Here is a 57671-nt window from a genome sequence, read left to right on the forward strand (position 1 = left end):
TTCGGGGCTGCAGACAATTCCCCTCGATTGATAAAGATATTTGGCAATTTCCACTCTTAATGCGAATTCTCCTTGCGGATCTCCAATTTCCAACAACTCTTTTGAACTACTATCATATATATTTTTTGCATATTTTCGCCAAAGTGAAAAAGGGAAGGAGTCTGCATCAATTTTTCCGGGATGGAAGTCAAATTGAACGATTTCCTTCTTGCCCTTTCCTACAGGCATGTTATGGATTTCTTTTTCAATATATGGTAATTCGTCGATCTCTTCCACGAAAAAACCAATGCGGGGTTTGGATGCCACATAGCCTTCTGCTATGAGCTGGGCATAGGCAATTTCAATGGTAGTTTGGCTGATATTTAAAAATCCTGCTAACTTTTTCTTTGATGGCAATTTGGTTCCCACTTCAATTTGTTTTTGAATAATGGCATCTTTGATCCCATTATAAAGCTGTTCATACAATGGTTTTTCGGTACCATTATCCAACTTAAACATTAGCATATCCATTCGCAATTCCCTCCAACTGACCACGTTGTCTTTCATAAAACTGAACCTTTTCATGTAGTCAATTTCTATTATACTAGTAAATATCAAATGAATGGAGGTTATTTTTATGAAACTAGTAGGAACTGAAAGAGTAAAACGTGGAATGGCTGAAATGCAAAAAGGCGGCGTTATTATGGATGTCATTAATGCCGAGCAGGCAAAAATTGCTGAGGCTGCCGGTGCGGTTGCGGTTATGGCGTTGGAGCGAGTACCTTCCGACATTCGCGCAGCAGGGGGCGTTGCCAGGATGGCAGATCCTCGAATTATGGAAGAAGTAATGAACGCTGTAACCATTCCAGTAATGGCAAAAGCACGGATTGGCCATATTGTCGAAGCACGTGTATTAGAAGCAATGGGCGTCGATTACATAGATGAAAGTGAAGTATTGACACCTGCGGATGAGGAATACCATTTATTAAAAAGCGACTATACCGTACCTTTTGTTTGCGGGTGCCGCGATTTAGGGGAAGCTGCACGCCGCATTGGCGAAGGAGCATCTATGTTACGGACAAAAGGAGAACCGGGAACCGGAAATATTGTCGAGGCGGTTCGTCATATACGCAAAGTTAATGCCCAAGTAAGACGCGTTGTCGGTATGAATACGGACGAATTAATGACGGAAGCAAAAAATTTAGGAGCACCATTTGAATTATTGCTAGAAATTAAAAAATTGGGAAGACTTCCTGTTGTCAATTTTGCTGCCGGCGGGGTGGCGACACCTGCTGATGCCGCTTTAATGATGGAACTTGGAGCTGATGGTGTATTTGTCGGATCAGGTATTTTCAAATCCGATAATCCAGAAAAATTCGCACGTGCCATTGTAGAAGCAACAACAAACTACCGTGATTATAAACTGATTGCCGAAATTTCAAAAGAGCTGGGAACACCGATGAAAGGTATTGAAATTTCTGCGTTAGATGTAAAAGACCGTATGCAGGAACGTGGTTGGTAATATGCTGAAAATAGGGGTACTTGCATTACAAGGTGCAGTCAGAGAGCATATAAGACAAATTGAAGAGCTTGGCTGTAGGGCGATTTCAGTTAAATCGGCTGAAGATCTAAAAGAATTGAATGGTCTTGTATTGCCTGGAGGAGAAAGCACAACAATGCGGAAACTGCTGGACCGTTATGAGTTGCTTGAACCCATTCGGTCCCTAGCCGCTGGGGGAGTTCCGATATTTGGAACATGTGCTGGCCTGATTTTACTGGCAAAGGAAATCGTTGGCAATGATACGCCGCATCTCGGGGTGATGGACATCGTGGTCGAACGGAATTCATTTGGTCGCCAAGTTGATAGTTTTGAAGTCGAGATGTCCATCAGTGGAGTAGGAGAGGATATTCCCGCTGTTTTCATACGAGCACCCCATATCGTGGCTGCAGGTGAGAATGTTGAGATTCTCGCAAAGCATGAAGAGCGCATTGTTTTAGCGAGGGAAGGTCAATTCTTAGGTTGTTCCTTTCATCCAGAATTAACAGAAGATATTAGAGTTATGAAGTATTTTATTGAAATGGTGCGAGAGAATACAAATGTTTTAGCTTATTAGGTTTCGAGGGGACGCCGATTGGTTTTAAAGACCAGTCGGCGTTTTTTATTGGTTATAGTGAACTGAAATTTTAAATGTTATTGTTTCCTATGTAATTCTAGGATAAAATAATGAACAATTTTGATAGTTTTGTTCATTAATAAACAATTTCTTCTCATTTAACAATTGTAAGAATCACGTATATTTTTATACTAATAATGAGAGTAAAAAAACATTTGGAAAGTGAGGACTTGCAAATGGAGTATACGAAACTAGGTAATACAGGATTAGATGTATCTAGAATTTCCGGTGCTGGTTTGTTATAGAAGGAATATTAAAAATAAAGGTGAAAAATTTCAAAATGAATCAGGTAACACGTTCAGGACTTATAAAGAATTTTCCGTTGAATGGCAAAGTGACAAGTACCTGAAGGTGATTTATGATAAATCATCTGAGGTTTATGAAATGGATAAAAGGTGAATGGCATTATAATTGTATACGTAGGTAAAAAGGAAATGAAAAGATGAGCGCCCTCTTTATGTACACATTTAAAGTAGTAAAGAGGGGAGAAAAATGACCGTAGGGATTGATTTTTGTATAGCAAATACTTATAAGGAAGCAGCTAAATCCCAGACATATGTCAAGTTTGATGAAAAAATACATCAGTATCTTTTCAGGAAGGAACAGGATACAGGAAGAAAATTATCATTACTTACAGGTTTAGATCCATATGGCGATAAATTTTTTTCACTGCAGGAAATACTTGAATTGGTTACTATATGCGATTTTTTATTAAGCGAATATAGAAAAGGAGATATACTCGATCAAAAAATAAGGAAATTTGCAAAAAAGCTAAAGTTGCTTTGCGGAGATGCATTAAATCAGGGTAAACAAATATTCACGGCAGGGGACTAAACCTCTTCAAAGAAGGTGTTATAAATGGAACATTTAAACGATTTACTCCTAAAGATAAATTTGATATTGACACAGTTGACAAAATAAAAGGACTTAATCGTGAAGAAATAATCTTCCTATTGCCCAAACTACTGGAATGGATTCAGGATATGAATTGGGTAATAGCTCCTAAAATAGCAGAACTGCTGTTAAATTTTCCAAATGAAATAATACCGCACATAAGAAAAGTATTTGAAACAGAGGATGACATATGGAAGTTCTGGTGTCTGGAAGTTTTGGTTAAGAAACTTCCATCTGAGTCAATAACGATGCTAAAGAATGACTTAATTCGATTAGCAGAAAAACCTTCTGAAGGCGAGAAATTAGAAGAAGTTGATGTTAAGACGAAAGAGATATTAATACAATTATGATTCAAAATTGTAAGTAGGTTGCAGAATGGTTAAAATTTTTAAATTTCAATCACATTTATCATTTAATTTATTTCGGAGGTAATACTTGAACACTAATCAAAAGGCAATTGAGAAGTTTGAACAAAATGAATATGAGGAAGCATTGGAACTCTTTCAACAAGCAGTTCATGAATCCAGAGACATACAATCCTTAAATAATCTTGCTTGGATGTACCTGTATGAGGAAGAGAATGATGATAAAGCCCTTAAATTAATAAAAGAAGCTGTTAAGATGAATCCATCCTCATACTTTCCATATAACATTCTTGGGGAAATTTACATTAGGCAAGAACAATGGAAAGAAGCTAAGGAAGCATTGCGAAAGTCCATTTCGATTAAACCATCCAATGAAGCATATCACAATTTAGCTGTAGCTAATTATAACCTTGGAGAGCTGGAAGAGGCTTCGGAGTTTTTCTTGCGAGCCGCAGGAGATTCGGACAATGCGATGTATAGTCATATTAAATGTTTAATTGACCTAGGGCGAATAACAGAAGCAAAAGAGAAGTTGGATAGGTTTAACAAAAAGGCGGATGATTTTGTTGGGGAAATCGATGTAGCTGATTTATATATTGAAATGAATTGCTATAAAGAAGCGATTCATTGGTTTGAAACGGGGTACAAAGATTACTCTATAGATCCTTATTGGGTGCTTAGATTTGTTTATGCTCTATTTAAAACTAATAATTACTACGTATGAATCAGGTTATAAAAGAAGCTATTGAAGAGAAGGAAGAAGATATAGAAGACGCTAAAAAAGAAGAAGTTGAAGAAAACTGGACGGAAATGGATAAGAAAGAGTTTATTGAAGATTTAATAGTCGAGAGTAATCAGTATAAAAATTTGATAAAACTTATTTCTTCTGGTGATACTCCTAAATTTGAGTTTGAAACTTATCGTACCGGAGCTTGCTATCTATTTGGATGTAAGCGGCATAATCATCCTGAATATCAAAAATAAAATGCTTCGACTCTCAGACACGATGGTCGAAGCATTGTCATAGATGCTTTTAAAAAAGTAAAATCGATGCTGAAGGTGGCTGTGTTTTTATCAATGCGAATTCTAAACAAGGTAAAAGCATACTTGAGGTGGCGATTATTACCAATCAATTAGCCATACAATGATTTCGTCAAGAACTGACTACTGAACAAATTGAAGAAGCAAGAAAGATTCTGACAACCTGGAACTAAAATGTAGAATCAGTTTATTTAGGGTTCATTTACATAATTACGTAAAATATAAATTTGACGTAATTAAGTCAATTTAGTAAAATATAGAAGTGAGGTGATTTTATGGTAAATCAATCAAAGCAGCAACAATTTCAAAAACTTCAAACGTTGCTCAAAGAACTTCCATGGTATGTAGACGAATATATTAATCATAAATTACGTAAGCTTTCGACGGCTTCCTTATTTAATTACTGTCATGATTATAAAATCTTCTTTAACTGGATGATCAGTGAGCAATTGGTGTCAGGCACCATCAAAGATGTTCCTCTAGAGCGTTTAGAGCAACTGACCGTCTTGGAGGTTGAGAGTTTTTTTAATTATTTACATTATCAACTAAATAATAAAGAACTTACCGTTAATCGGAAATTATCTGCGTTAAAATCACTGTTTAATTACTTACAAAACATTGCGGAAACTCCAGACTTAAAGCCTTATATGAACCGTAATGTCATGGCTAAGATTGAATTTAATGAAGTAAAAGACACCATGGAAACCAAGGCAACTAAAATGGAAGGTAAAATTCTCCTCGGCGACGAATATGAAAAATTCCGCTTATTTGTTGCGAATGATTATGGTGAATTGAATAAAGATAACAAAAAGCTCTATAACTTTTATCAATTAAATAAGGAACGTGATACGGCCATTGTCTCGTTAATCTTAGGTTCCGGGCTGCGTCTCTCGGAATTAGTTGGGATTGAATTAGACGATATTGATTATAGTAAGTATTGTGTGAGAGTAATCCGCAAAGGAAATAAAGAACAATTTGTTTATTTTAGTCAAGTGGCGATGGCTGACCTGCAAGATTACCTTTCAATTAGAACGGCTAAGTACCAGGTTGAAAAAAGCAATAAGGCGTTGTTTATTTCAGCACCGATAGGTCCTAAAGGCAAATCAAGACGATTAACAGCCCGATCCGTTGAAAAACTCATTGAAAAATATGCAACCGCATTTGGTAAACCATCATTATCGGTACATAAGCTCCGACATTCATTCGCAACCAGATATCATGCTGAAATCAATGATGTACCTAAGTTAAGACGGCAATTAGGTCATTCATCAATCCAAACGACGATGATCTACACGCATATTAAGAATGATGACTTAAAAATTGCAGTGGATAAAATGGATATGCCGAAAGAGCAAATTGAATGATCAAAGACTGTCATTTTCGTGGCAGTCTTATATTTTAAAATTTTTATCAGTTTACATAATATTATTATGGTAACAAAAATGTAATTTATCTCAATTCCTAAGTATACTTAAGATAATGAGACGGAATGAATTTTTTTCATAATTTAACACTTGTTTTAAAAATAAAAAAAGCGTTCAGAAAGCCTTACAGCTCCCCAAACGCCTTCCTTTAACCAACATTTTTCATTGAATTGCTCCCTGTAAACTGACTATTATACAGGTCTGCATAAAATCCGTTTTGTTCTAGTAATTCCACATGTGTTCCTTTTTCAATGACACTTCCGTTATTCATCACAAGGATTAAATCAGCATCCCGAATCGTCGATAATCTATGGGCAATCACGAAGCTGGTCCTCCCTTTCATCAAGTGGTTCATCGCTTTTTGAATTTGAACCTCTGTTCGCGTATCAACACTGCTGGTGGCTTCATCCAGAATAAGGATCGCTGGATTAGCAAGAATTGCCCTAGCTATCGTTAACAGTTGTTTTTGCCCCTGAGATATATTAGACGCTTCTTCATTCAAAATCGTATCATACCCATCTGGCAGCGTTCGAATAAAGTGATCAGCGGTGGCTGCGCGTGCCGCTGCCACCACTTCTTCTTTGCTTGCTCCCTCTTTTCCGTAGGCAATATTATCAAAAATCGTACTATTAAATAACCAAGTATCCTGCAGCACCATTCCAAACAAACTCCTTAGGTGCTCCCTTTTTAACTCTCTCGAATCTACTCCGTCAATTAATATGCTGCCAGAATTAATTTCATAGAAACGCATCAGCAAATTAATTAGCGTGGTTTTACCCGCTCCTGTCGGGCCGACAATTGCTACTGTCTGACCAGGTTTCACTTCTATTTCCATATCTTTGATTAGGAGTTCATTTTCCTCGTAACCGAAACTAACATGTTCAAAGGTAACTTCTCCTCTTGGACTAATGATCACCTTCGCATCAACGGCTTCTGGTACCTCTTCCGCTTCATCTAAAATTTCAAAGACACGTTCAGCGCTGGCGATCGTGGATTGAATGACGTTTGCGATCGATGCGGTTTGAGCAATCGGTTGGGAAAATTGACGTGCATATTGGATAAAGGCCTGGATATCACCAATTTCAATCGCTTTTTTTGTTACCAAGATCCCACCAACGACAGATACGAGAACATAGCCGATATTATTGATAAAACCCATCAGCGGCATGATCAGCCCTGATACAAATTGTGCCTTCCATGCAGATTGGTAGAGCGTTTCATTGATTCCCTCGAATGTTTCAATTGATTTCTGTTCGTGGCCAAAAACTTTGACGACTTTATGACCTGTATACATTTCTTCAACATGACCATTTAGCTGGCCTAATGACTTTTGCTGCCCTTTAAAATACTGTTGCGACTTTTTAGCAATCTTTGCAATCGCTACACCGCTTAGCGGCAGTGTTAAAATGACAATCAGTGTCATTAATGGACTAATCGACAGCATCATGATAATTACACCGATAATGGTAACAACAGAGGTAATTAGCTGGGTTAAGCTTTGCTGTAAGGTCGTACTAATATTATCGACATCATTAACCGCACGACTGAGAATTTCACCATGGGTACGGGAATCAAAGTATTTTAGCGGAAGCCGGTTTAGTTTCCCCTCTACCTCTTTCCGAAGATGGTAAACTGTCTTTTGCGCAACACCTGCCATAATATATTGTTGAATATAGGCAAATATTGCACTTAGAATATAGAGGCCAATGAGTAAAATAATAATTTGACCAATATAATCAAAATCGATTTTAGCTCCTGGGATTCCTCTAAACTTCATCATCAAGCCTTCAAATAATTTAGTTGTCGCCTTCCCCAATATTTTAGGGCTGACAATCGCAAAAAATGTACTGATAATGGCTGTAATTAAAACTGCTAAAAGCTGTAATTTATATGGCTTTAAGTAGCTGATAAGTCTATTTAGGGTCCCTTTAAAGTTCTTTGCTTTTTGGACAGGCATGCCCATTCCCATCGGGCCAAATCCGCCGCCTGGTCCAGGGCCGGGTTTTCTAGCCCCTGTCTCTTGAGTGTGATTTTGATTGGAATCCTTACTCATGCGATTTCCTCCTCTGACAGCTGTGACATGACAATCTCGCGATAAACCGCACATGATTCCATTAACTCTTTGTGTTTCCCGATTCCAGATATTTCACCGTTATCGAGAACAATAATCTGATCAGCGTCGATTATAGTACTAACACGCTGAGCTACAATTAATACCGTTGAGTTCCCCGTTTCGTTTTTAAGGGCAGCACGCAGCTTTGCATCTGTTTTAAAATCCAAAGCGGAAAAACTATCATCAAATATATAGATTTCCGGCTTCCGTACAAGGGCTCGCGCGATCGACAAGCGCTGTTTTTGTCCCCCGGAAACATTTGTTCCCCCTTGGGAAATTACCGCATCAAAGCCTTCTGGCATGTTAGAAATAAATTCTTTCGCTTGGGCCACTTCAGCAGCATGATCAATCTCATTTGCTGTTGCATCTTCTTTTCCATATCGAATGTTCTCTGCAATTGTTCCGGTGAAAAGTACGGATTGTTGTGGAACAAACCCTATCTTTTCACGAAGTTTTTCTTGTACCATATCCCTTACATCTATTCCATCGACAAGGACTTTACCGCTATCGACATCATAAAAACGTGGAATCAAATTAATGAGTGTTGATTTTCCTGAGCCGGTTCCGCCAATAATGGCTGTTACTTCACCAGGTTTTGTCGAAAATGAGATATTTGAAATTGCTGGCATTTCCGCTCCTGGATAACTGAATGTTACGTCTTGAAACTCAACAAAGCCTTTTTTTCCTTCTTCTACTTTTGACGATGATGGATCTTTAATATCTGCTACCGTCTCCAGCACTTCATTGATTCGAACAGCAGATACCGATGCCCTTGGAATCATGACAAACATCATCGACAGCATAATGAATGAAAACATAATTTGCATCGCATATTGGATAAACGCCATCATATCTCCGACCTGCATATGGCCATTGCTAATCCGCAGTCCGCCAAACCAGACAATCGCTACTGAGGAAAGGTTTAGGACCACCATCATAATCGGCATCATCGCGGCCATAATTTTATTGACCTTAATGGCTGTTTCGGTTAAATCCCAGTTCGCATCATCAAAACGCTTCTTCTCATGCTCCACTCGGTTAAAGGAGCGAATGACACGAATGCCGGTTAAGTTTTCGCGTAGAACTCGATTTAAATTATCTAACTTTATTTGCATCGCTTTAAAAAGTGGAATTCCCTTTCTTGCAATGATTACAATCGCAAGTACGAGAACAGGCAGAGCAACAGCAAGAACTAAGGTAAGCTTTGCATCTTTTGAATATGCCATGATGATCCCACCGATACACATCATCGGTGCCATTGCCATCATTCGCAGCATCATCACTAATACTTGCTGGATCTGGGTTATATCGTTGGTTGTTCTCGTAATCAATGAGGCTGTTCCGAGCTGATCAAACTCATGCAGTGAAAAGTTTCCGACGTGGGAGAAAATTTTGCTTCGTAATAACTTTCCAAAGCCTGATGCTGCTTTTGCTGAGTAGAAACTAGCTGCAATCGAACAAATCATCCCCCCTGCCGCCACAAGCAGCATAAAACCGCCAATTTTCCATATGTAGCCCGTATCTCCTTTTACTACCCCTTTATCAACAATATCGGACATTAACGTTGGCAAATATAATTCTGATAATGATTGTAAGAGGACGAGAGCTAAAACCAGATAAATGGCTAATTGAAATGGTTTTAGAAATTTGGTTAATTTAATCAATATCCTTCAACTCCGTTTTTTAATTGATTAAGAATAACTGTAGCTTATTTTTATGAACTAAATATGAACAATTATATGAAATTAGTTTTTTTATCCAACTCCATGGTAATTTGGCAAGACTAAGTATATTCCCGTCTGGAAATCCCATCAAATTTTTGCAAAATAAAAACACAGGAGCTCCTGTGTCGATAAAATACAGCTATTTATTACGTTCTTTATGAACAACTGTCCGAACTAATTTCCATTGGCCATGATCATAAACCCACGTTGATTCAACAGAGGCAATTACGTCAGCATTGGCAATCCCGGTAATTCGCTGTTCACCTAGTAACCCTACTTGATTATTCTCTACAGGTATGGGCTGGAGACTGCTATATGGATTCACGGTTAGCTCTGTCGGTTCATTTAGCTTGCCATGATAATATAATCCAAGTTTTTTATAATACTTCTGACGGTCCTTTAAATCAAACAGATAAGACTTTCCTGTTTTGGCGAGTTTGATCTCTGCTTTATATCCATGAAGAAAATGGCTATCCATTTCAAGAGGTTCTGGCAGATTAAGTTTCGTCTGTTCAAAATTCCGAATAGAATAGGAGTAATTCTGAACAATTCGCTCATTCCCCCCTTTCAACACACTTGCATATAGGTCTTTTACTCCATCATTGTTTAAATCGACAAGTTCCAATGCCGCCTTAGCCCCACTTTCTAGAGGAAGGGTGTATTTCTTTCCGTTTGAAGCGCTAATTTCAATATAGATTTTCTCCAAAAAGGCATCCTCTTTCTGATAAGGAACACCTTTTAATATGATTTCTTCCTCTTTTCCGTCTCCAGTAATATCTGCATTTTCATTTGAAATAGTGATTGTTTTTGTTGTTTCTTCAATCGCATACACGCCAGTAATGGCAGTAAGTGACATGAGAAAAAATGAAACAATGACCAAAAGCATCTCTCTTTTCATCCATCAGCCCCCCAAAACTCTGTTACTTGTTAGTATGACCAGTTCTGGAAAAAAGATGAAAAAGGACACTCTATTTTTTAGAGTGTCCTGTAATAATTTATTCACTAGGTTTATCTGGTGCAGATACTTTCCAAACAGTGGTTACCTTTCCGTTGTCTTCTTCATCAAGAATAAATGAACCATTTGAATAACGGTCACTGTAGTGAATATCGATTGTAAGAAGTGTCTCTAGATATCCTTTATCCGTTTGGATAAAAATCACATCTTGCTCATTGGCAATTTCAAAACCTACAATGCGATGTGGATTTGATTTAAGTTCTCTTAAAATGACTACGCCGCGTTTGGCACGAGTAGCTTTTTCAAATTCTTTCATTTTCATTCTCTTTACCGCCCCACGCTGTGTAGCGATAACAATTGTTTCGTTGCTATCAGGAAGAATTAGTTTACCACCGATCACGAAATCATCATCTTTTAAATTGATCCCTTTCACACCTGCAGCACGAGCACCAACAATACTAATTTCTTCTTCATGAAACCATAGGGCATAACCTAAGTGGGTAATTAAGAATAATTCTTTGGTTCCGTCGGTTAAATGAACATCGATCACTTGATCATCATCTTTTAAATTGATACCAACAAGTGGTTTAGAGTATCGTTGAGCTTTGTATTGTTTTAGTTCCGTTTTCTTGGCCATGCCATTTTTCGTGACAAAGACAAGGAATAGATCAGCATCAAAGTCTTTGACTGGAATCGCTTGGATGATTTCTTCATCACGGTCAATCGGAATGATATTAGCCACATGCTGTCCAAGGTCCTTCCAGCGGATATCTGGCAGCTCATGAACAGGACAGAATAAGTAGTTTCCTTTATTTGTGAAGAGAAGCAGGACATCCTTCGTATTCATTTCGAGTTGAGCTAATAAACGGTCTGAATCCTTCATTGCTAAATCCTGACCATTGGAAGCCGCATAGGAACGAGTACTTGTCCGTTTTACGTATCCTTGTTTCGTAATCGTTACAATAACATCTTCACTTGGGACAGTTACTTCCAAATTGATTTTCAATTCTTCAATTTCTGCTTCAATCTTTGAACGTCGTTCATCTGCAAAACGTTTTTTGACGTCTTTTAATTCTTTTTTGATCACAGAGAAAAGAGTTTTCTCACTTGCTAAAATGTTTGTAAGTTCTTCGATTTTCTTTGCTAACTCTTCGGCTTCCTGTCGAAGTGCAGTAATATCGGTGTTTGTTAAGCGATATAACTGTAAGGATACGATCGCTTCAGATTGCGGCTCCGTAAAGGCAAACTTTGCAATTAAATTGTCCTTTGCGTCGCGTTTATCCTTGGATGCACGGATAGTAGCAATTACTTCATCAAGGATCGATAGGGCCTTCATCAGACCTTCAACGATATGCTGTCTTTCTCTAGCTTTATTAAGATCATATTGCGACCTTCTGGTGACAACTTCTTTTTGGTGCTCGATATAAGCATCCAATAATTCTCTAAGTCCCATTAATTTTGGACGTTTCTTATGAATTGCAACCATATTAAAATTATAGGTTACTTGAAGATCACTATTTTTATATAAATAGTTCAAGACACCAGCTGCATCGGCATCTTTCTTCAGTTCAATGACAATTCGGAGGCCGGTCCGGTCTGTTTCATCACGGATTTCTGAGATTCCTTCCACTTTACGGTCGAGACGGAACTCATCCATTTTTTTGACGAGATTAGCTTTATTCACCTCATAAGGAATTTCCGTAATAACGATTTGCTGCTTACCGCCACGAACCTCTTCAATGTCAGCTTTGCTTCGAACGATTATTTTTCCTTTACCAGTTTCATAGGCTTTTTTAATTCCATCTATTCCTTGAATAATACCGCCCGTTGGGAAATCTGGACCTTTGACAATCGTCATCAGTTCCTCTACAGAACAATCAGGATGGTCCAATCTCTTGATAACCCCGTCAATGACTTCGCCAAGGTGATGCGGAGGAATATCTGTTGCATATCCCGCAGAAATTCCTGTCGATCCATTAACAAGCAGGTTTGGAAACATTGCCGGCAAAACTGTTGGCTCTTTGGAAGTATCATCAAAGTTAGGAATAAATTCAACTGTATCTTTTTCGATATCTCGCATTAATTCTGCCGCAATGGCGGAAAGCCTTGCTTCTGTATAACGCATCGCCGCTGGCGGGTCACCATCGACGCTGCCGTTGTTTCCATGCATTTGCACGAGGACATTTCGAACCTTCCAGTCCTGACTCATCCGTACCATGGCCTCGTAAACAGAGGAATCACCGTGTGGATGATAGTTACCAATTACATTACCCACTGTTTTTGCTGATTTTCGAAAACCTTTATCGTGTGTATTTCCTTCTACATGCATCGCATAGAGAATTCTTCGTTGTACTGGCTTTAGACCATCACGTGCATCCGGAAGGGCACGTTCTTGGATAATATACTTACTATATCTGCCAAAACGATCACCAATGACATCTTCTAGAGGCAAGTCTCGGAATTTTTCAGTTGCACTCATCCTTCAGAACCCTCCTCAGAGACCGTAATATTTTCATTTTCTAAGATCGTGTCATCTTCTTCTAACCCAAAGGCGACATTGGTTTCAATCCATTTGCGGCGCGGCTCAACTTTGTCGCCCATAAGCGTAGTAACTCGGCGTTCTGCTCTTGCCGCATCATCGATTTTCACGCGGATCAAGGTCCGAGTCTCAGGATCCATCGTTGTTTCCCAGAGCTGATCGGCGTTCATTTCACCAAGTCCTTTATAGCGCTGGATAATATAGCCTCTGCCCACTTTCTTGATGGCACCTTGAAGTTCATCATCATTCCATGCATATTCAATAATTTCCTTCTTACCTGTCCCTTTGCTTACTTTATAAAGCGGAGGCAGGGCAATAAACACTTTGCCTGCTTCTAACAACGGCTTCATATAGCGATAAAAGAAAGTAAGCAGTAGAACTTGAATATGTGCCCCATCTGTATCTGCATCGGTCATAATGACAATTTTGTCATAATTGATGTCTTCCACACTGAAATCCGATCCAACTCCGCCGCCGATGGCATGAATAATTGTATTAATTTCTTCATTCTTAAAAATATCAGCAAGCTTAGCTTTTTCGGTATTAATGACTTTACCTCTGAGTGGAAGAACTGCTTGAAAACGTCGGTCACGTCCCTGTTTCGCTGAGCCTCCCGCGGAATCACCCTCAACCAGGTACAGTTCGTTTCTCTGCGGATTACGTGATTGGGCGGGTGTTAGTTTCCCAGACAAGACAGCATCGGAACGCTTGCGTTTTTTACCGCTTCTTGCATCCTCACGTGCTTTTCTGGCCGCCTCTCTTGCTTGATAGGCTTTAATCGATTTTTTGATAAGAAGGGAGCTAATATCAGGATTCTCTTCTAGAAAATAGGAGAGGTGCTCAGAAACAACTGAATCAACTGCTGACCGTGCTTCACTTGTTCCTAATTTCCCTTTTGTTTGTCCTTCAAACTGGAGCAATTCTTCCGGGATTCGAACGGAGATAATTGCCGATAATCCTTCACGGATATCTGCACCATCAAGGTTTTTGTCTTTGTCTTTTAAGAATGAAACCTTCCGAGCATAATCATTAAATACCCTTGTCATTGCTGTTTTTGCCCCGGCCTCATGGGTTCCGCCATCTCTTGTGCGGACATTATTTACAAAGGAGAGGACATTTTCAGAGTAGCCATCATTAAATTGAAAGGCAAAATCCACTTCAATTCCATGCTGAGAGCCTTCTAAACTAATAACTGGATGGAGAACATCCTTCTCTTCGTTTAAATAGGCCACGAACGCTTCAATTCCATTTTCATAATGAAAGACTTCATGGAAATCGTTTCGGTCATCGATAATTTCGATTTTCAAACCTTTTAACAAAAAGGCTGACTCTCTTAACCTCTCACATAACGTTTCGAAATTAAAAGTAGTTGTTGAAAATATAGTTGGATCTGGCTTGAAATGAATCGTTGTACCGGTTTGATTGGTTTTCCCGATTTTTTCAAGGGTTGTTACGGGTTTTCCCCCATTTTCAAAGCGCTGTTCATATACGAAACCGTCCCTTTTAATGGTGACAGTTAGCCATTCTGATAAGGCATTAACAACAGATGCACCAACACCGTGCAAACCGCCGCTTGTTTTATAACCGCCTTGGCCAAATTTACCGCCGGCATGAAGGACTGTTAATATAACCTCTGGTGTTGGTTTCCCCATTTTGTGCATACCAGTAGGCATTCCGCGTCCACGGTCATTAACACTAATAGAATTATCTTTGTGTATTTTTACAATGATTTGATCACCGAATCCACCAAGCGCTTCATCGACAGAATTGTCGACAATCTCATAAACTAGATGGTGTAGACCGCGTGAATCAGTGCTGCCAATGTACATTCCTGGACGTTTCCTAACCGCCTCAAGACCTTCAAGTACCTGTATGGCATCATCATTATAATCAAAAACTTGCTGATTTCTTGCCACTAAAATACCCCTTTCATTCCCTACAAAAAGAAGTATCCTTCTAATTGCTCATGAACTAATTGATTAGTCATTCTTTATATATCTTTTTATAAAATTAAAAGAGAACCAATGTTTGCCGCTTCTTATTTTAACATAAATCTTGCGGCGTCTATGCTTTATTGTAGCGATTTATTTCGATTTAGCAAATACGTAATTTTAAACAACATAATTTTGTAATAATATAATCATGGGTTTAAAGCGTGTTAAAAATAAAAAAACTGCTAAATATTAGCAGTTTTAGGGTTGAATAGTTAAGCTTTAGAAATCGCATGTTCTACTTTAATGCAACGATTCATTATAACCGTATAGCCCTTACTTTTTAAGAATTCATAGGCTTCTTCGTTTTCAAGGCCAAGCTGGGCCCAGTAGATATCTGCATCGATCTCATCAAACTCTTTCGCAACATCAAACAATTGTTCTGATCTGCGGAAAACATTAACAATGTCCACATGTCCTTCGATTTCCTTAAGGGATGCAAAAGCTTTCACCCCTAATGCAGATTCAATCGTAGGATTCACCGGAATAATTTCATAGCCAGCTTTTTGCATTGCTTCAGATACTTGATAGGAAGTTCGTTCAGGATTATTACTCAAACCAACTACCGCAATTCTTTTTGCCTTTTTTAAAATCATTCCAATTTCATTGCGACTTGGATTTTCAATTGTCATCATTCTCACTCCTAGGGTCTTTTTCTTTATTTTACCTATATTTTCAAAAAAAACATAATCAAAAGCTTAACTGGTCGCCTTCTTACTTCCTAGTTGTAAAGAGTAACACAGTTTCTCCCACTGTCTTTTGAAAAGAAGAGTGCTTGATTCGCCTCTAGTATTATGTCCTCTTTTGTTTTCCCTTTAGAAAATTCGGAAATTCCAAAGCTGCAAGTGACCTTATCGATATTCTCAAAATGAAATTCCTCGATAATCGAACGGATGGATTCTGCTAATTCCTTTGCCCTATTTCCGTCGGTTCCAGGAGTGAGCAAAATGAATTCCTCTTCTCCCCAACGGACAAAAATATCTGATTCACGAATCCGTTGTTGAACGATGATGGAAATAGTAGAGAGTACTTTATCTCCTGCTTGTTGCCCAAACCTTTCATTCACATGTTTAAAGAAATCAATATCCATGATAATCATCGAAATAGACTGGTTTAATCGTTCAGCACGTCTCATTTCCACTTCTAAGATCGCATTCATTTCCAATTGGTTTATACTGTATGTTAGAGAATCCATCAGGAATAATTGCCTGTTCTCTCTATTTTCATTCTCTAAATGGGTAATATCTTTACAGACACATAAGTATTGGTTCGAACCCGGTATCGTCTCATATTTTAAATTAAAGAAAATCTCTTCATTATTGATGTTGATCCAGTGCATATCTACAGAGTTTTTCCCCATTTCTATGATTTCATCAAACCATCTTCTTTTGTCGCTTGGATAAAAATAATTAGTATCTTCTATAAAAAATCTAGAAAGGTATTTCAATTTAGGTAGCTGGGTCTGAGCCTTACTAATTCCAGTAAAGTTACAAAAGGCTTGATTGAATTCGATAATATCCTCGTGATCAGTAACAAAGATCAGGTGGTCTTGAACGTTCAATAAAGCTTTCGTTAACTTCTTTTGTTTGGAAATTTCTTTTTCAAGCTGTTTCACATCTTTGTATTGGTAAGTTAAGTATGGGTGAATATTAGCCGCCACTTGAAGCACCTCTTTCTTTCATTCAGGATATATGATAAAACCGACCATTGATTACGTTACTTGGGTCGGTTTGGTATGTATTTCTATGATTTTATCTAAATTATATTGACTCCCCGCATGGCTTTCAATGGATTAACAAATGGTTTGAAAATTCTCCTTATTTTCGTAATAAAATTGACTCTATTTGTTCTTACTTTTGACCAGATTCAAAAAAGCAAACGCATATGAAAGGATTGATAGTGTTTTTTCTAAATTCCATGGTAAAATAGAAGGACTGGATCTTTTTGTAGAAGGAGAATTTGTTAATGGTTCAAATTATTTTAGTAGTCATTCTGGCATATTTACTTGGTTCGATCCCCTCTGGTTTAATTATCGGAAAGGTTTTTTATAAAACGGATATTCGTGAACACGGGAGTGGAAATTTAGGAGGAACCAATACATTTCGAACATTGGGTGTGAAAGCGGGATTAGTCGTTACACTTGCTGATATCTTGAAAGGGACTTTAGCTGCCGCCTTGCCGCATCTATTTCAAGTAGATATGAGTCCATTGTTGGCAGGTATTTTTGCCGTTGTCGGGCACACCTATCCAATCTTCGCAGGGTTTCGTGGAGGAAAAGCGGTTGCTACCTCTGGTGGTGTCGTATTGTTTTATGCACCGTATATGTTTATTACCGTATTAATTTTCTTTTTTATTAGCTTATACATATCAAAATATGTTTCCTTATCTTCGATGGTTGCAGGTGTTACAGCCGTAATGTTTGCCATTGTTTCGGGGGTTGTTAATGAATGGGACATCCCTCTTCTCATCGTCGTCCTGTTCCTTGCGTCGTTTGTCATCTATCGTCACAGAGCAAATATTAAACGAATTATGAATAAAACTGAGCCCAAGATTAAATGGCTATAGCAAAAAAGAACCGATTTTCCGGTTCTTTTTTATATTTTATGCTGTGTTAAAGGTTAATGTTGATTTTGGCACTCTTTTGATTGAAGTGGAAGGCACGAAGACTCCTGCGGGAGTACGGGGCTGGGGAGACCCCGCAGGAGCAAAGCGACGAGGAGGCTCCCCGGCACGCCCGCGGAAAGCGAAGTGCCTGGAACGGAAATCAACAGACAAATTTAACACAGCCATACTTTAAAACTCCTTTTAAAGCAAAGAATAGTTTTAAAATTATACAACAATATAATATAGTATAATTATCAGATAAAAGATAAGGAGTAATCATGAAAAGGCATGCCATACCTTCTGTTATAATTATTTTTGTTTGTATTGCTTTAGCATCATTCCTTTTTATTCAACAATGGCAAAATACAAATGATGACGACCAAAAGGTGTTTCCAACGAAAAATCTTCAAACCCGTTCTTCATTGATGATTAACCGAGAGATGACAGAAAAAATAACCATTGGAGCCGTCGGAGATATCCTTATTCACGATAATGTTTATCAAGATGCCTTTAATGGTGCTACATATGAATTTGACCCGATGTTTGAGAACGTAAAACCTTTATTAGAAAAACCAGACGTGTTAACTGCCAATCAAGAAAGTACGATAGGTGGAAAAACATTAGGTCTTGCTGGTTATCCACGGTTTAATAGTCCATACGAGGTGGCGGATGCTCTTGTCCACACAGGAGTAGATATTGTATCCACTGCCAATAATCATACCTTGGATAAAGGCGAAAAAGGGATTAAATCAGAAGCTGACTATTTAGAAAGTATTGGTTTACTTCACGTTGGAAGCTTCCTTGATGAAAAGGACCGCCAAAAATTGAGGATTTTAAATAAAAATGGGATAAAGATTGCTTTTCTCTCCTATACATACGGAACAAACGGAATTCCAGTTCCAAAAGGAAAGGATTTCCTAGTCAATCTGATAAACCGTGAAACGATGCGTGATGAGATCCATCGAGCTAAAAAGGAAGCTGATGTCATTGTTATGAGTATCCATTGGGGAAATGAGTACCACCGGATGCCTAACAAAAAACAGAAGGATCTGGCTAGATTTCTGGCAAGTGAAGGTGTCGATATCATTTTTGGCTCCCATCCGCATGTTCTTCAGCCCATGGAATGGATCAAAACAGAGGATGGAAGAAAAGCATTTGTTGTCTATTCATTAGGAAATTTTATCTCATCACAACGTAATGATTATAAAGATATTGGTGGATTAGCTACGATTGACATTACAAAACATATATCAGGTAATGGAAACTCGATTGAATTGTCGAACCCGAATTTTTATCCAACCTATGTCGCTGGTAAAAATAATCATAATTTCCGCGTAATTCCTTTAGAAAATGCTCAATCATATGGTCTTCATAATGCTAAAGGAAAGTACACGGAAATCCAAGATCACATGATGCAGTGGCTCCGTTAAAAACGGGGCCTTTTTATTCTTAGATTTATGACAGGAGAAGATCGGATGGAACGGTTAAAGCAAAAAGGGCTTTGGCTTTCTGGTTATTTTTTACTCATGATATTTCTTTTTACTAGAGGATTTTACAACCCTTTTTTTGTGCTATTAATTGGTATATTATTAATCATTGTTTTTTTAAAAGAAGAGAATCGCCTTTTTGGTTGGATGATTATTTCATTTTTTCTCGGAAATCTCTTGCTTGGATACATGGATAATTTTATTGAAGGTTTTCATTTATCTCCCTTTTCGCTTATCATGTTGAGTCAATTATTACTGTTGATTCCTATTTTGATTATATGTTATGTGGTTAAGCAGTTTAAACAAGAAATAACGCCTTACTTTCACCGGCCAATTTTTACACAAGAAATTCAACTTCCTTTTAACATTGGTTTTTCCTTTAAGAGATTAGCTCTTATTTTTGGACTTTTGACTGTGCTATCTATAGGGATCACCTTTCTATTTCAAGGAGAAAAGATGCATTGGCGCTCATTTTCATTGTTTTTGTTATTCGCATCGATGAATGCATTACTTGAGGAAGTATTATGGCGTGGCCTACTCCTGCCAAAACTGATCAGCATCACCAATGACATAATTGGGATAATCGTAACGAGCATTGCTTACGGTATTAACGTCACCATGTTTGGTTTTTCACCAATAATATGTATGATTTATATTTTTCTAGGATTAATGTTAGGTTTATTAACAGTCAAAACAAAAAGTGTATTTCCTGCGATGATTGCTCATACTTTGGTCACAACTCTCTTTTTAATAAACGGGGTAATGACCATCCCTGTATATTATGGTTCATAACAAAAAGCACACTTAAAGATGGTTACTCTTCAAGTGTGCTCTGATCCTTTTTCCAAATATGTTCTAACAATCCTTCTTTATGTAAAATGTCTCGTTGGCGCTCACCGAGTAAATCAAAATGGGAATATCCATCCTTGCGAACATGAATCCACTCTTTTCTTAATCCATGTTTTTGTCCCCAAGCTGCCAATTGCTCAAGGTTATTACATCCAACCTTGGTTACTGTATTACATCCTGGAAAACGGTCATCTAACCAATAATGGGTTAAAAAAGCTATTTCTCCATTATCAATTTTTCTCTTCCACTCGATGACTTCCTGCCGTTTGATTCCAAAAGCCACCTAGGTCACCCCATTCCGGCCGGCAGAAAACTGCCTGCACATGTGTTTGGGAAATGTTTTCCCTTGACTATTTCTTAATTTCTTCATATTTTAGGAACCACTCAGGGAAGGCTTTTTTGAAGGAAGTCGGTCTAAAGGTATCCTTCTTAACAATAATGTGTGTGGTCTTCCCCTCCACACATATCTCATCATCACCATTTACAACCTTATAACCATATACCGTTTTGATTCCGTCATTTAATTCAACCCACGTTTTTACAAAACCTCGATCACCATATCGTAACGGTTTTTTATAGGTCGCTTGGACGTCATAAACAGGTGCAAAATAACCTGACTCCTCCATTTCGAGATAACTATAGCCTAGGTCCTCTATAAACCCAGTTCTGCCAAGTTCAAAGAATTTAAGATAATTAGCGTGGTAAATGACTCCCATCATATCCGTGTCTGCATAATAGAGTTGAATTTCTCGAGTCGAAATAAAATAGTTTTCCACGGGCCCTCACCTTTTCTACATTCGATTTTTACATTTTATTGATGGCCTTTATTACATCCTCAACCTCAAGTAGGAGTGACTTTTCAAAAAGATCTTCCTCATTCTCCACTTCCATTAACCTTGAGGCCTGTGCTTGGATCATTTCATCCACCATATTAGTTGCAAAACGGCCATTTCCTTTAAAGGATTCTTGATCCACTTTATTCAATAACAGCTGTTTAGCATCACTTGATAATTGATATTGATAACTTTCTGCATATACAGTCATGATTTCAAGCAATTCTTCAGATGAATAGTCTGGAAATAAGAAGAATTTTTTAAACCTTGAGCGAAGCCCTGGATTGCTTTCTAATAGCAGGTCCATTTCATCTGGATAACCAGCTAGGACTACTACTAAGTTTTCATTATGCTTGGTCATTTCATCCACAAGTGTATCAATGACTTCTTTGCCAAAATCACCTGAGGTCGAACTGAAAAGAGAATAGGCCTCATCAATAAATAAGACTCCTCCAAGAGCTTCTTTAATCTTTTTCTTCGTTTTTCCTGCAGTCTGACCAACATATCCAGCTACAAAGTCTGCTCTGCTTGCGACAATTAGATGGCCTCTTTTTAACATGCCACAGTCCTTCAAAAGCTCTGCATAAATCTTAGCTACGGTTGTTTTTCCTGTTCCAGGGTTACCGGTGAAAACAGCATGTAGTTGAATTGGCACTGGCGCCAGTCCTTTTTTCATCCGGTATTGCTGCATCTTTACAAAGGAAATCAGTGACCTCATTTCCAGCTTTAATGCATCTAAACCAATGAGCCGGTCCAATTTTTCATAAGGGGATTCTTCAGCTTCTTCTTTTGCAATTAGAAAGTCATCTTTATTCAGTAACATAAAATCAAGGATATTTTTGTCAGAGACTTCCTTATTAGATCCCTTTTTGAAAATCGCATCGATGACGATATTGCGGACCGTTCTTGCATTTCCGAAGGTATCATCGACCCGTTCAAGATCAAGTCGATGGTTAATTTCGATTTTAGCCTCGTCGCTAAGGAAATAATCGTTATCTGCTGCGACTTTTTCTGCTATCCTTAATAACTCCTCATTTGAATAATTGGGCAAATGAATGAGATTTGACTGTGGAAAGCGACTGCGTAAACCTGGATTAGCATCCAAAAAGGTGCGCATTTCCTCAGGGTAGCCTGCCATAATTACCGCAAATCTTCCGCCATACTCACTTCCAGTCATCAGTGAAACTAAGGTATCAATGGCGGCTTGACCATAATCATTGCCTGTTTGACCCTCGCGCTTAAGGCTGTATGCTTCATCAATAAACAGTACACCACCAATGGAACGTTCCACAACGGAACGGACATTTTCTTCGGTTTGGCCAACGAAAGAACCAACCAACTGGGAGCGGTCCGTTTCGATCACTTCCTCTCGAGGCAGGACTCCTAATTCATGATAAATTTTCGCTAATAAGCGGGCAAGTGTTGTTTTCCCTGTTCCTGGATTTCCTGTTAGAATCATATTTAGGCTCAAGTCATCCTGTATTTGAAAACCTAAATCTTTCCGTTGTTTTTGATACTTGAGAAAGCGGTAAAAGTCATTTACCCGATTTTTAACAAATTCCATTCCTATCATTTCATTTAGTTGATCTAATGCATTGATTCGATCGGTTGCAGATTGAACTTCCTCTTCGTAAAATTGCTTTTGCCAAGCGTTTTTAATTTCCTCTAAATTCGATAAATGCAATTTTAAATCATCATAGTAGGTGGAGGTATGGAAAACACCTGTAATCGATTGGTCATACTCCTCTACGGCTTTTAATAGCCTTCCTGTTTCATCGATCGCAGAAGTGAATAACTCAAATAAATGATTATACTGCAGATACACATCCTTCTTACTCAACGTTGCAGATAGTTCTCTTTTTGCTGCTAAATCTGTTTGTATTTCGTCTGCATTACTTAAGAAATTTTGACATACTTCTATGTATTGTTCGGCAGTCTTCTTTTTTGCAGTTCGGTTATCTGTTTCTCTCATAGCAGGAAATGTAAGTGGTAAGAATATTCCCTCTAATTTTTTCCAATCTGTTTGTAACATATATTCTCTTGCTGCTTGATTATTAGGAAATAAACTAAGTGCTCTTTCCAGCCAGATCGCTGCCATTTTATCCTGTTTATTTCGTTTGATCCGCGAGAGAGCAGCAATTGTTAACAGCTTTGATAAGGTGACTGGATTGGATTCATCAGTCAATGCGGAAATTAATGCACTTTCATTGGAAATCGATCCATTTTGGTTAAGTTCCAGTTCCCATTTCTTTAGTCTTTCTTCATTATTATTCGTATGCTGGTTTACAATTTGTCTCAAGATTATCACTTCTTCTTCAAAATTTCCCTTCTATCTTACCATAACAATCACTCCATACCTACACAAAAGACCTGTCCAAAATGAACAGGTCCGCACTCGATTTTAGCTTTGTTGGTTGTTTGCTTCATCTTTAATTTCTGATCGGAAGGATTCAATGCTTTCCCGACGGCGTTCATTCTTAGCCTCAATTTCCTGGCGTTGTGTCTCGCTGTCAGTAAGGGCTAAAGATTCCTCAGCTGCTTCAATATTATTCTCCGTATTTTGAATCATCGCTTGAAGCTTTTCGACGTTATCACTGCGGTCATCTGGATTCGGTTTGTTATTATAGGCCATTGTATTTCCTCCTAGGGGTGTAATTGGTACAGATATAGTTTGTTACGGACTGAAAAAAATAAACAAGAATTTTTCGGTAAACAAAAAAGACTTGCTGGCTTTACCAGTCAAGTCTTAAAATTCATTGTTATTCACCTTTAGTTTGTATTACTTGGGCATGCTCGCCTGAAGTATCATTCATTTTCTTTCCTTTATTACCGCTAAAACCACGTGGTTGTGTTCCAACGTGATCTGGTTGAAAACGTTTTGTTTGATATTTTTTACCCATGTCATGATCCCTCCTTAATTACATTTTGTCCTAAAGGAAGGAAAACATGATTGGTAAACTTTTTTAGTTATTCTGCTTTACCGAGACGCTTTTCTTCTAAGCGTTGTTCAATTTTTTCCATCGCAGCGCGATCTTTTAATAGTTGTGTTTTATTTTCAGATACTAGCTCTGCAAATGAGCGTTTTCTAGGTTTTCTCATCGGTATCACCGTCCTTAGTTCCTATTCTAACAGTTATTATGCCCGGAAACGGTTGCAATTATTACAACTTTTTGAAAATTTTAAAGAAAAGCCTTTCCCAATAAAAAAGACATTGGAATAATCCAACGCCTTTTTTATTCTATTTCAATTTGTTTGTAAAATCTTTCATATCATCAAGTTTCATTTCACCGATAAATTTATTCTGAATGTTGCCTTTACTATCAATAAAATACGTGGTTGGAATGGATAGTACTTGATAAGTTTCATTTACTTTATCTTCTGTATCAAGAAGGATTGGAAAGGTAATTTTATTTTTATCCACAAAACCTTGGACATCTAATTGCGGATCAATGTTAACGGCTAAAATGACGACATCCTTTGGCATCTGTTTTGAAAATTGCTCCATTGCTGGCATTTCTGCCTTACATGGAGGACACCAGGTTGCCCAAAAGTTCAGCATCACTTTTTTGCCTTTTAAATTAGACAGTTTTATCTTTTCTCCGGCTAATGTTTTGAGTTCAAAATCAGGTGCCTTTGCTCCAACAGCGAGACCTTCTTGACTTGCTGTCGGTTGACTTTTCGTTTCGGGAGTTTCTGAAGTCTTATCCATGGCTTGAACAATCGCGACTGTAAGTAAGGAAACTAGTATTACGGTTGCAATTACTTTTTTTATCATTCCCGAATCCTCCTTTACTTCATAATCTGCTACATTGATTTTACACTATAATCTTAGGTGAAACCAAATAAGGATATGCCGAAACTGTGACAATTTACAAAAAACAATCCGCTTCCACTCTTACGATTGAAAGAGTTTCTCTAGTTCTTCCTGGTAATTTCCTTTTATTATACCCTTTTCAGTGATGATTGCAGTAACAAGCTCATTTGGTGTGACATCAAACGCAGGGTTAAACACTTTCACACCTTCAGGGGCGGTTCTTTTTCCAAAGCCATCTGTAATTTCGGATGCATCTCTTTCCTCAATCGGGATATCTGCCCCAGTTTTTGTATCTAAATCAATCGTGGAGGTCGGTGCTGCTACGTAGAAAGGAATATTATGGGCTTTTGCTAATAAGGCAACTCCGTATGTCCCAATTTTGTTTGCTACATCACCATTGGCTGCAACGCGATCGCAACCGACAATCACTGCTTGCACCCAGCCTTTTTGCATAACCATCGCGGCCATATTGTCCGTAATGAGAGTGACATCTATGCCAGCCTGCATTAGTTCCCATGCCGTTAATCTCGCTCCCTGTAGTAAAGGTCTTGTTTCATCAGCAAAAACTTTGATATCCCAGCCCTTTTCTTTTGCTAAATAAAGTGGTGCTAAGGCTGTTCCATATCTCGCAGTAGCAATCCCGCCAGCATTGCAATGTGTTAGAATCCCCATGCCGTCCTCTAAAAGGTTTAATGCATGTTCTCCGATTGTCCTGCATACTTCTTCATCTTCAATACGAATATTATGGGCTTCTTCTTCCAATGCTTCTTTGATTTGAGTAATCGGTAATTCCTTCTCTTTAAGTGCTCGTTCATTCATTCGTTTCAAAGCCCAAAACAAGTTGACGGCTGTTGGCCGTGATGATGCCAAATAATCTGATTGCTTTTGTAAATGTCCATAAAAATCTTCAAAAGAACTTTCTGGAGCATCTTTGATTCCAAGCACTAAACCATAAGCTGCAGCTATGCCAATTGCCGGTGCTCCACGAACTTTAAGTTGTTTAATGGCATCCCAGGCATCTTCAATTTTTTTGGTTTCGAGAAATTCTGTAATGTTTGGTATTTTGGTTTGATCGAGTATTTTTAGTACTCCGTTTTCATAGGAAACGGATTGTAAGTATGTATTTTCCATTTAAAAACATCCCTTCAACTTTATGTAAATTCTTATTAAGTTTTTTGAATCATTCCTTCAACTTCACCCAATGTAATTTTAACAATATCGGTGACATATGCAATACTTTCATTTTTTTATTCGTCTCTTTGATAAGTTAACTAAATTGTGAGAAAATTTGTTAAAATAGAAGCATGAATGAAGGAGGGATATTTTTGAAGATACTTGTTTTAGGTGGAAGCCGCTTTTTAGGGAAAACGTTCGTAGAAGAAGCTTTAAAACGAAACCATGAAGTCACCATATTTAATCGTGGAATTCAAAGTCCCGGAATTAAGGATATCGAAGTTATCTATGGAAATCGATTTGGAGATTTGAAAGCACTTCAAAATCGCTATTGGGATGCTGTACTTGATACAAGCGGGTTTATTCCCTATACGGTCCAGAACACAACCAACTTATTAAGAGACCAAGTCCAGCATTATACGTTTATTTCGAGTATTTCTGTCTATCAAGATTGGATTCAGGAGAATTTGGATGAAAACTATCCTGTCTTGGAAATGTCAATCGAGGAAGCAAATCAGCTTTCAATGGATGCAGACGGACCCATTTATCAATATTACGGACATTTTAAGGCTTTATGTGAACAAATAGCTGAGAAAAATATGCCTGGTCGTGTGTTAAATATCCGTGCTGGTCAATTAATTGGACCCAATGATTATACAGACCGTGTTCCCTATTGGGTGAATAGAATTGCAAAAGGCGGTAAGGTTCTGGTTCCTGGAAATCCAAACCGCCGGGTTCAGATGATCGACAACAAAGACCTGGCTAACTGGATACTCGATATGGAAGAACAGCGCTCGTCTGGAACGTTTAATGCAACGGGTCCGGATTATCCATTAACAATAAAAGAATTTGTTGATACATGTATTAAAGTGACAGGTTCAAAAGCAGACGTGGTTTGGGCAGAGGAACAATTTTTACTGGACCGAAAAGTAGCCCCATGGACAGAAATGCCGCTGTGGGTACCCGAGAATTATCCATTATCACCTGAGTCAGTGGAGCCATGGAAAGGTGCATTTTCTATCAATGTTGATAAAGCCATTCAGAGTGGTCTTTCATTTAGGCCTATTGAAGATAGTATCACTGATATATATGAATGGGAGAAAACTCGGCAATTGACAGAGGATGAGTGGCAAGCTGGGATGCGGGCAGATAAAGAGAAAGAACTTCTAAATTTATTGGCTAAAAATTGAGCAGTTCTTGTTAAATAGTCCTCAATAGAAACTATTGAGGACCTTTAATTTTAAGCTAAGGACGGTCTATATTCTTTTAGCCCATTAGTTTTCGTTTTTGCTTAAGTAATTCATTAAATTCTTTGTCTAACTCAGTATACTTAGGGTTTTTTTGATCCATGAACGATAACTCACCTAAGACAGATGCAATCTTGTTATCAATGATTAGTAGAGCTTCTTTTAAGGCATCCTCTTTGTTTACATCTTGATTTAAATACTCATCAGGTTTCATCTCAATTCGTCGAATTTGCTGATCTTCAAATACAAGCAGTCGGTCACAAAGCTTATTGAGGAAGTAATAGTCATGAGAAACGGTAATAATCGTCCCAGTAAACTCTGATAACGTATTTTCAAGCTGCTCTCTACTCGGTAAGTCTAGATGATTGGTTGGTTCGTCAAGAATAAGAACGTCATACTCTTTCATTAATATATCAACGAGTTTTACTCTCGTTCGTTCCCCTAAACTCAATGTTCCGATTGGCTTAGTGATAAGCGCCTCCTTTAATCCTATATTAGCTAATAGAGTTCTTGCTTTCAGAACACTCTCGTGATCTTTAAACCCTAGTGCTTCAATAGCCGTTTTATCGGAAGGTAAATCATCAACATCTTGACTTAAATAAGCAATTTTTACCGAGTCACTGCTCCACAAATCCCCATTAGAATAACCCTCTTGACCTAAAATCATTTTTATTAATGTCGTTTTACCGCAGCCATTTTCACCCAAGAGGCCCAGGCGTTCGCCATAATTAATATAGAAGTTGGATTTTTGGAAAAGCGTTCTATTTGCGAACGATTTGGACAAATTCTTAGCCTCGACAATTCGTTTGCCACTTTTCCCTTGCGCATCAAACTGAAACCTTATTTGAACGTCATCTAAAGGTTTTTCAAGCTTATTTTTTTCCAAATCATTTTGGAGGCGTTTCATTTTTGACTTTACTTGATTGTCTGTTTTTTTAGCTTTTACCCGATGATATTCCTTAATCCCATTTTGTCTTTTGCTTGGTCCCTTCCCCTTTTTTGTAGATTCGCGATGGGCTTTTTCGGACCATGATTTCAATTGAGTAATTTGTGTTTCCACTTCTTTTATTTTTTGCTGCTGGACATCATATTGGTGCCTCTGATTTTCAATTCTTTGCTGCTTCTCTTTTCGATAGTCACTATAGTTTCCATTGTAAAAATTAATTTTGCTATTTTCTAATTCAAAAATTCTAGTAACTGTTCTATCTAAGAAATGTCGATCATGAGAGATAATAAGGACGGGTCCTCGGAACTTCTCTAATTCAGAAACCAACCACTCGATCCCTTTATAATCTAAATGGTTCGTTGGTTCATCCAAAATTAAAAAGTCCGGTTTTGAAGCCCAAACCATTGCTAACGCCAACTTTAATTTTTCTCCGCCACTTAAATGTCCTAAACGCTCATCTTCCCAGTTATAAACCTTCGTCAGACCTAACATGCTCGCGTGCTCGAGCAAATGATTTTTGGTATTTCCTGATAAAGACTGCTGAAAATCACTAACCTGATAATCAATGGATTGGGAAAGATAGCCGATCGTTAAATCTTTTGATTTTTCTACGATCCCTTTATCTGGTGCAATTTTCCCCAAAATAATATTTGCCAATGTGGTTTTTCCAGTTCCGTTATAGCCGACAAGCCCAATCCGTTCCCCGTTCTTTATATCAAATTGGAGATTATCCAACACCTTTTTTAAATGAAAACTTTTTTCTAAGTTGATTACTTTTAATACTGTCTGCGTATTTGTAAGCATAAAAAAACTCCCTTCGCTTGAACCTGAAGAGAGATTTATGTCGTAGAGATATCGTTTTATTGACACAACAAATAGACCTTATAAAGGTTTTGTTGTATTGGCAATTATACGATTAGGACATAAAAAAGGACATACTAATCCTATTCTTCAGGTTCAACATTTTTCGTTATTCGAATCATGTCTGAAAAATAAGATTATAATTTCATCGGCCCTTAATCATTCCTTTTCGTTTGTTAGTTTTATTGTATTAGTGAACCTTTACCTTTGTCAAACAATTCTTCGCTAAGCAAAGTAAAATCAATATTTGAATACGGAATCCCGTTTTCAATCTTTGATTTTAAATCTGATAAAGTATACATCTGCCAGTCTTCTAAATGGTCCAAATCCCATTTTTCCAAAAATAAATGATATAAGAATATCTCTCTTATTTTTAAGAAAATAGGTATTTGTAAAATCATCTCTTTTGTCAGTTCATTTTTCTGTTTATATCCCTTTAAAAAATGTTCCCAGAAGACATTACTAAAGTTAGTGAATTCGGGTGTAAAAGATGTAGTCTGCCAGTAAGCATGGTAAAAGGATACAGCTAAATCATTAGCAAACCAATGATAGGCACAATCATCAAAATCAAAGACCGTCATTTTGCCATTATCAACTAAAAAATTACCTTGATGGAGATCGTTATGTATAAGACCAAAATTTTCGGGTGTTGGAGAGAAGCTTTTTAATTTGTTCAACAAATGTATGTATTGTTGTTTGATTCGCTCAGAGTTCATTTGCGGTAGTAACCCTAATAAATCAGGGTCTTCACAATTCCACACAGGTCTGGTCAGCTTTTTATTGATTCCTTTTGATGCATCATGCATGGCCCCTATCACCATGCCCCAGTGATAAAAAAATGCTTCGTTCCAAATATGTTTGTCAGTTACGTCTACAGGTTTACCTGAAGCTTTTTCGAAAACAGTGACGAATACATGTTTATCTTGATCAGGAAAGCGTTCTACCAAACGGCCGTGTATTGACCGTATTGGCAGTGACACCCTTACTCCCTGTTCATCTAAAGCAAAGATAAACGCGAATTCATTTTCAATCTCTTCCAGCCTCCGACGGCACTTCGCGGTAATTCTTAATATATAATTCCTTCCCTCTCGTTGAAACGAATAGACAGTATTTTGAAAGCCCTCGTGAATCTGTACTAAGTCAGTAACCTCAAGATTATACCTCTCTACTATTTGATGTAAGAGCATTGTATATTTCCTTTCTTTAAAAAACACCATGCCAAGTGGCATGGTGTTCATCTGTCTTAAGCTTGTAATTTTTCACGTAGAACCATTGGAAGAATTCCACCGTGACGGTAGTAATCAATTTCAACTTCGGAGTCAAAACGAACAAGAACTTCAAATTCTTTCTTGTTACCTGCTTCGTCAGTTGCAGTTACTTTTAGAAGATCACGTGGTTTTACATCTTCGCCAACTTGAACATCAATGGTTTCTTTACCAGTTAAACCAAGTGTTTCAGCGCTTTCGCCCTCTTTAAATTGAAGTGGAAGCACACCCATAAGCACTAGGTTTGAACGGTGAATACGTTCGAAGCTTTCAGCAAGAACCGTTTTAATACCTAAAAGGTTAGTTCCTTTAGCAGCCCAGTCACGTGAAGAGCCCATTCCGTAATCTTTACCAGCAAGAACAATTAGTCCAGTACCGTTTTCTTTGTACTTCATGCAAGCATCATAAATTGATGTAACTTCACCAGTTGGCCAGTAAGTAGTGAAACCACCTTCTGTACCTGGTGCGATTTGGTTACGAATACGAATGTTTGCAAATGTTCCGCGCATCATTACTTCGTGGTTACCACGACGAGAGCCGTAAGAGTTGAAGTCACGAATCGCCACGCCTTTTTCAAGCAGATATTTACCTGCCGGCGTATTTTTACCAATAGCTCCTGCTGGTGAAATATGGTCAGTTGTTACAGAGTCACCGAATTTACCAACAACACGAAGTCCTGTTAATGGCTCAACAGTTCCTGGCTCTGGTGATAAGCCTTCAAAGAACGGCGGGTTGGCAATATATGTTGAATCTTCATCCCAAGTATAAAGTGGCTCATTGCTTGTTTTGATTTCGTTCCAACGCTCGTTATCTCCAAACACGTTCGCATATTCGCTGCGGAATAATTCAGGAGTAACTGTACGTTTAACTACATCATTAACTTCAGCAGTTGATGGCCAGATATCCTTGAAGAATACATCGTTTCCATCTTTATCTTTACCAATTGCTTCAGAAGCGAAGTCGATGTTTACAGTACCAGCAAGGGCGTAAGCAACAACTAATGGTGGTGAAGCAAGGTAGTTTGCTTTAACAAGCGGATGAATACGGCCTTCGAAGTTACGGTTACCAGAAAGTACTGATGTAACTAATAGATCGTTTTCAGCGATTGTTTTTTCAATTTCTTCTTTTAATGGACCGGAGTTACCGATACATGTTGTACAGCCGTAACCAACTAGGTTGAAGCCGATTTGCTCTAGGTATGGAAGTAAGCCAGAATCACGAAGATATCCAGTTACTACCTTAGATCCTGGTGCTAAAGAAGTTTTTACGAATTTTGGAACTTCCATTCCTAATTCAACAGCTTTCTTCGCAACCAAACCAGCACCTACTAGTACGTACGGGTTAGATGTATTTGTACAGCTTGTGATCGATGCAATCGCAACTGCACCAGTTTTAATAGTAGTTTCGTCGCCATTGTTAAATTTAACTGTAGCGGACTTATCAAGTTCATCTGCTTGTAAGCCAAAGCCTTGGTTTCCTTGTGGTGCAGAAACAGCTTTTACGAATTCTTCTTTCATTTTTGAAAGTGGAAGTAAATCTTGTGGACGTTTAGGACCAGAAAGATTTGCTTCAATTTCAGAAAGGTCGATTTCAACTACGTTTGTGTAAACTGGCTCAAATGAAGGATCAAAGAATAAGCCATTAGCTTTGCAGTATTGTTCAACCACATTAATTTGATCTTCTTCACGGCCTGTTAAGCGTAAATAAGCAAGTGATTCATCATCAATTGGGAAGAATCCGCATGTTGCACCGTATTCTGGAGCCATGTTAGCAATTGTTGCACGGTCAGCAAGTGGAAGTACAGAAACACCAGGGCCAAAGAATTCAACGAATTTACCAACTACACCCTTACTGCGAAGTACTTGTGTTACTTTTAATGCTAAGTCTGTTGCTGTTGCTCCATTTGGAAGTTCGCCTGTTAACTTAACACCAACAACTTCAGGTACTGGGAAATAAGAAGGCTGTCCTAGCATACCAGCTTCAGCTTCAATACCGCCAACGCCCCAGCCAAGAACACCAATTCCATTGATCATAGTTGTATGTGAATCTGTTCCTACTAATGTATCTGGATATGCTTCTAACTCGCCATCAACTTCAGCCACGTGAACAACATCAGCCAAGTATTCAAGGTTTACTTGGTGAACGATACCTGTTGCAGGCGGAACTGCGCGATAATTGTTGAATGATTTTTGTGCCCAGCTAAGGAACTGATAGCGTTCTGCGTTACGTTCAAATTCTAGGTCCATGTTCACACGTAAAGAATCAGTGGAACCATACGCATCAACCTGAACAGAGTGATCGATAACAAGGTCTACAGTTTTTTCTGGATTAATTTTGTCTGGGTCCCCGCCTAGGTCAGCCATTGCTTTTCTTAAAGAAGCAAGGTCTACCACTGCTGGAACTCCTGTGAAGTCTTGAAGGATTACACGTGAAGGCTTGAATGGAACATCCACCTCTTTAAGTTCAGCTGTTCCCCATTTAGCTAAGTTTTCAACGTGCTCTTTTGCAATTACGCGGCCATCATATTGGCGAAGTACAGATTCAAGTAAAACTTTTACTGAGTAAGGCAATTTAGAAACGTTGCCGATTCCTGCCTCTTCAAGTGCACTTAGACGGTAATAGTGATAACGTTTACCATTGGCTTCAAAAGAAGCTCGTGCGTTAAATACATCGTTTTTAACCATGTGTTAAAAACCCCCTCATTCGTCATAATTCACCAAAATAAATGAAAAGTCGAAAAGTTTGAATTTTCCCATCCGTCTTAACTTTTCTCACAATTCTTATCTTAATACAACCGAATTCATAAGTAAATAACAAGAAAGTTATTGTGATTGATAAGTTTTTCTTATGTTTTTCTATGTATTTTGTTCTGAAAATTCAAAAAACATCATCTGTGCTAATGTAGATGTAGGTTGGGAAAAAACGAAATTTTCACTATTATTATCTCAAAAAAACTTTTCTTTGTCATTATTTTTGCTATGCAGGAAATAGTAAGTTGTAGGAGGTGATTACAATGGTGAAACGAAAGTCTAATCATGTAATTCCAGGGATGAATGCAGCCAAAGGCCAAGGAAAAGGTGCCGGCTTTAATGAGGAATTTGCCAGTGAACCTGAATTAACTGCCAAAGAAAAAATGAATAACAAAAAACGGAAAAAGAATCAATAGTAAAAAGCGGAACCGCCTTGCTCAGGGACGACAGGCATAAGACGAGCCGGTGAGAAGGTTGTTTTTTAACCTTCTTGACGGATTGGCTTATGACCCCGAGTCCCTAGGCGCTGCAGCTGGATTCAGAAAAGGAAAGCAGGCGATATCCCGCCTGCTTTTCTTATTCCACTTGATTGACTTCTGATACCATGGTTGATAAATCCTGTTGAAAACGCTCTAATTGTGCCCGTTGATGTTCTGATGCCACTTCCATGGCATTTGAGATCTGCTGGTAGGCTTCATTTACTTCATCTTTAAGATGCTTCAGTTGATGGCCGTAACTCGCACTATCACTCACGATGGTCTCATATAATCCTTGGGCATTTTCATACCCTTGCTGTGCTGCTTGAAATGCTTGTTGTTTATCTTTGTTGTAAGGAAACTTTTGCATTTGCTTCATTCACTCCTTCATTTTGTTTACCGTTAAATTGCACAGAACTTCAAAAAATATACGGTATAAAAGGACTTAATGACTGCATCCTAACATATAGGAGGGATGAAAAATGAACAAAAACGATGGCAAAGACATGAGAAAAAATGCACCAAAACAATCCGGTCAGCCTGAGCCGTTAAGTGGTTCTAAAAAGGTAAAGAATCGCAACCATACTAGAGCCAAACATAATACACATCATGATATGTAGAATCGCATAGAAATAGTTTAGATAAAGAGTTCGGTTTTGAAGTGCTTTTCTGAACTTTTTAACCGAAATAACAAATATAGGACGCAAAAAGTCGCCACTTCACATTGGCGACTTTTCTTTACAAGGCAGATGAAGACCAAATCTTCTTTATAGGCCAGAGGAAATGGTTATCATAAAGGCAATGAAGACCAAACCACCTTGATAAGACAAAGGAAATGGTCATCATAAAGGTGATGAAGACCAAACCACCTTGATAATCCAGAGAAAATGGTCATCATAAAGGCGATGAAGACCAAACCACATTGATAATCCAAAGAAAATGGTCATCATAAAAGCGATGAAGACCAAATCCTCTTGATAGGCTAGAGAAAATGGTCATCATAAAGGCGATGAAGACCAAACCACCTTGATAAGCCAGAGAAAATGGTCTTCATAAAAGCGATGAAGACCAAACAACCTTGATAAGACAGAGGAAATGGTCATCATAAAAGCGATGAAGACCAAATCTTCTTTATAGACCAGAGAAAATGGTCTTCATAAAGGCAATGAAGACCAAACCACCTTGATAAGCCAGAGGAAATGGTTATCATAAAGGCAATGAAGACCAAACCACCTTGATAAGCCAGAGAAAATGGTCATCATAAAAGCGATGAAGACCAAATCTTCTTTATAGACCAGAGAAAATGGTCTTCATAAAGGCAATGGTGACCAAACCACCTTGATAATCCAGAGAAAATGGTCATCATAAAAGTGATGAAGACCATTTCCTCTTGATAAGCCAGAGAAAATGGTCTTCATAAACGTGAAAAACGAACACCCTACTAATATAAAGCTGGGTTTATTCCTATATTATCATTCACTAGCGTCAATTAAAGATTGTAGAATGTGCCCTTCTTCCTCAGGTGTCACTGTTCGTAAATCAATGATAAATTCATCTTTTTGGATCCGTCCGACAATAGCCGGCTTCACTTCTGTTCGAAGTTTCCTTCCAAGCTGTTCCGCCGTCAAAGTACAGTGTTTCAAAGCGATAACCATAGTTGGAAGCTCCACATCAGGCATCGTTCCCCCACCCACTTGACTGGTTGCCTCAGTAATTTTTGTAACATATTTTCCAGTATTTTGTAATAAATTTGTAACAAAAGACTTTGATCGAACGTCTAATTCTTCAAGAGATACTAATAAATCTCGAAGCGTTGGAATATTTACCAGTCCAGTTTCACCGCGTGCATAATCAATTAATGTTCCTTCTAATGCCGCTAACGTCATTTTATCGACACGCAGCACGCGTGCCAATTGGTGTTTTTTCAAGCGGTCGATGATTTCTTTTTTACCAGCAATAATCCCTGCCTGTGGCCCGCCAAGGAGCTTGTCTCCACTAAAAGATACAACATCTGCCCCTAATCCAATGACCTCTTTTACGACAGGTTCCTCACCAATTCCATGCTTCCTGAAATCGTATAACGCACCACTTCCGAGATCTTCATAAAAAATGACATTTTCCAAAGGTTTCGTAAGATTAACAAGCTCTTCCGTTTCGACCGTTTTGGTAAAACCAATCACTTTAAAATTACTCGTATGAACTTTCATGACAATCGCTGTGTCTGGGCTGACTGCTTTTTCATAATCAGATAGATGCGTTTTATTGGTGGTGCCTACTTCAACTAGGTTGGCCCCACTCTCTTCCATGATCGAGGAAATTCGAAATGAGCCCCCAATTTCAACAAGCTGCCCTCTCGAAACAATGACTTCTTTTTGAGCTGCTAGGGCTCTTAAGACAAGATATACGGCAGAAGCATTATTATTAACCACCATGGCTGCTTCTGCCCCAGTGATTTCTTTAATTAGGGCTTCAACATGACTATGTCGTGAGCCTCTTTCGCCTTCAGATAACTTATACTCAAGATTGGAATAGTTCCTCGCTGTCTCAATAACATGGCTGATTGCGTTTTCGCTCAATCTAGCCCTTCCTAAATTCGTATGTAAAATCGTTCCTGTCGCATTGATGACTTTTTCAATTGTATAAGAATAATGTTTCTTTATATTTGATTCAAGGATAGAAAATAGGTCGTCAAGAAAATCGTTGGTACCTGGTCTAGCACCCGGCCAATTATCATAAAAAATTGCCCCCCTAATGGTTTCAAGACAATCTTTAAGTTGTTTGGTCAAATTCAATTGATCCAGCTGACTTTCTTTCAGCATTTTCAAAAACCTTTGATGATTTTGAAGTTCGTGAATCGCTGGGATGGAACGTAGCCATTCTTTCAAGGTAAAAACTCCTTTATCCATCGTTCTATTTCTATAATTTATACCCAGTATAAGAGCCCATACATGATTGTAATTAGTAAAAGGGGCGCTTCTGCATGTCCCAATTATAGCATATCATTTTCACATTTTTATCCCTTATGAATAAAATGAAACGAGCAAGGGGGATTAATTATGTCAAAAAAGAAACAACTGAAAAATCAAAGCTTTGACTTTGACGAAGTGGAGAAATGGCTGGAAAGTTATTTTCTCGATCCACTTACATCCTATTTTGATGCAACCCAATTTCAAATCGATCTGTATGAAACAGAGAAGGAATGGATTGTCGAGGCCATATTAAGTGATTTTGAAACTTCTGAAATAAAGGTATATATAGAAGGAAATAACTTAGTGATATCTGCGTCTAAATACCCCCCTTCCATGAAACAACAGAAGCGTGTACGGACCATCAACTTTCCGTTTCTAGTCGTAAATCAGACAGTTTATGCAACTTTTAGTAATGGAATATTAGAAGTTTTCATATCAAAAACAGATAGATGTAGTGGAAAAAATAGGTACATTACCATGCCTTAAATTCAATATTGTGGTATTTTTTTTTACACCTCAGTTGACATAACATTATTATAATAATAAAGTAGCCCCCTAATCCTTTTGGACCAGAGGGCTGCTTTTTTATTTTTTTGAAATGATTTCGATCATTTCGTCTGTATCCGGGAATACTCCCGTTTCAAGTTTGGAATAGATCTTCTCCCCATTCACGGTCACTTCAAATGCGCCGCCCGAACTAGGAATGAGTTCTAACTTTTGAATATCTCTAAAAAAATGATTAAATAGCTCTTCCGCGAAACTCGCGGCTTTAGGTGCGTAGTTTCATTGCATGCAAAATTCTACAATAATATGGTAGTTCTTCATAAAAAATGCCTCCATTTTATGTGGGTTTACTACACCAAGATAGTGTTAATATTTTAACCTATTCCCGCTTTCACTACAAATTTTTTGTCTATTCGTGCGGATTTACAGGGAAAGAGTTATACTATAAAAATGGAGGTGGACACGTTGAGTGAACATGATAAAATACGCTTGACCTCTTTGTCAACAAAAGCTGGTTGAGGCTGCAAAATTGGTCCTGAGGACCTGGCGCAAGTTTTGCGTCATTTACCGAAACAAGAACCTGTTCCAGAATTATTAGTGGGACTTGATACATCTGATGATGCTGGGGTCTATCAATTAACTGACTCCATCGCACTAATTCAGACCGTAGATTACTTCACCCCTATTGTGGATGACCCTTATATGTTTGGACAAATCACCGCTGCAAACGCATTAAGTGATGTTTATGCAATGGGCGGAGAACCCAAAACAGTCTTGAATATCGTCGGCTTCCCGATTAAAAAATTGGGTGCTGAAATGCTTTCAGACATACTGCGTGGCGCTGCTGATAAAGTAAAGGAAGCCGGAGCGATTACCGTGGGCGGTCATTCTATTGATGACCAAGAACCTAAATTTGGATTATCCGTAACTGGAATCGTCCACCCAGATAAAGTGTGGAAAAATATCGGTGCCGAGCCAGGTGATGTCCTTGTATTGACTAAACCAATTGGTGTTGGAATTATTACTACAGGCATTAAAAGAAGCGTGGTAACGCCAGAACAGGAACAAATTGTGACTGACACCATGGCAGCGCTAAATAAGGTAGCAGCTGAAGAGTTATCAGATTTTCACCCTCATGCTGTCACAGATATAACGGGATTTGGACTACTTGGTCATGGAAGTGAAATGGCGCGCGGCAGTAATGTCAGCTTTGAATTCTCACTCTCACAAGTACCTGTATTAGAAGGTGCACTAGAATTAGCTAAAAATGGTGTAGTTCCCGGTGGTTCGAAGGCGAATCATAAATGGTTAGCGGAGGATGTTTTCTATGAGGAGATCCTTCCTGAGGAACAACTTCTACTTTGCGATGCGATTACTTCCGGCGGTTTGTTTATCGCTCTCAGTGAGCAGGAAGCTGCTGAGTACGTGGACAAACTTCATGCAAGTGGATTAGCTTATGCTTCAATTGTAGGAAGAGTTACGGAGAAAAAGGAAAAATATATTTATGTGAAAAGATAACAGCGAAGCCCTGAGGGTTCGCTGTTTCTTTTTTTACTTAAAAAAATATCCCGAACCATTTCGGCTCGGGATTATTAAGATTATATCTTCTGACGTAGTTTTTCCACCATGTCCTTTGTCATTTTATCCAAATCAAATGCGTATTTAAAGCCCCATTCCTCTTTTGCTGCTGTAGCATCAATAGAATTCGGCCAACTTTCTGCTATTTTTTGACGGTCTGGATCTACATTATACGAAATTTTAAATCCAGGTACAAACTTAGCGATGGAAGCAGCAATTTCTTCTGGATCAAAGCTCATTGCCGTAACATTAAAAGCATTGCGATGGATTAATTTAGAGGAATCGGCCTCCATTAGGTCAACAATCGCATTCAAGGCATCAGGCATATACATCATATCCATATAAGTACCTTTATCAATGTAAGAAGTGTATTTTCCATTTTTGACTGCTTCATAATAAATTTCAACCGCATAATCAGTGGTTCCCCCACCAGGAAGTGCGACATAGGAAATTAATCCAGGAAAACGTAAGCCACGGGTATCGACTCCAAATTTATGGAAATAGTAGTCAGACAATAATTCCCCTGCCACTTTATTGACCCCGTACATCGTAGTTGGTCGCATAATTGTATCTTGAGGGGTGTTGTCTTTTGGAGTTGAAGGCCCAAAAGCACCAATCGAACTCGGTGTGAAAAATTGTGCTTTTAGTTCCTTGGCCGTTTCAAGTCCATTCATCAGCCCGCCCATGTTTAAATTCCATGCAAATACCGGTTTTGCTTCCGCAGTGGCTGATAATAATGCGGCTAAGTGCATAACTGTATCAACTTTGTATTTTTTAGCTACTTCCACCATTCGGTTTAAATCTGTTACATCAATAGTCTCAAATGGGCCGCTTTGAGCAGCTTCACTGTCATTCTTTTTGATATCTGTCGCAATAACGTTATCCGCTCCATAAATGTCTCGCAGCTTTAAAGTTAATTCTGATCCAATCTGCCCTAAAGCACCTGTGATTAAAATACGCTTCATCGTCGTTTCTCCGTCCTCTTCACTTAGGTTAAAAAAATGTAACTATATATTAGATAACACCCATTTCCTTACCTACTTTTTCGTATATTGCAATCGCACGATCGAGTAATTCTTTTGAATGTGCTGCTGTTGGCATGTTACGAACACGACCGGTCCCTTTTGGTACTGTTGGGAAAACAATGGCCTTTGCATAAACCCCTTCTTCATACAAACGTTTGCTGAATTGTTGAGTAAGTGCTTCATCGCCAATAATACAAGGTGTGATTGGTGTTTCACTGTCACCAATATTAAAACCTAACTCTTTTAAACCTTTTTTAAGATAATTGCCATTCTCCCATAGTTTCTCGTTAAGTTCCGTGCTTTCCATTAGGATTTCAATCGACTTCTTGCTAGCTGCCACATCTGCAGGAGTTAGCGAAGTTGAAAATAGGAATGGGCGGCTACGAACTTTTAACCAATCTATAAGATTCTTTTTACCCGCTACATATCCGCCAACTACACCAATTGCTTTGGATAATGTGCCAATTTGAAAATCAATTTTATCAGAAAGACCAAAATGCTTGACAGTCCCTGCCCCGTCACCAAGGACACCTGATCCATGGGCATCGTCAACATAGGTGATTAAGTCAAATTCTTCAGCAATCTTAACGATTTCGGGAAGCAGAGCAATATCGCCATCCATGGAGAAGACGCCATCGGTGATCACCATAATTTTATTGTAAAGACCTGACTCTTTTGCTTCTTTTGCTTTTGCACGTAAATCTTCCATATCTGAGTGATTAACACGGATGATTTTTGCTTTTGAAAGACGACAGCCGTCAATAATCGATGCATGGTTTAATTCATCCGATAGAATCGCATCATTTTTATCCATAACAGCGGAAATGGCTGCCATGTTGCAATTAAATCCAGATTGATAGGCAATTGCTGCTTCCGTATGTTTAAATTCAGCCAATTTTTCTTCGAGTTCCACATGCAGTTTGAGTGTTCCGTTGATCGTACGGACCGCCCCTGCACCAACACCGTAGGTTTCAATGGCCTCTTCAGCAGCTTTTTTCAAACGTTCATCGGTTGCTAAACCTAAATAGTTATTAGAAGAAAGATTAACAAGTTCTCTTCCGTTTATTGTGATAACCGGACCATTCGGGCTTTCTAGTGGATCAATGACATTGTATAAGCCTTTTCCCTTTAAATCCTCAAGATTTTCATTTAAAAATTGCTCCAAAATATGACTAGACATTCTTTATACCCCCTAATTATTTGGACCTTTAATGTCAATTGCGGAAAAACAGTTGTCCGTTTCAGGTGGACGTTTATTTGCTGTTAAATAGCGGTATTAAAGGATTCCTATTGTATACTTTATCATAAATTTTTAAAGTTGTTCATATATAGTGGACAAAAAAGAAAAATATTTTTTATATCCTTTTAGAATACCCAAATCAAAATAATGTTATTTTATAAAATAATTCACTAAACATTAACTTAAAAATAGATTTCTTTTCCGTTATAATGGTTTCTTAAAGAAGTTATGATCTCGATTGCTTTTAAGAAAGGATGTCAACCTTGTCATTTTTATATTCTGTCTTGTACACACTTATCCTTGGTGCTGTATTTATATTTTTATTTATCTTCGCCTACGATCTCCTTTATGGTGAAAAACAAGAAAAGCAAACCAAGAAACTACATAAATATTTTCAAAAAGAGACCATTAAGAAGATCGACGTACTCGAACGTCAACCTCGGAAATTCACCATGTATCAAGTGACAACAAATAATGGAATTCAAAAGATTAAAATGAAACCAGGTTATAAGGTGATTAAAATCGTCTCAAAGGAAACAAAGAAGAAGTAACTGACCTTCGCTTTGGTCCTCACATAGAAGGCCGTTTTGTATGTGATTGCTATATTCCAATCACATATACACCAATTTGACGTAAAAAACGCTCAGCCAAATCATGCTGAGCGTTTTTTACTTTTCATTTAGTTAGTATTAATTTACTGACACGGAACTAAATTTTCCTGCATTCCGATTGAGATTTTGTAATGCCTCTTTGTATTCGCTTTCTAAACTATTAATTATTTCGGACACTGATTCAATTTTATTGATGGCTCCGACGCCATGGCCGGCTGACCATATATCGCGCCATGCTTTCGCATTTGTTTCCCTTTGCATACTATCAAAGTTAACCTGATCTTTTTTGACCAGAGTCCCGGGGTCCAATCCTGCCTTTTTAATACTAGGTACCAGCATATTACACATGACGCCGGAGAAAGCATCAGTTAATAGGATATCTTCTTGTGTGGATTCAACGAGCATTTCACGATACTCATCATTAGCCATACTTTCGGTAGCCACGATAAATCTTGTTCCCATATAAGCTAGATCTGCACCTGCAGCTTGTGCAGCTAGTATCCCCTTGCCTGTAGAGATAGAACCTGCCAGGACAATAATGCCATCCCAGAAGTTGCGAACCATATCCACAAAGGCAAAGTTGTTAATTTGTCCAGCATGACCTCCTGCCCCGCTAGCCACTAATATCAGGCCATCGACACCAGCTTCTGCCGCTTTTTTCGCAAATTTCAAATCACTAACATCTGAGAATACGAGCCCGCCATATTCATGCACAATATCAACGACTAATTTCGGACTTCCTAAAGAGGTAATCACCAATTGCGGCTGATGCTTTTTAATCAATTCAAGTTCTGCCTGCAGGCGGCCGTAGGAACTATGTACAACCATGTTCATCGCCCATGGTGCAATCTTTCGGTTGGGTTCGAGGGCCCGTGCCTCATCCAACTCTGCATTTAATTGCCCCATCCACTGATCAAGAACTTCAATGGGTCTTGCATTTGGAGCAGGAAAAGAACCAATTACTCCATTCAGACAACAATTTTTTACGAGTTCGGTGCCTGACACCAAAAACATCGGGGCTGAAATGGCTGGTAATTTCATTTGGTTCCACCAGGAATCTGGAATAGATTTCTTCATAGTACTCACCTATCCTTTATTTTAGAATTTTCAGAATTAATTTTCTCTTTAATAGTAACTGAAAATGAATGGTTATTCAATATTTGTGTAGTTCTTTTATTTATACCTGTTAAAACGCTTACTGAGCACGAACAATTTTAATTTTAAAAACCATAATGTTCGTTTTTTGCAAAAAAATGATTGATTTCCTCTTTTTATGTGCTTTATAATGTGAATAAATTCATATCCGTTTCACTCATATAATCGCGGGGATATGGCCCGCAAGTTTCTACCAGATTGCCGATAACAGTCTGACTATGGGTGAGTAGTGGGAAGATCTCCTCTTTTTAAGATGTGTATTACTTCCATTACCTTTTGGACTTATAGCCCAAAGGTCATTACTTCACTCAATTATTTTATGGTGAAGCTATGACTTTTGGGCTTTTATATTTTTATAAGGAGTTATCATTCATGAGATTACTAGAAGAGAAAATTAGTGCGGATGGAAAGGTTTTATCAGATCATGTGTTAAAAGTTGATTCATTTTTAAACCATCAAATCGACCCGCAATTAATGCTAGAAATTGGAAAAGAGTTTGCTAGAATATTTGCTGATGATGGAATTACCAAGATTGTAACAATTGAATCTTCAGGCATAGCCCCTGCCGTTATGGCCGGTTTATATTTAAACGTTCCAGTCATATTCGCACGGAAAAGAAAATCGTTGACGCTAGTCGATGATTTACTTACAGCGTCAGTCCATTCATTTACAAAAAATGAAACAAACGAAATTTCTGTTTCTAACAAATACTTGAATGAAAGTGATCGAGTCCTCATCATTGATGATTTCTTAGCTAATGGAGAAGCTGCACTTGGTTTAGTAAAAATCGTTCAACAAAGCGGTGCGAACGTTGCTGGAATTGGCATTGTCATCGAAAAATCCTTTCAGCATGGTGCCCAAAAATTGAAAGACTTAGGTTTAAGAGTTGAATCGTTAGCGAGGGTTGCCTCACTTTCAAACGGAGAAGTGACATTTATCAATGAAAATGTGGAGGAATTAATCTAATGAAACAACATCCTTTAAAAATTACCTCACTTGGAATTCAACATGTATTAGCCATGTATGCGGGTGCTGTAATCGTTCCACTAATTGTTGGAGGAGCACTTAAATTTTCAGGAGAACAATTAACCTACTTAGTATCGATTGATATCTTAATGTGTGGGATTGCAACTATTTTACAAGTTTGGCAGAATCGCTTTTTTGGTATTGGCTTACCTATTGTCCTTGGTTGTACCTTTACAGCAGTTGGACCAATGATTGCCATTGGCGGACAGTTTGGGATTTCTGCTATCTACGGTTCGATTCTTATTTCTGGACTTATAGTCATTGCTATTTCCCAATTCTTTGGAAAGTTAATAAAGTTCTTTCCACCGGTTGTTACTGGCTCTGTTGTTACTATTATTGGGATTACACTTATCCCTGTCGCAATGAATAACATCGCTGGTGGACAAGGTAGCCCAGATTTTGGCAGTCTTTCAAATATCAGCTTAGCTTTCGGAACGTTGCTATTTATTATCTTCCTTTACCGTTTTACAAAAGGTTTTATTCGTTCCATTTCCATCTTACTTGGATTAATTGGCGGTACATTAGCTGCAACTATTATGGGAAAAGTAAATTTCTCTGCGGTAGCTGACGCTTCATGGTTCCACATGGTAAAGCCATTTTACTTTGGAACACCTACCTTTGAATGGACTCCAATCATTACGATGACTCTCGTTGCCATTGTGAGCATGGTAGAATCAACTGGTGTTTATTTCGCCCTAAGTGATATCACTGGGAAAAAATTAACGGAGAAGGATTTATCAAGAGGTTATCGTGCGGAAGGTCTCGCCTCAATCATCGGTGCCGTGTTCAATGCATTTCCTTATACTACCTACTCTCAAAATGTAGGCTTGGTCCAACTCTCAGGAGTAAAAAGTAATAATGTCATTTATGCAATGGGCGGAATGTTAGTATTTCTTGGGTTTATTCCGAAAATCGCGGCATTCACGACCGTTATTCCAACACCCGTACTTGGTGGTGCCATGGTGGCGATGTTTGGAATGGTCATTGCCTATGGAATTAAAATGCTTGGAAACGTAGATTTTTCATCACAAGAAAATCTTTTAATTATTGCATGTTCTGTCGGGATGGGTATGGGCGTAACGGCCGTACCGGATATGTTTGCCCACCTGCCAGAAGGAGTGAAAATCCTTACTAGCAGCGGCATTGTAACAGGAAGTTTAACTGCTATATTTTTAAACATTGTATTCAATTTAACAAAATCAACAAAACAAGTGAAGCAAATGAAGGAACAAAAAGCAGCTTAAATAACTTCTTATATCCGGCATATTGAGACCAAAAATATGTAGGTATGATGCTTATTTTGATGCTTGCTTGCATTAGAAGTGTACTTATAATTGATAAAGATCAGATGTCCTCGTGATGTCTGGTTTTTTTATTTAAACTAAAAAAGCACCGAATCAGTATATGTCATTAAAGATCATTCTCCTCCTTTAGAGTTGATTAATTGCATAAGACCTACATTTTAAGCTAATTACGTTAAATCGTTTGTAAATTGGTGAAAAATTATGTAAAGGGTAAATGGTTTCTCGATCGTTATTATGGGAAAGTCCATGTTATTGTTGAGTTGTTGTTAATTCCCTGTTAAGAATCACGCCAATGTATTCTTCTATCCCTTTACATCGAATAAAATTAATCTGTAAATATTTTCTTAGGAGGCATAATGTATATGGCATATCTAAAAGATAAATTTACTGTTAATGATATAAAAGAATTAGACCGAAGGCTTAATCGTATTTATTATCATGCTACACATGGAATCACCCTTACAAATTCCGGGGTTACAGAAATTCAGTTATTGAATGTAATTGACCATCTATGTAGAACATCTGGTATGCTATGTGACTTGATCGAACAACAGTTGGAAGGAAATATTGAAACTGTCGATCCTTATGGATACATTGATCGGAAGATAGGTTCTGCTGAAAATGGGATTGAAAACTTCTTAAAGGTTAAGAAAATTGATTTAGATTAATCTCTAAGGAGAATATAAAAGGACTCCTTTTTTGATTTACGATTCGGCTTTCAAGCAATTACACCAAGAAGTGATTTGGGCTAATTGCCTCTTAGATAATAGAAAAATAATGTTAAAGGACGATACTAAAAAAAAGGTATCGTCCTTTCTTTTTTCTATCAGGAAATGTATGCCTTTTTTTGAATAATGAGGGAATATTTTTCTTCTAGTATCTAAACAATAATTATCATTTTATTAGCATCATTGACAGTTGCTTCTAATTATTCCGAACATTATTTAGAAGGGAGTAAAATAATTCCAATATATTTACATTTCCCTCTTCAAAATATTATTCCGGTATCCCTGCTCGTCATCGCATATTTACGTAATTCTGTAAAACCTTCTAAATGATTATCAAAAAAGCGATGCCATTCAAAGCATCGCCTTAATAATTTCCAACAGATCTGTTATGTTTCTTTTTGTTGTGGAACTTACTCTTGACCTCGAAGTTGTCTTTGTTTCTGTATTATCACTTCCAGAACCAGAATTTTCCGAAGTGATCGTTATCGGACTAATACAAACAGCACCGCCAAAGTTTACAATCCCTCCAGAAATGGTACCAATTGAAATTCCCTCATGATTGATTGCCAAACTATTCACCCCTTCCCCTCTTTTTTACTATTATATGGACAAGGTTATTCATTTGTTTAAACATCTTCATAAATAAATTCTCCAATATGAAAAGAGCCACGAATGCGGCTCATTAAGTATTCATTCATGTATTTTTGAAGAGTTATAAGCATTCTTTTCTAATTTGCTAATCCACTTATAATAACCTAATAAAATCAGTAGTAAAATTGGATCAAGAATGGCAGCATGCCACATTTTCCACCATCCATAGTGGAAAAATCCCCACGGAGCAGGCAGCAAGGTGATGGCCTCATAAATCAAAATCACAATGACAAAAATGATAATATACATGGTCTTCTTTATGATTTTTGATTTAATCGGATACCAATTTAAAAATATCATATTAACTGGGGGCACTAGAAATATATGTGGAAGCAATCCCTCCCAATCAATTTCCTTATCAAAATACCAGTATCCATGGTACTTGAATTCAACAAAAACATCGAACAATACTTGGAAAGCGATTGTAAATGTCCATATATGGACAATTTGATTACCAGTTAGCCTTTTATTTTTCTTAAAAGCAAAATAATTAAATGAAATAATGGCAATTAATAATCCAATCATATTTAATTCCTTTTTCTTAATATTTTGCCCAGATCATTAGGAATATTATTCAATGTAAAAATATTCACGAATCCTTTATATCTACTTTAATGAATATTATCACAGGCCAATTAATTCACGACAGCGTCGGGTGGAATGTTGAAGAATTGTCACAAATAAGAGCTATTTCAAAACCCCTGCTTCCTTTCAGGGGTTTTTCTTGATATCACTAGGTTTATCTAGTGTTTTCGTTTGTTTTTCTTATCGGGAAAATCGATTATTAATGATAGTTTAAATCGATTTAATGAATTTATTAATAATAAACAATTACGTATAATTCTAAAAGTACAGAGAATCTAGATAAAAACTAAGGTGGAATTATTGTGAAAAAATGGCTTTCATCTCTTATTCTTGTTATGATTGTATTTTCATTAGCAGCTTGTGGACAAAGTAATGAAAAAACAAGTGAAGGAAAGAAAGAAACGACAACAAAAGAAGTGTTTAAAATTGGGGCCATCCCTGACCAAAATGCTGCAGATTTAGATAAAGGTATGACAGCTGTTGCGAAGTATCTTAGTGAAAAGACGGGAATGAAAGTTGAATTTGTACCGTCAGTAGATTACGCAGCACTTGTAACTGGTTTCCAACGAGGTGAAATTCATATGGCGTGGTTTGGCGGTTTAACAAGTGTACAGGCAAGAAATCTTGTTCCTGACGCTGAATCAATTGTTCAACGACCTCGTGACGCTGAGTTTCATTCTGTCTTTATTACCCAGTCTTCTGAAAATATCTCTAAGCTAGAAGATCTAAAAGGTAAATCTTTTACATTTGGCAGTGAAAGTTCCACTTCCGGCCACTTAATGCCAAGGTACTTTTTATCAGAAGCTGGAATCGATGCCAATAAAGATTTTGATGGCAAGCCAAACTTCTCTGGTTCACATGATACGACATATAAGTTAGTCGAATCAGGTGCCTTTAAAGCAGGCGCACTAAATGAAGCTGTTTGGGAAGCAGCTGTTAAAGAAGGCAAAGTGGATACGAAAAAAGTAAAAGTTTTCTATACTACTCCTGCTTACTATGACTATAACTGGACAATCAATAGTAATGTCGAAGATGTCTTTGGTAAAGGAACAAAACAAAAAGTAAAAGATGCCCTTCTATCCATTACTGGAGACCAAAAGGAAATTGCGGATTTATTCCAAACGGACAGCTTCGTCGAAACAAATAACGATAATTATAAAAAGATTGAACAAGTAGCGAAAGAGTTACAGATTATTAAGTAGTAGGTGTCGAAAAAATGTTTTCAAAAACAATGATTGAAGCAAAAAATATATCGAAACATTTTGAGGGGAAGATAGCTTTATCTTCCCTTTCTTTTTCTATTGGGCAAGGAGAATTGGTCGCATTAATTGGTCCAAGCGGAGCGGGTAAAACAACATTATTAAATTCCATTGCCGGCCTAATACCATTCCAAAACGGGGAACTACTGATCGATAGCCAACCGATATCATCCTTTAAAAAAGGCAAAATTTTTGCTAAAAAAATTGGTGTTATTCGCCAACAATTTGATTTAATTGGGTCGATAGCTGTCATTCATAATGTCTTGGCAGGACGTTTAGCTGATTGGGGTGTTTTAAAATCCCTCTTCTCGTTAATTGTACCTCAAGAAAAAGAAATTGCTCGGAAAGCACTGGATAGAGTTGGCCTTTCAGATAAGATATTTGAAATCACGTCCACTTTATCTGGAGGCGAGCAACAGCGTGTCGCAATGGCAAGATTAATGGTACAAAAACCGGAGGTAATCCTAGCCGATGAGCCCGTAGCCTCCCTTGACCCGGCACGGGCGGAAGATGTATTAGCCATGCTGATCAAAATCGTTTCAGAGCAAAAACAAACATTAATCGCGAGTTTACATTCCGTCGAATATGCTCGTAAATATTTTACGAGAATCATCGCCCTTAAAAATGGAGAAATCCTTTTTGACTTACCGACTGATAAAGTAACAGATGATTTGTTAGCAGAACTTTATCGGTTAAAGGGGCAAGGGTAAGATGTTGGGACGAAAATCAGTTTTCGGTATGTATAACCGCCTCCTTCTCACGTTACTTTTGGCAGCTGTATTCGTATGGAGTTTGTTTTCAATTCAATGGAATACCGACCTATTCCATGCTGGTGGAATACCGACGTTGTTGCAAATATTTGAAGGACTTATTCAACCTGACCTGTCTGCCGAGGTACTTATTAAGGGATTAGAATCTGCTTGGATAACTCTAGCATATGCTGTTGCCGGAATGTCACTTGCTATTATTTATTCATTAATCGTCGGTGTTCTTGCCTCTGGAACGTTAACCTCAAGCAAAGTTGCCCGGTTAACATCTAAACTATTTTTTAGGGGAATATTAGGGTTCACCCGTTCGATTCATGAGTTAATATGGGCTTGGCTTTTCGTTGCTGCCGTAGGTCTTTCCCCTTATGCAGCTATATTAGCCCTAGCGATTCCATATGGAGGAATCCTTGGTCGAATTTTTGCGGACATGTTAAATGATGTTCCTGAGCAGCCGATCACAGCATTAAAATCAGCGGGAGCATCCAAACTACAAATACTCTTTTATGGCTATTTTCCCTTGGTTTGGGCCGACATGATCAGTTATACGATGTACCGTTTTGAATGTGCCATTCGGTCTTCTGCCATTATGAGTTTTGTTGGACTTGGCGGTCTAGGCTACCAAATTCAATTATCCCTTGCTGATTTGAAATACGATCAAGTCTGGTCATATGTTTTTTTTCTGATTGCACTTGTCATATTCGTAGATATTTGGAGTAATTTCGTTCGTAAAGGATTAACAGAGCGGAAACGCCGAAAGGGATTCAGTCCTGGTTGGCTATCTCTTCTCTTCACCCTGTTTTTAGTGGTTTGTTCATGGGGATTTATCACGGTCGCTGAGAATGCTCAATTATTTGAATTATTATCTGATAAGAACATTGAATATGCGAAAAAGTTCTTCGGTGGTCTGATCGGATTAAATGAAACTAACCCTGCTTTCTTCAACGCTGGCAGTTGGGCCGCTGCTCTGAAACTCACGCTTGAAACATTGGAAATGAGTATTATGGCGATTGGGTTTGCGACCATCGCTGCTTTCTTAACGGTGATACCAGCAGCAAGAAATATAGCTAATGGGGGGTTAACTTCTTCAAAGAAGTGGTACAACTGGGTTCTTTATGGAATTGTCCGGATCATCTATATCTTCTCTCGTTCTGTCCCTGAGTTAGTTTGGGCCATGATGATTATTTTTATTTTTAAACCAGGGTTATTACCTGGGGCGATTGCTCTGGCACTCCACAACTTCGGGATACTCGGTAAACTCTGGGCTGAAGTGATTGAGGATATGGATCGCCGGCCAATTAGGAATTTAGCATCTGCAGGTGCATCGAAAATTCAGATTTTTTTCTACGGTATTCTGCCTACGGTGTTACCACGGTTTCTCACTTATATTCTTTATCGCTGGGAAGTCATTATGAGAACAACCATTGTAGTTGGTTTCGTCGGTGCTGGCGGACTTGGAATGGAGTTTAAGCTGGCAATGAGCTATTTCCAATATACCGAGATTACTTTGTTACTACTTTGTTATATGATTCTCGTCATTATCGCTGACTTTGCATCAGAAAGCACGAGAAAGGCAGTTAAATAGCTAAAAAACACCGTTCTGCTAGTGGAATGGTGTTTTTTTTTGCTCATTAATTGGTATGCTATCAACTGCTAGCATATTGCTGAATCCACGCTATCTTTTGACTAACTATGTGATAATAGAAGCATTGCATACTATTTCCATGCAAGGAAATAATTGATGCAAGAGACTTGTTTTTCTATCAACATTTCCATTATCCTATTGATAGGAAGAAGTTAGTATAACTACGACTTTAAAAGTCATCTAGGAGTGAAAATTCTTTGCATTCAAAGTCCGCTTTACCGATTTTATTTATAGTAATGTTCTTGGTTATGGTGGGATTTGGAATTATCATTCCAGTTTTACCTTTCTATGCCGAAGAAATTGGGGCGAACCCAACCGAACTAGGTTTACTTATGGCGGTGTATTCGCTTATGCAGCTCATTTTCGCTCCAATGTGGGGACAAGTTTCCGATCGAATTGGGCGAAAGCCAGTGATGATGATTGGAATTGCTGGACTTGGTATCTCCTTTCTTATTCAAGCATTATCGACAGAGCTTTGGATGTTATTTGCGGCCAGAATTATTGGTGGGATTCTTTCCTCTGCCAATATGCCCACCGCAATGGCATATGTTGCGGATATCACCACCGAAGAGAATCGCGGCAAAGGAATGGGGATTATCGGTGCAGCAACGGGCTTAGGCTTTGTTTTCGGTCCAGCAATCGGTGGTATATTTTCAAAATTCAGCTTGAATATGCCCTTTTATCTTGCTTGTGGTTCTTCTTTCATCACCTTGATTCTTGTTTTCCTTTTGCTCAAAGAATCAAAACAGAAAAACGAAGCGGTTACGAAAAAAAAGCCCTCATTTTGGAAGGCGCTTAGCGGGGCTGTATCCGTTCTATATCTAGTGCAATTATTAATTTCTTTATCCCTTTCTGGTTTAGAAGCAACCTTTGCCTACTTTGCTGCTAAAAAGGCAGATTTGGATGCCACTCAACTGGGGTATATTTTTATGATCATGGGATTTGGAAGTGCGATTGTCCAGGGTGGTCTAGTTGGCAGATTGACAAAGAAACACGGGGAGAGGATGGTTATCCAGTCGGGTATCATTGTTTCTGCACTTGGATTTGTATTGATTTTATTGGTGAATAGTTTTGCCACTGCAGCCCTTTTTCTAACCATCTTTGGTTTAGGAAATGGAGTAATTCGTCCAAGTGTCTCTTCACTAATTACGAAAACGTCAAGCGCAGGTTACGGAAGTTCAACGGGCCTATTATCTTCCTTTGACTCTCTTGGCCGAATTATTGGCCCTCCACTTGGTGGATGGTTGTTTTCACTGGCCATCGGGCTCCCTTATATTTCTGGTGCAATTATTTCTGTAGCGGCATTTATTCTATTTTTACTTTTTCGACCGCAAATCGCTTCTGTAAAATCAACAAATATACATAATTAAACAATAGGTATATGTTTTTAGGACATGCATAAAATGGGTTACGAGGATGTAAGTGAAAAAGGAGCCCATTTTATGAAATTAAAAACCTTTATTAGTATTTTTTGCTTATTGGTCACCTTGGGTTTTGCAGCGTATCTAGATTCACCGTACTCATTTATTAATAAAGACGTTACTTATTCAGCCGACCAACCTGTGATGGCACAGCCTGTAGAAGTTGAGCCTTCAAGCGATATTCCAGTTTTGGAGGAAAAACTAGAGAAAATCGAAAAAGTGGATGGCTATATCGTAGAAACGTACCAGGAGTACGAGGTTTACAAAGACAAAGATGGTAATGTAATAAAAAGTGAGCCGACAGGTAAAATTGACACTCTACAATATTGGAATGACCAAGAACAACATTAAGACCGCTGACAAAGCGGTCTTTTTTATACTGTCCGATGATTCCTTTTAAGCAGGTCTTCTCCACTACCTCGCTTCCGGAACCTGGTTTGCTGATTTCATATGGGCGAATGAGTAGTTTGCCATGGTTTGAATATCACTGTATTTTGACTGTTTATCGGTTTTCATAACAACCGAGATAACTTCCTTATTTCCTTGTTTTAAATATTCCATTAGTGTATGTTGAGCCGCATTTGTAAACCCTGGTTTACCAGTAATCGAGTGACGGATCCTTTGAAATTTAAATAGATTACTAATTGTCTTTTCTTTCTTGCTTGTTTTAATCATTGTCGTTCGTGTAGTCATAACCTTTAGGACATTGGGATGTTTAATTGCTTCTTTTGTGATGATAGCCATATCATAGGGAGTTGTGTAATGGTTTGGATCATGAAGCCCATTTGGTGTAACAAAATGAGTATTTTTAAGGCCCAATGTTTTGACCTTCTGATTCATAAGCTCGGAAAATCCTTCTTCGCTTCCAGCTACGTTCTCAGCAATCGTTACGGCGACATCATTCGCACTTAACAATAATAATGCCTTCATTGCGTCTTGCTTCGATAGTATTTCGCCTTCTGTAAGCCCCAAACAGAGGCATTCTTGATTTGCCGCATGAGAGCTAACCTTTAACAATTCTTCATCTTTCATTTGTTCATCTAAAATTGTAGCCGTTAACACTTTAGTCATACTCGCAGGATACGCTTTTGAATGAGCATTTTTATTGTAAAGAATCTCGCCTGTTGTTGCATCTATGGCAACTCCAAACTCACCCACAATATTGGGGGGCTCTGTCCCATTAGCACTGACCCTATATGATACCATTCCAGCTAAAAGAAAAAGCACTAACAATGGTGTTATCACGATCTTCCTGATGTCATCCATATTGTATGTACCTCCATTTTTTTCACCCTTTAACTACTTGCATTTATTTTGTTCCATTATTAGCAGAAATACCAAATAAAAAAACTGATAGCGTAAAGCCATCAGCCCGGAAAAATACAAGTAGTAAAAAAAATTAGAAAAAAACTCAAAGAAGTTTTATATGAGGAGAAACTTATTTTTGAGGATTCATTTTCGCAGATTTGTGGTGCTAGCAATTTCTTATTTCATTTTTCCATAAATTTTCTCTGCATAACTACCAAAACGCACATTGGTATTTTTTCTTCTTTGTTCCATCATTTTTTCAAACTGAAGCTGTTTTCGTGTTAATTTTTCTTGTAACCTGTTGATTTCATCGTCATCTGTGGCAGCAGAAATCAGATCATTTAAGGTAATTAATTCTTTCCGTAAATCGACTTGATCTGAAATGTAGCCTGCATTCTTAAGCATCCTGTAACCCATTTTCACGTCAGCGCTCATCCCTGGAAGATCATCCTTTAGATCCATTGGCTTTCCCATTCCAGGCAGATTATCAAATTCCCCATTTTTTATCGCTTCTTTTATCTTATCTTCGGCGATTCTTGAAAATAAGTCCATGAGATTCCTCCTTTTTGTTTCTATTTTACCCTATTCGGATGTTTTAAAGTATGACCAAACAAAAATCTGAACGAATAGGTTCACTTTAAATATTTATTTCTATAAAACGAACAGATGTTTTGTAGTAGAATTTACCTGTTTCATCGAAAGAAATCTAAAAAGTGGTAAATTCAGTTCAAATACTTTTGTATACCCTCAGCTGCCCTATAAGCTAAAGCACCAACTGTGTTTATAGGGTTGTAACCAGAGTTTTGTGCAAATGCACTTGCTCCTGGAACAAATACGTTTTCGCAATCCCACATTTGTAGATAGTTATTAAGTGCACTAGTTTCTGGATCTGCACCCATAATAACTCCACCAGTGTTATGAGTAGACTGATAGTTACGAATATCATAATCTTTGATATCGGCTCCACCCATATTGATTTCTTTTGCACCTATCTGTTTCATAATTTTAGCAGATTTCTCACCCATAAACTTCATTAGGTTTCGATCTTGATCTTTCCAGTTAAACGTCATACGAAGTACTGGATCACCGAATGCATCTTTAGAAGTAAGGTCTAGATCAATATAGTTATCTTGCTATGGAAATGATGCACCTTGTGCTTTTATTAATAAAGCACGGTTAGCATTGTGAACGGACGAATCTTTGAACTCTTTACCCCAAGAAGGAACATGATGAGGTACATTGTTATTAGCAATAGGACGATCTCCTAATTGCGTAATGTGAATTGTAGCACCGTGTAAGAAGTCTAAACCGCTTTGATCGAAGAAATCACCATTGAAATCATCGAGTTGAGCACCTAATGCACCAGCACCGCCATAAAGATTGAATTCTTTTCGTATACCAGGGTCCTAAAAAGGCCTTCCGGAGTTATTTCAGGTGGAGATGTGACGGTTGTAGCTAAATGGCTGTCAGAGAAAAAGTAACACCTTCTTCTTAAAAGGACATAGAAAAAGCAATGCCTTTACCCTTTATTTGGGTATATTGCATTGCTTTTTGTTTTGCTCAGCCGTTTTTACAGATGCATTAGACTAAATTATTTTCTTGTAATCAAGGAATTAGATGCTAATCAAATCAGCTACATTCTTAGCCTTTATTATTTAGGGCTGAATGTTTTTAATTCAGCAAGAGTTCCAGGAACTTTTAAAGCTCCAGACTTAATTTTACCTATCCAATCAGTAACAGCTTTATCAATAGCATCTTTATTTTTAGCCTTAGCATTAATAGGAGATAAACCTACACCATTTTCAGTTAATCCGTAAAGTATATTTTTCCCACCAGGGAAATTACCATTTTGTGCTTTTTGAGCAGTATCTTGTACGGCTACGTCAACACGCTTAAGAGCAGATGTAAGAACAACATCAGGACCCATGTCGTTTTGGTCACGGTCTACACCAATAGCCCAAATTTCACGGTTGGGGTCTTTTTTCTTTAAATCCACTGCTTCTTTGAATAACCCATTACCAGTGCCTCCAGCTGCGTGGAAGATTACATCCGCCCCAGTAGAATACATTTTAGAAGCAATATTTTGACCAACCTCTGATTTGTCAAAAGCACCAGCATATTGAACATCAACTTTTACAGAAGGTTTTGCAGCTTTTATACCGGCTAAGAAACCCGCTTGGAAACGTTCAATTACAGCATTTTCCATACCTCCGATAAAGCCAATATGATCAGTCTTCGTTGTTAGTGCTGCTGCAACCCCAGCAAGGAAAGCTGCTTCTTGCTCTTTAAAAAGAATACTTGCAACATTTGGCTCTTTAACTTCAGAATCAATAATAGCAAATTTATGATCCTTTTGTTGTTTTGCAACCTCATCTACTGCACTTTGCATTAAGAATCCTATACCAAATACTAAATCAAAACCTTGACGTGCAAGGGTATTTAAATTTGTCACATAATCAGCATCAGAAGTGGATTGAAGATAATCATATCCACCTTTACCTTTAGTCAAATTGTTATCTTTGCCAAAAGCTTGAAGACCTTCCCAAGCAGATTGGTTAAATGATTTGTCATCAATACCTCCAATATCAGTAACCATTCCTACTGAGAATCCTTTTGCTTTGTTTCCACCAGTAGGTGTATTGTTTTTTGTGTTGTTAGTATTTTTTCCGCATGCACCTAAAAGCGTTCCAGCTGCAAGCAAAAGCGATATTGCAATACCCATTTTACGCTTTTCCAAGTTATTATACCCCCTAAATCATTTTGTTAGATTTTTAGTACAATTCCATTTTTATAATCATAAAAAAACACTGGTACATCAAAACACTAAACTTGTCCGCTCTACTATAGTATACGAACATAGAAAAGATTCATCCGTTTCTCCACTTTTTTGCTTAAAGATACCCGTAAAAATAGTATGACAAAATTTTTTTAAGGGTATTCGTAGTGCCAATTTAATTGTATTACTTTCGTAACTTTAATCCATATTAAGTACATACCAAGGACCCCTATGAAATCTTGGTAATGATTAAATCCATTCTTGTACGCTCAGGAATGGATTTTTTATGTTCTTTATACTTTTTCTAGATTTACAATATGGTTAAAAGGACATTAAGTTACAAACGGTAAGGCTTCAATTAAGATCGAAATTAAAATGGAATTCATCTGTAAAAAGGTACAGATTGGTCGACTACTTCTGCGCCTAAAGAAGAATATGTTTTTAGAGGATATTAAAAGAGCCACCGAATTTTCGGTGGCTCTATCTGCCTATAAAAAAGTAGTAAATTTAAATTACTGCTCCAAGAACAAGCGCTATTTGAGGAATGGTGCTTTCCCATGAAGGATAAATTGGGTTTTATTTTATAGACTTCGGCGGAAAATCGGACAAACGGGTTCTCACCCTTCTTTTGCCCTTATTATGGTATAAATTTTAATAAAGAACCCATAAAAATGTATTTGGAACTAGTACTAAACAGCCGACACTTTCTATAAAATAAAAAAAACAATACTTTACAAAAGGTTAACATCCATTCAACTATTTCTTAGTATTTACTGGATAAAATGTAACTATAGCAATTCCTAATCAATGGTTCATTTTAATAAGTAATTTTCAAATTGGGAGGTAGTTGTATGAATAATTTTCTAAATATTCTGTTTTTGTTTTTTATTTCAGCAGCCTTTATTCGGATTTTTTATTACTCTTTTTTTAAATCAAAATCTAATAGACATTGAGAGGTTATTTTGCGGTAGATGTATCTTTTCATTTAATCACATTCACCTAAATTTCCGCAGCTTTGCCATATCCATGCCTTACACCACTGATTAATAAACAAAAAAAGAAACCCTTTTGGGCCTCTTTGGTTGAAAACTTACTAGGTTGTTCTAAACTAAACTAATAAAAACATGTCCTCAAATACTTCGTTCCAATTTTTTGATTTAGCAAGTTTCTTTCGCCTGCTAATAAGAATTTCATCATTTATAGTACCTTCTAATTGTTCGCATATCTTAATAAATTGGTTCGTATTATTGGTGTCTAAATGAGCATAAATAGATTCCTCAGCATATTTTTTCGTAGAGGGCAAATGCATGCCAAGAACCGACTTCCCCGCTGCCAAAAACTCAAATAACTTTAATGGAAAGACAGCTTGATTATATTGAGAGGATTTGTATGGCATGATTCCTATATCAATTAAGTTCATATATTTGGGGACATCGCAAGGTGCGACACTCCCAGTCCATATAACATTCCTCTCAGTTAATAATTCTTTAAATTTTGGATGATCATTCGTACCATCTGGACCTACAAATAGAAAAAGCCACTCTCGTTTTTTTTGTGCTACTTCCTTAATTAAATCAAAATCTAACTTTGGTTTAATTCCTCCAATAAATCCTAAAAC

General features: G+C 37.8%; 53 protein-coding genes, 2 pseudogenes and 1 riboswitch (2 of these 56 running past the window's edge). Of the genes and pseudogenes, 23 read left to right on the forward strand and 32 right to left on the reverse strand.

The window, feature by feature from the left end:
• A protein-coding gene (pdxR, locus tag QNH17_RS15675) for a MocR-like pyridoxine biosynthesis transcription factor PdxR (protein WP_283873388.1) crosses the window boundary here: on the reverse strand, nucleotides 1-510 show its beginning. 903 nt of this gene lie to the left of the window's left edge; 510 of the gene's 1413 nt are visible here — the first part of the coding sequence; it begins with the start codon at nucleotides 508-510; the stop codon falls past the left edge of the window.
• 106 nt (nucleotides 511-616) lie between these two features.
• Between pdxR and pdxS the strand changes: the two genes are divergently transcribed.
• From pdxS to xerS, 6 genes and pseudogenes are all read left to right on the forward strand, one after another.
• On the forward strand, nucleotides 617-1501 hold the full coding sequence (gene pdxS, locus QNH17_RS15680) for a pyridoxal 5'-phosphate synthase lyase subunit PdxS (protein WP_283873390.1): 885 nt from the start codon (nucleotides 617-619) through the stop codon (nucleotides 1499-1501).
• Nucleotide 1502: 1 nt separating this feature from the next.
• Nucleotides 1503-2093 (forward strand): pyridoxal 5'-phosphate synthase glutaminase subunit PdxT, encoded by a 591-nt coding sequence (gene pdxT, locus QNH17_RS15685; RefSeq protein ID WP_283873391.1) that lies wholly within the window; start codon nucleotides 1503-1505, stop codon nucleotides 2091-2093.
• A 552-nt stretch (nucleotides 2094-2645) separates the two neighbouring features.
• Nucleotides 2646-2987 carry a hypothetical protein gene (locus QNH17_RS15690; RefSeq protein ID WP_283873393.1) on the forward strand — a complete coding sequence of 114 codons (342 nt, stop codon included), beginning with the start codon at nucleotides 2646-2648 and terminating at the stop codon, nucleotides 2985-2987.
• Between the two features lie 20 nt (nucleotides 2988-3007).
• Nucleotides 3008-3397 (forward strand): DUF5071 domain-containing protein, encoded by a 390-nt coding sequence (locus tag QNH17_RS15695; RefSeq protein ID WP_283879519.1) that lies wholly within the window; start codon nucleotides 3008-3010, stop codon nucleotides 3395-3397.
• Nucleotides 3398-3482: 85 nt separating this feature from the next.
• Nucleotides 3483-4396 (forward strand): annotated as a pseudogene (locus QNH17_RS15700) (tetratricopeptide repeat protein).
• Between the two features lie 332 nt (nucleotides 4397-4728).
• Nucleotides 4729-5817 carry a tyrosine recombinase XerS gene (xerS, locus tag QNH17_RS15705; RefSeq protein WP_283873395.1) on the forward strand — a complete coding sequence of 363 codons (1089 nt, stop codon included), beginning with the start codon at nucleotides 4729-4731 and terminating at the stop codon, nucleotides 5815-5817.
• Nucleotides 5818-6025: 208 nt separating this feature from the next.
• Here xerS and QNH17_RS15710 read toward each other — a convergent pair whose 3' ends face one another.
• The 7 genes from QNH17_RS15710 to QNH17_RS15740 form a co-directional block, all read right to left on the reverse strand.
• Nucleotides 6026-7930: an ABC transporter ATP-binding protein gene (locus QNH17_RS15710; protein ID WP_283873397.1), complete on the reverse strand. Its 1905-nt coding sequence runs from the start codon at nucleotides 7928-7930 to the stop codon at nucleotides 6026-6028.
• A complete protein-coding gene (locus QNH17_RS15715) occupies nucleotides 7927-9654 on the reverse strand; it encodes an ABC transporter ATP-binding protein (protein WP_283873398.1) in 1728 nt (575 codons plus the stop codon). The genes QNH17_RS15710 and QNH17_RS15715 overlap by 4 nt, the downstream gene beginning before the upstream one ends.
• Nucleotides 9655-9853: 199 nt before the next feature.
• Nucleotides 9854-10612: a YybI family spore inner coat protein gene (locus tag QNH17_RS15720; protein ID WP_283873400.1), complete on the reverse strand. Its 759-nt coding sequence runs from the start codon at nucleotides 10610-10612 to the stop codon at nucleotides 9854-9856.
• 97 nt (nucleotides 10613-10709) lie between these two features.
• The gene (gene parC / locus QNH17_RS15725; protein WP_283873401.1) at nucleotides 10710-13148 is read right to left on the reverse strand and encodes a DNA topoisomerase IV subunit A; all 2439 of its coding nucleotides are present in this window, start codon (nucleotides 13146-13148) and stop codon (nucleotides 10710-10712) included.
• On the reverse strand, nucleotides 13145-15124 hold the full coding sequence (parE, locus tag QNH17_RS15730) for a DNA topoisomerase IV subunit B (protein WP_283873402.1): 1980 nt from the start codon (nucleotides 15122-15124) through the stop codon (nucleotides 13145-13147). The genes parC and parE overlap by 4 nt, the downstream gene beginning before the upstream one ends.
• A 290-nt stretch (nucleotides 15125-15414) precedes the next feature.
• Complete coding sequence (locus tag QNH17_RS15735) at nucleotides 15415-15831, reverse strand: CoA-binding protein (protein ID WP_283873403.1); 417 nt, start codon at nucleotides 15829-15831, stop codon at nucleotides 15415-15417.
• An 89-nt stretch (nucleotides 15832-15920) separates the two neighbouring features.
• On the reverse strand, nucleotides 15921-16859 hold the full coding sequence (locus QNH17_RS15740; protein WP_283873404.1) for a sensor domain-containing diguanylate cyclase: 939 nt from the start codon (nucleotides 16857-16859) through the stop codon (nucleotides 15921-15923).
• Nucleotides 16860-17164: 305 nt separating this feature from the next.
• On the opposite strand from QNH17_RS15740, the gene plsY reads away from it, so the two are divergent.
• The 3 genes from plsY (at nucleotide 17165) to QNH17_RS15755 (ending at nucleotide 20082) form a co-directional block, all read left to right on the forward strand.
• The gene (plsY, locus tag QNH17_RS15745; RefSeq protein ID WP_283873405.1) at nucleotides 17165-17764 is read left to right on the forward strand and encodes a glycerol-3-phosphate 1-O-acyltransferase PlsY; all 600 of its coding nucleotides are present in this window, start codon (nucleotides 17165-17167) and stop codon (nucleotides 17762-17764) included.
• A gap of 317 nt (nucleotides 17765-18081) precedes the next feature.
• Nucleotides 18082-19233, forward strand: coding sequence for a CapA family protein (locus QNH17_RS15750; RefSeq protein WP_283873406.1), 1152 nt, complete (start codon nucleotides 18082-18084; stop codon nucleotides 19231-19233).
• A gap of 45 nt (nucleotides 19234-19278) precedes the next feature.
• Nucleotides 19279-20082, forward strand: coding sequence for a CPBP family intramembrane glutamic endopeptidase (locus tag QNH17_RS15755; RefSeq protein WP_283873407.1), 804 nt, complete (start codon nucleotides 19279-19281; stop codon nucleotides 20080-20082).
• Nucleotides 20083-20104: 22 nt separating this feature from the next.
• Here QNH17_RS15755 and QNH17_RS15760 read toward each other — a convergent pair whose 3' ends face one another.
• The 8 genes from QNH17_RS15760 to mtnA form a co-directional block, all read right to left on the reverse strand.
• Nucleotides 20105-20422, reverse strand: a complete 318-nt coding sequence (locus QNH17_RS15760) for a hypothetical protein (RefSeq protein ID WP_283873408.1) — start codon at nucleotides 20420-20422, stop codon at nucleotides 20105-20107.
• Between the two features lie 67 nt (nucleotides 20423-20489).
• A complete protein-coding gene (locus QNH17_RS15765; protein WP_283873409.1) occupies nucleotides 20490-20915 on the reverse strand; it encodes an acyl-CoA thioesterase in 426 nt (141 codons plus the stop codon).
• 28 nt (nucleotides 20916-20943) lie between these two features.
• A complete protein-coding gene (locus tag QNH17_RS15770) occupies nucleotides 20944-23277 on the reverse strand; it encodes an AAA family ATPase (protein WP_481858628.1) in 2334 nt (777 codons plus the stop codon).
• 96 nt (nucleotides 23278-23373) lie between these two features.
• Nucleotides 23374-23604 carry a small acid-soluble spore protein Tlp gene (gene tlp / locus QNH17_RS15775; RefSeq protein WP_026567324.1) on the reverse strand — a complete coding sequence of 77 codons (231 nt, stop codon included), beginning with the start codon at nucleotides 23602-23604 and terminating at the stop codon, nucleotides 23374-23376.
• Nucleotides 23605-23731: 127 nt separating this feature from the next.
• Nucleotides 23732-23872: an acid-soluble spore protein N gene (locus QNH17_RS15780; RefSeq protein WP_026567323.1), complete on the reverse strand. Its 141-nt coding sequence runs from the start codon at nucleotides 23870-23872 to the stop codon at nucleotides 23732-23734.
• A 67-nt stretch (nucleotides 23873-23939) separates the two neighbouring features.
• Nucleotides 23940-24071, reverse strand: a complete 132-nt coding sequence (locus tag QNH17_RS15785; RefSeq protein WP_026567322.1) for an FbpB family small basic protein — start codon at nucleotides 24069-24071, stop codon at nucleotides 23940-23942.
• Between the two features lie 139 nt (nucleotides 24072-24210).
• Nucleotides 24211-24747, reverse strand: coding sequence for a redoxin domain-containing protein (locus QNH17_RS15790; protein ID WP_283873419.1), 537 nt, complete (start codon nucleotides 24745-24747; stop codon nucleotides 24211-24213).
• Nucleotides 24748-24867: 120 nt separating this feature from the next.
• A complete protein-coding gene (mtnA, locus tag QNH17_RS15795; protein ID WP_283873421.1) occupies nucleotides 24868-25917 on the reverse strand; it encodes an S-methyl-5-thioribose-1-phosphate isomerase in 1050 nt (349 codons plus the stop codon).
• 194 nt (nucleotides 25918-26111) lie between these two features.
• Here mtnA and QNH17_RS15800 point away from each other — a divergent pair, with 194 nt between their 5' ends.
• The gene (locus QNH17_RS15800) at nucleotides 26112-27149 is read left to right on the forward strand and encodes an NAD-dependent epimerase/dehydratase family protein (RefSeq protein ID WP_283873425.1); all 1038 of its coding nucleotides are present in this window, start codon (nucleotides 26112-26114) and stop codon (nucleotides 27147-27149) included.
• Nucleotides 27150-27225: 76 nt separating this feature from the next.
• Here QNH17_RS15800 and abc-f read toward each other — a convergent pair whose 3' ends face one another.
• The 3 genes from abc-f to acnA form a co-directional block, all read right to left on the reverse strand.
• Nucleotides 27226-28956: a ribosomal protection-like ABC-F family protein gene (gene abc-f / locus QNH17_RS15805; protein ID WP_283873427.1), complete on the reverse strand. Its 1731-nt coding sequence runs from the start codon at nucleotides 28954-28956 to the stop codon at nucleotides 27226-27228.
• A gap of 239 nt (nucleotides 28957-29195) precedes the next feature.
• Nucleotides 29196-30200: a phosphotransferase enzyme family protein gene (locus QNH17_RS15810; RefSeq protein WP_283873429.1), complete on the reverse strand. Its 1005-nt coding sequence runs from the start codon at nucleotides 30198-30200 to the stop codon at nucleotides 29196-29198.
• A 56-nt stretch (nucleotides 30201-30256) separates the two neighbouring features.
• Complete coding sequence (gene acnA / locus QNH17_RS15815) at nucleotides 30257-32962, reverse strand: aconitate hydratase AcnA (protein WP_283873431.1); 2706 nt, start codon at nucleotides 32960-32962, stop codon at nucleotides 30257-30259.
• Between the two features lie 329 nt (nucleotides 32963-33291).
• On the opposite strand from acnA, the gene sspO reads away from it, so the two are divergent.
• Nucleotides 33292-33444: a small acid-soluble spore protein SspO gene (gene sspO, locus QNH17_RS15820; protein WP_283873433.1), complete on the forward strand. Its 153-nt coding sequence runs from the start codon at nucleotides 33292-33294 to the stop codon at nucleotides 33442-33444.
• Nucleotides 33445-33604: 160 nt separating this feature from the next.
• Here the strand turns inward: sspO and QNH17_RS15825 are convergent, their stop codons facing one another.
• Nucleotides 33605-33874, reverse strand: a complete 270-nt coding sequence (locus QNH17_RS15825; RefSeq protein ID WP_144548069.1) for a hypothetical protein — start codon at nucleotides 33872-33874, stop codon at nucleotides 33605-33607.
• A gap of 112 nt (nucleotides 33875-33986) precedes the next feature.
• On the opposite strand from QNH17_RS15825, the gene QNH17_RS15830 reads away from it, so the two are divergent.
• Complete coding sequence (locus tag QNH17_RS15830) at nucleotides 33987-34124, forward strand: small acid-soluble spore protein P (RefSeq protein WP_098576451.1); 138 nt, start codon at nucleotides 33987-33989, stop codon at nucleotides 34122-34124.
• Between the two features lie 852 nt (nucleotides 34125-34976).
• Here QNH17_RS15830 and selA read toward each other — a convergent pair.
• Nucleotides 34977-36389, reverse strand: a complete 1413-nt coding sequence (selA, locus tag QNH17_RS15835; protein ID WP_283873435.1) for an L-seryl-tRNA(Sec) selenium transferase — start codon at nucleotides 36387-36389, stop codon at nucleotides 34977-34979.
• Between the two features lie 171 nt (nucleotides 36390-36560).
• On the opposite strand from selA, the gene QNH17_RS15840 reads away from it, so the two are divergent.
• Nucleotides 36561-36959 carry an Hsp20/alpha crystallin family protein gene (locus QNH17_RS15840; RefSeq protein WP_283873436.1) on the forward strand — a complete coding sequence of 133 codons (399 nt, stop codon included), beginning with the start codon at nucleotides 36561-36563 and terminating at the stop codon, nucleotides 36957-36959.
• Between the two features lie 99 nt (nucleotides 36960-37058).
• Here the strand turns inward: QNH17_RS15840 and QNH17_RS29895 are convergent, their stop codons facing one another.
• Complete coding sequence (locus QNH17_RS29895) at nucleotides 37059-37298, reverse strand: Rdx family protein (RefSeq protein ID WP_349632544.1); 240 nt, start codon at nucleotides 37296-37298, stop codon at nucleotides 37059-37061.
• A 129-nt stretch (nucleotides 37299-37427) separates the two neighbouring features.
• On the opposite strand from QNH17_RS29895, the gene selD reads away from it, so the two are divergent.
• Nucleotides 37428-38495: a selenide, water dikinase SelD gene (selD, locus tag QNH17_RS15845; RefSeq protein WP_481858526.1), complete on the forward strand. Its 1068-nt coding sequence runs from the start codon at nucleotides 37428-37430 to the stop codon at nucleotides 38493-38495.
• A gap of 80 nt (nucleotides 38496-38575) precedes the next feature.
• On the opposite strand, the gene QNH17_RS15850 is transcribed toward selD, so the two are convergent.
• Both QNH17_RS15850 and QNH17_RS15855 read right to left on the reverse strand, forming a co-directional pair.
• Entirely contained in the window at nucleotides 38576-39520 is a 945-nt protein-coding gene (locus tag QNH17_RS15850; RefSeq protein WP_283873438.1) for an L-threonine 3-dehydrogenase, read from the reverse strand.
• A gap of 49 nt (nucleotides 39521-39569) precedes the next feature.
• Entirely contained in the window at nucleotides 39570-40760 is a 1191-nt protein-coding gene (locus tag QNH17_RS15855; RefSeq protein ID WP_283873439.1) for a glycine C-acetyltransferase, read from the reverse strand.
• A 323-nt stretch (nucleotides 40761-41083) separates the two neighbouring features.
• Between QNH17_RS15855 and QNH17_RS15860 the strand changes: the two genes are divergently transcribed.
• A complete protein-coding gene (locus tag QNH17_RS15860; protein ID WP_283873441.1) occupies nucleotides 41084-41371 on the forward strand; it encodes a hypothetical protein in 288 nt (95 codons plus the stop codon).
• A gap of 138 nt (nucleotides 41372-41509) precedes the next feature.
• Here QNH17_RS15860 and QNH17_RS15865 read toward each other — a convergent pair whose 3' ends face one another.
• Nucleotides 41510-42508: an NAD(P)H-dependent flavin oxidoreductase gene (locus QNH17_RS15865; protein WP_283873443.1), complete on the reverse strand. Its 999-nt coding sequence runs from the start codon at nucleotides 42506-42508 to the stop codon at nucleotides 41510-41512.
• Nucleotides 42509-42723: 215 nt separating this feature from the next.
• Nucleotides 42724-42825: riboswitch (purine riboswitch) on the forward strand.
• A 133-nt stretch (nucleotides 42826-42958) separates the two neighbouring features.
• On the opposite strand from QNH17_RS15865, the gene QNH17_RS15870 reads away from it, so the two are divergent.
• From QNH17_RS15870 to QNH17_RS15880, 3 genes are all read left to right on the forward strand, one after another.
• On the forward strand, nucleotides 42959-43552 hold the full coding sequence (locus QNH17_RS15870) for a xanthine phosphoribosyltransferase (RefSeq protein WP_283873444.1): 594 nt from the start codon (nucleotides 42959-42961) through the stop codon (nucleotides 43550-43552).
• On the forward strand, nucleotides 43552-44856 hold the full coding sequence (locus QNH17_RS15875) for a nucleobase:cation symporter-2 family protein (protein WP_283873446.1): 1305 nt from the start codon (nucleotides 43552-43554) through the stop codon (nucleotides 44854-44856). Before QNH17_RS15870 ends, QNH17_RS15875 begins: the two co-directional genes overlap by 1 nt.
• Before the next feature lie 422 nt (nucleotides 44857-45278).
• Complete coding sequence (locus tag QNH17_RS15880) at nucleotides 45279-45584, forward strand: hypothetical protein (protein ID WP_283873447.1); 306 nt, start codon at nucleotides 45279-45281, stop codon at nucleotides 45582-45584.
• Nucleotides 45585-45995: 411 nt separating this feature from the next.
• Here QNH17_RS15880 and QNH17_RS15885 read toward each other — a convergent pair whose 3' ends face one another.
• Nucleotides 45996-46214, reverse strand: coding sequence for a spore germination protein (locus QNH17_RS15885; RefSeq protein WP_283873449.1), 219 nt, complete (start codon nucleotides 46212-46214; stop codon nucleotides 45996-45998).
• Nucleotides 46215-46334: 120 nt separating this feature from the next.
• Nucleotides 46335-46820, reverse strand: a complete 486-nt coding sequence (locus QNH17_RS15890; protein WP_283873451.1) for a hypothetical protein — start codon at nucleotides 46818-46820, stop codon at nucleotides 46335-46337.
• Nucleotides 46821-47182: 362 nt separating this feature from the next.
• On the opposite strand from QNH17_RS15890, the gene QNH17_RS15895 reads away from it, so the two are divergent.
• The 5 genes from QNH17_RS15895 (at nucleotide 47183) to QNH17_RS15915 (ending at nucleotide 52320) form a co-directional block, all read left to right on the forward strand.
• On the forward strand, nucleotides 47183-48082 hold the full coding sequence (locus QNH17_RS15895) for a putative selenate ABC transporter substrate-binding protein (protein WP_283873452.1): 900 nt from the start codon (nucleotides 47183-47185) through the stop codon (nucleotides 48080-48082).
• 14 nt (nucleotides 48083-48096) lie between these two features.
• Nucleotides 48097-48849, forward strand: a complete 753-nt coding sequence (locus tag QNH17_RS15900) for a phosphonate ABC transporter ATP-binding protein (protein WP_283873454.1) — start codon at nucleotides 48097-48099, stop codon at nucleotides 48847-48849.
• A 1-nt stretch (nucleotide 48850) separates the two neighbouring features.
• Nucleotides 48851-50488 (forward strand): PhnE/PtxC family ABC transporter permease, encoded by a 1638-nt coding sequence (locus QNH17_RS15905; RefSeq protein WP_283873456.1) that lies wholly within the window; start codon nucleotides 48851-48853, stop codon nucleotides 50486-50488.
• Nucleotides 50489-50745: 257 nt separating this feature from the next.
• The gene (locus tag QNH17_RS15910) at nucleotides 50746-51918 is read left to right on the forward strand and encodes an MFS transporter (RefSeq protein ID WP_283873458.1); all 1173 of its coding nucleotides are present in this window, start codon (nucleotides 50746-50748) and stop codon (nucleotides 51916-51918) included.
• 72 nt (nucleotides 51919-51990) lie between these two features.
• Nucleotides 51991-52320 (forward strand): hypothetical protein, encoded by a 330-nt coding sequence (locus QNH17_RS15915; RefSeq protein ID WP_283873459.1) that lies wholly within the window; start codon nucleotides 51991-51993, stop codon nucleotides 52318-52320.
• Nucleotides 52321-52383: 63 nt separating this feature from the next.
• Here the strand turns inward: QNH17_RS15915 and QNH17_RS15920 are convergent, their stop codons facing one another.
• From QNH17_RS15920 to tuaH, 5 genes and pseudogenes are all read right to left on the reverse strand, one after another.
• Nucleotides 52384-53235 (reverse strand): D-alanyl-D-alanine carboxypeptidase family protein, encoded by an 852-nt coding sequence (locus tag QNH17_RS15920; RefSeq protein ID WP_283873461.1) that lies wholly within the window; start codon nucleotides 53233-53235, stop codon nucleotides 52384-52386.
• Between the two features lie 219 nt (nucleotides 53236-53454).
• On the reverse strand, nucleotides 53455-53829 hold the full coding sequence (locus tag QNH17_RS15925; protein WP_283873462.1) for a DnaJ family domain-containing protein: 375 nt from the start codon (nucleotides 53827-53829) through the stop codon (nucleotides 53455-53457).
• Between the two features lie 170 nt (nucleotides 53830-53999).
• A pseudogene (locus QNH17_RS15930) lies at nucleotides 54000-54668 on the reverse strand (GMC oxidoreductase); the annotation flags it as partial.
• Nucleotides 54669-54928: 260 nt separating this feature from the next.
• Complete coding sequence (locus tag QNH17_RS15935) at nucleotides 54929-56014, reverse strand: BMP family lipoprotein (RefSeq protein ID WP_283873463.1); 1086 nt, start codon at nucleotides 56012-56014, stop codon at nucleotides 54929-54931.
• A 1147-nt stretch (nucleotides 56015-57161) separates the two neighbouring features.
• Nucleotides 57162-57671: the 3' end of a teichuronic acid biosynthesis protein TuaH gene (gene tuaH, locus QNH17_RS15940; RefSeq protein ID WP_283873464.1), read on the reverse strand. It continues 657 nt past the right edge of the window; only the last 510 of its 1167 coding nucleotides appear in the window; its start codon lies beyond the right edge, outside the window; the stop codon is at nucleotides 57162-57164.

Source organism: Neobacillus sp. SuZ13, assembly GCF_030123365.1.
In the GTDB taxonomy this organism is placed as follows: Bacteria; Bacillota; Bacilli; order Bacillales; family Cytobacillaceae; genus Neobacillus.

What these genes read in the sequence shown, in the direction of transcription:
- QNH17_RS15710 (WP_283873397.1), bottom strand. Translation starts at nt 7,930, where the DNA reads ATGAGTAAGGATTCCAATCAAAATCACACTCAAGAGACAGGGGCTAGA.
- QNH17_RS15865 (WP_283873443.1), bottom strand. Translation starts at nt 42,508, where the DNA reads ATGAAGAAATCTATTCCAGATTCCTGGTGGAACCAAATGAAATTACCA.
- QNH17_RS15810 (WP_283873429.1), bottom strand. Translation starts at nt 30,200, where the DNA reads ATGCTCTTACATCAAATAGTAGAGAGGTATAATCTTGAGGTTACTGAC.
- QNH17_RS15920 (WP_283873461.1), bottom strand. Translation starts at nt 53,235, where the DNA reads ATGGATGACATCAGGAAGATCGTGATAACACCATTGTTAGTGCTTTTT.
- QNH17_RS15875 (WP_283873446.1), top strand. Translation starts at nt 43,552, where the DNA reads ATGAAACAACATCCTTTAAAAATTACCTCACTTGGAATTCAACATGTA.
- QNH17_RS15880 (WP_283873447.1), top strand. Translation starts at nt 45,279, where the DNA reads ATGGCATATCTAAAAGATAAATTTACTGTTAATGATATAAAAGAATTA.
- pdxS (WP_283873390.1), top strand. Translation starts at nt 617, where the DNA reads ATGAAACTAGTAGGAACTGAAAGAGTAAAACGTGGAATGGCTGAAATG.
- acnA (WP_283873431.1), bottom strand. Translation starts at nt 32,962, where the DNA reads ATGGTTAAAAACGATGTATTTAACGCACGAGCTTCTTTTGAAGCCAAT.
- QNH17_RS15855 (WP_283873439.1), bottom strand. Translation starts at nt 40,760, where the DNA reads ATGTCTAGTCATATTTTGGAGCAATTTTTAAATGAAAATCTTGAGGAT.
- QNH17_RS15870 (WP_283873444.1), top strand. Translation starts at nt 42,959, where the DNA reads ATGAGATTACTAGAAGAGAAAATTAGTGCGGATGGAAAGGTTTTATCA.
- QNH17_RS15750 (WP_283873406.1), top strand. Translation starts at nt 18,082, where the DNA reads ATGAAAAGGCATGCCATACCTTCTGTTATAATTATTTTTGTTTGTATT.
- QNH17_RS15825 (WP_144548069.1), bottom strand. Translation starts at nt 33,874, where the DNA reads ATGCAAAAGTTTCCTTACAACAAAGATAAACAACAAGCATTTCAAGCA.
- xerS (WP_283873395.1), top strand. Translation starts at nt 4,729, where the DNA reads ATGGTAAATCAATCAAAGCAGCAACAATTTCAAAAACTTCAAACGTTG.
- QNH17_RS15785 (WP_026567322.1), bottom strand. Translation starts at nt 24,071, where the DNA reads ATGAGAAAACCTAGAAAACGCTCATTTGCAGAGCTAGTATCTGAAAAT.
- QNH17_RS15780 (WP_026567323.1), bottom strand. Translation starts at nt 23,872, where the DNA reads ATGGGTAAAAAATATCAAACAAAACGTTTTCAACCAGATCACGTTGGA.
- pdxT (WP_283873391.1), top strand. Translation starts at nt 1,503, where the DNA reads ATGCTGAAAATAGGGGTACTTGCATTACAAGGTGCAGTCAGAGAGCAT.
- abc-f (WP_283873427.1), bottom strand. Translation starts at nt 28,956, where the DNA reads ATGCTTACAAATACGCAGACAGTATTAAAAGTAATCAACTTAGAAAAA.
- QNH17_RS15890 (WP_283873451.1), bottom strand. Translation starts at nt 46,820, where the DNA reads ATGATTGGATTATTAATTGCCATTATTTCATTTAATTATTTTGCTTTT.
- QNH17_RS15830 (WP_098576451.1), top strand. Translation starts at nt 33,987, where the DNA reads ATGAACAAAAACGATGGCAAAGACATGAGAAAAAATGCACCAAAACAA.
- QNH17_RS15915 (WP_283873459.1), top strand. Translation starts at nt 51,991, where the DNA reads ATGAAATTAAAAACCTTTATTAGTATTTTTTGCTTATTGGTCACCTTG.
- QNH17_RS15790 (WP_283873419.1), bottom strand. Translation starts at nt 24,747, where the DNA reads ATGATAAAAAAAGTAATTGCAACCGTAATACTAGTTTCCTTACTTACA.
- QNH17_RS15720 (WP_283873400.1), bottom strand. Translation starts at nt 10,612, where the DNA reads ATGAAAAGAGAGATGCTTTTGGTCATTGTTTCATTTTTTCTCATGTCA.
- QNH17_RS15900 (WP_283873454.1), top strand. Translation starts at nt 48,097, where the DNA reads ATGTTTTCAAAAACAATGATTGAAGCAAAAAATATATCGAAACATTTT.
- QNH17_RS15925 (WP_283873462.1), bottom strand. Translation starts at nt 53,829, where the DNA reads ATGGACTTATTTTCAAGAATCGCCGAAGATAAGATAAAAGAAGCGATA.
- QNH17_RS15755 (WP_283873407.1), top strand. Translation starts at nt 19,279, where the DNA reads ATGGAACGGTTAAAGCAAAAAGGGCTTTGGCTTTCTGGTTATTTTTTA.
- QNH17_RS15735 (WP_283873403.1), bottom strand. Translation starts at nt 15,831, where the DNA reads ATGACAATTGAAAATCCAAGTCGCAATGAAATTGGAATGATTTTAAAA.
- QNH17_RS15840 (WP_283873436.1), top strand. Translation starts at nt 36,561, where the DNA reads ATGTCAAAAAAGAAACAACTGAAAAATCAAAGCTTTGACTTTGACGAA.
- sspO (WP_283873433.1), top strand. Translation starts at nt 33,292, where the DNA reads ATGGTGAAACGAAAGTCTAATCATGTAATTCCAGGGATGAATGCAGCC.
- QNH17_RS15690 (WP_283873393.1), top strand. Translation starts at nt 2,646, where the DNA reads ATGACCGTAGGGATTGATTTTTGTATAGCAAATACTTATAAGGAAGCA.
- plsY (WP_283873405.1), top strand. Translation starts at nt 17,165, where the DNA reads ATGGTTCAAATTATTTTAGTAGTCATTCTGGCATATTTACTTGGTTCG.
- tlp (WP_026567324.1), bottom strand. Translation starts at nt 23,604, where the DNA reads ATGGCCTATAATAACAAACCGAATCCAGATGACCGCAGTGATAACGTC.
- QNH17_RS15850 (WP_283873438.1), bottom strand. Translation starts at nt 39,520, where the DNA reads ATGAAGCGTATTTTAATCACAGGTGCTTTAGGGCAGATTGGATCAGAA.
- parC (WP_283873401.1), bottom strand. Translation starts at nt 13,148, where the DNA reads ATGAGTGCAACTGAAAAATTCCGAGACTTGCCTCTAGAAGATGTCATT.
- mtnA (WP_283873421.1), bottom strand. Translation starts at nt 25,917, where the DNA reads ATGGAAAATACATACTTACAATCCGTTTCCTATGAAAACGGAGTACTA.
- QNH17_RS15905 (WP_283873456.1), top strand. Translation starts at nt 48,851, where the DNA reads ATGTTGGGACGAAAATCAGTTTTCGGTATGTATAACCGCCTCCTTCTC.